The following is a 56,174-nucleotide window of genomic DNA, read 5'->3' on the forward strand; positions in this document are numbered from 1 at the left end:
AATTGGGGGACGGTTATGATGAGCCGCGGTGCTCCTTCATTGCGACCTCCCCAACTGGGCCCCGGCCTTCGCCGGGGTGGTTGATCGGGTAGGGGAGAGGCTTCAGGCCAGTGCGGCGTCGGCGCCCATCAGCTTCGGGAAAAAACCTTCGTGCGCGTTGCGGAGGGTGTCGAGCGCGATGACGTCGTCGCGGTCGGGGCGTTCGAAGATCAGGCGCTTGCCGCCGGTGCGACCGAGCGGCTCGGCCTCGACGTCCGCCGCGTGCGCTGCGCCGAGGAAGTCGAGCAGCGCATGATCCTCGACGGTGACGATGTAGACGCCCTGGTCCTCCGCGAAGAAAGAGCGCGCGCAGTCGAACGGCTGCTTCCGGTCGATCATCGCACCGATGCCGCCGGCGAGCGCCATCTCGGCCAGCGTCACCGCGATGCCGCCGTCGGAGACGTCGTGGACCGCGGTCAGCTGACCCAGCGCGATCGCTTCGCGGATGAGGTCGCCGACGCGGCGCTCGGCGGCTAGATCGACCGGCGGCGGCGGGCCGGCGTCGAGCTGTTCGCGGCCGTGGCATTCGCGCAGCCACAGCGACTGGCCGAGATGGCCGCCGCGCGTGCCGACCGCGAGGATGATGTCGCCCGAGCCCTTGAACGCGATCGTCGCATTCTTCTGCCAGTCGGCGAGCAACCCGATCGCGCCGATCGCCGGGGTCGGCAGGATCGCCGAGCCGCCACCGGTCGCCTTCGATTCATTGTAGAGCGAGACGTTGCCCGACACGATCGGGAAGTCGAGCGCGATACAGGCGTCGCTCATGCCTTCGAGGCAGCCGACGATCTGGCCCATGATCTCGGGGCGCTGCGGGTTGGCGAAGTTGAGGCAGTTCGTCACCGCCAACGGCAGCGCGCCGACCGCGGTGAGGTTGCGCCAGGCTTCGGCGACCGCCTGCTTGCCGCCCTCCACGGGATCGGCGAAGCAATAGCGTGGGGTGCAGTCGGTGGTCATCGCCAGCGCCTTCTGTGTGCCGTGGACGCGGACGACCGCAGCGTCGCCACCGGGGCGCTGCACCGTGTCGGCACCGACCATGTGGTCGTACTGCTCCCAGATCCAGCGGCGCGAGGCGATGTCGGGCGAGCCCATCAACGTGAGCAGGTCGGCGGCGATGTCGTTGCTGTGCGGCGCGTTTTCGAGCGGCGCGGGCTTTGGCGTCGGCACGTGCGGGCGATCGTAGAGCGGCGCTTCGTCGGCGAGCGGCCCGAGCGGGATGTCGCAGACGGTCTCGCCCTTGAACGTCAGCACCATGCGGCCCGTGTCGGTGACGCGGCCGATCACCGCGAAATCGAGTTCCCACTTCTTGAAGATCGCCTCGGCCTCGGCTTCGCGGCCGGGCTTGAGGACCATCAGCATCCGCTCCTGCGATTCCGAGAGCATCATCTCGTACGGCGTCATGCCGGTCTCGCGCTGCGGTACGTCGTCCATGACGAGTTCGATGCCGACGCCGCCCTTCGACGCCATCTCGACCGACGACGAGGTGAGGCCGGCGGCGCCCATGTCCTGGATCGCGACGATGACATCCGTTGCCATGAGCTCGAGGCAGGCCTCGATCAGCAGTTTCTCGGTGAACGGATCGCCGACCTGGACGGTCGGGCGCTTGGCGTCCGAATCCTCGCCGAAATCGGCCGAGGCCATCGTCGCGCCGTGGATCCCGTCGCGGCCGGTCTTGCTGCCGACATAGACGATCGGATTGCCGATGCCGCTCGCGGCCGAATAGAAGATTTTGTCCTGATCGGCGATCCCGACGGTCATCGCGTTGACCAGGATGTTGCCGTCATAGGCCGCGTGGAAATTCACCTCGCCGCCGACGGTCGGCACGCCGACGCAATTGCCGTAGCCGCCGATGCCGTGGACCACGCCCGAGATCAGGTGGCGCATCTTGGGGTGATCGGGACGGCCGAAGCGGAGCGCGTTGAGGTTGGCGATGGGTCGCGCGCCCATCGTGAAGACGTCGCGCAGGATGCCGCCGACGCCGGTCGCCGCGCCCTGATAGGGCTCGATATAGGACGGGTGGTTGTGGCTCTCCATCTTGAAGATCGCCGCCTGATTGTCGCCGATATCGACGACGCCGGCATTCTCGCCGGGGCCGCAGATGACGCGGGGGCCCTTGGTGGGCAGCTTCATCAGGTGGATCTTGCTGGATTTGTAGCTGCAATGCTCGGACCACATGACCGAGAAGATGCCGAGCTCGACCATGTTCGGCTCACGGCCGATGGCGCGCAGGACGCGCTCATATTCTTCGGGGGACAGGCCGTGGTCGGCGACGATCTGCGGTGTGATCTCGGTCATGGGGCGCAGATAGCGGCGCGGACGGTCCGCGTCACCCTTTGTACGTCAGATTCGTATGGCACAGTCGTGGAAGAGGGTATCGGCCAGCCGCTCCGGCTTCGGCCGGTTCGTTTCGGACCCAATCCCGCTGGACTCGACAGTCGTCCTATGAGGAACTCCAATGAAGGATCAGCATGGATCCTCAGGAGGAAATATTCATGACCGAGGCAGTTGGATATTATCTAGTAAAGCTACAAGTTCAGCATGGTGGTTTCGCCGGTGCGCCGGTGCTTCATCTCGATCTGGGCGTGAATGCCGTGTCCGGACAGGTCATAGGCTCTGCGCAAATCACGCAGGCATTACCGCCACCCTATGGCACGACGATCATTCCGCATGTCACGGGCGCTATCCTTCACACCGGATTCGGCCACGACACGCTGCTCGTGCATCTCACCGGGCAATATTACGTGTCATTCCCGCCGCCTGCGATCGGATCCTATACGGCGCACTTCAGTGTCGCGCTTGCCGTCACGAAAGATTGGAACGGCAAGGGATCGTTCGAATATAATGGCAACGTCATCACCGACTGCACGGTGAAGAACGTCTCCACCGGCTGATCCTATACGTAAGGCGGCTGCGTGTAACCCTTCGGGCTCAGCGTAAAGATCTCGCAGCCGTCTTCCGTGATGCCGATCGAATGCTCGAACTGCGCGGACAGCGAGCGATCGCGCGTGACCGCCGTCCAGCCGTCGTCAAGCAGCTTCACGTCGGGGCGACCGATGTTGATCATCGGCTCGATCGTGAAGATCATCCCGGGGCGAAGTTCGGGTCCGGTGCCGGGCTTGCCGACATGGACGACTTCGGGGGCGTCGTGGAACAGCCGGCCGACGCCGTGCCCGCAGAAATCGCGGACCACGCCGTAACGGTGCTTCTCGGCGTGACGCTGGATCGCGTTGGCGACGTCGCCCATGCGGTTGCCGGGCTTGGCCTGCTCGATACCCAGCATCAGGCATTCATAGGTGACTTCGACGAGGCGCTTGGCCTTGATCGGCACGTCGCCGACCAGGTACATCCGGCTCGTGTCGCCGTGCCAGCCGTCGAGCAACGGCGTCACGTCGACGTTGACAATATCGCCCGATTTCAGCGTCTTCTCGCTCGGGATGCCGTGGCAGACGACATGGTTGATCGAGATGCAGACGCTGTGCGTGTAGCCGCGATAGCCGAGCGTCGCGGGCACGCCGCCGCCGGCGATGATGAAGTCGTAGATCAGTCGGTCGATCTCGGCAGTGGTCACCCCTGGCACCATGTGCGGGACGATCATGTCGAGCGTCTCGGCGGCCAGCCTGCCCGCCTTCATCATGCCGTCGAACGCGGCGGGGCCGTACAGCTTGATGGCGCCGGTGCGCGTTTCGGGGGCGTCGGACGTGACGGTCACATATTCGGTCATGTCGCGCGATATAGCGTGGCGGGCGCGCTTTTGCGAGGCTATGCGAGGGGCATGACCCAAGACCCGTCACAAGAACGCATCTGGACCGCCGCGCTGACGATCATCGGCGATGAAATCCTGTCGGGCCGCACGCAGGACAAGAACGTTGCGCAGATCGCGGCGTGGCTCAACGTGCAGGGCATCCGGCTCGCCGAGGTGCGCGTGGTCGCCGACAAGACCGAGGCGATCGTCGAGGCGGTCAACATCCTGCGCGAACGCAACGACTATCTGTTCACCACCGGCGGGATCGGGCCGACTCACGACGACATCACGGTGGATGCGATCGCCGAGGCGCTGGGCGTCGCGGTCGAGCATCATCCGCGCGCGATGGCGGTGCTGGAGGCATATTACGCGACGCGTGGCGGACTGACCGAGGCGCGGGCGCGGATGGCGCGGGTGCCGGCCGGGGCGGACCTGATCGACAACAAGGTGTCGGGCGCGCCGGGGATTCGGATCGGCAACATCTTCATCATGGCGGGCGTGCCACACATCACCGCGGGGATGCTCGATGCTCTGACGGGGACGCTCGAGGGCGGGCGGCCGGTGGTGTCGAAGACGATCGGCTGCTGGGTCGCGGAGTCGGAGGTTGCCGATCTGTTGCGCGATGCCGAGAAGACTCACGAGGGCGTCGCGATCGGCAGCTATCCGTTCTTTCGCGACGGGAAGACCGGCGCGAACTTCGTGGTGCGCAGTTCGGACGAGGCGCTCGTGGATCGCTGTCTCACCGATCTCAAGCGGGATCTCGAGGCGACTGGGCGGACGGTCAGCGCGGAGGCCATCTAGAGCGGGTCAGGCGCCCCATTCGGGGCCTTCGGGATCGGGATAGAAGACGTCCGGGTCGAACGTCGCGGTGCGGGATTGCGGTCCGGCCTCGGCGACGTCCGGCAGTGTCGGCAAACCGCCGCCGAAGCGGATGCGGACATAGCCCATGCTGCCGACTAGCGCCTGGAAGATTGCGACATGCTCCTCCTGCTGCATCCGCCGGCCGATCAATGGTGCGCGCTCGGCGGAGAGATAGCCCATCTGGACGCCGCGTCCGCTGAACACCGCGACGGCGTTGGCGTCGTGCGGGTTCTTCGGCTCGCGGCGGAGGTCGACCGGTTCGCCGGGTGCGCACAGCAGCAGTTCCATGCGCCGTTTGCTTCGGCTCCGGTCCGCATTGGGAAAGTCGATGCCGACCACGCTGAGCGTCAGTTCGTCCATGCTCTCACGGTAACAGGAACGCATGGCGCCGTGCAGGCAAAAGGGACTCTTGCGTCGGTCACGGGCAGCGGATAGAGGCGGGGGCATCGGCGCGCTGGACAGCGACCGCCGGTGCCTGACATTACGCGGTAATCTCAAGGCTATGCGGGTGTAGCTCAATGGTAGAGCTTTTGCTTCCCAAGCAAGTGACGAGGGTTCGATTCCCTTCACCCGCTCCATTTTCCGATTTCATGACATCTCGCAGGACTTTGCCGGCCGCGGAGATCCGAGGGTTTTCCGGATCCTCCGGCGCGTGAGCCCCCGCCGCGTGCCGTGGAAGCGCAAGCGCGGGTTCAACCGTTTTCTCGCTGGCCGGTTTCGGCTCTGCCGGAGGAGGCGCGATCGGCTCGCTTGGCCGGTTTCGCGGTCCATCCTCGCGAGTGAAATTGCGACTGGCGGCTTTCCCCGAATACACCGTCACATTGAACCCAGAATGCCTATTTTAGAGTCCGTTAAAGTCTCGCCGATAGCTCCCGGCTCATGGGTAACGCAGCATCAAACCGTTCGCCAAAACTGATACTTGTCGCTGCGACGGCGTTGCTGGTGGGCGGATGCGGAGGTGCCGACGGTGCCGAAGATGTAAGCGGTGTGGTGAGCTCGGCATCGGCGCCGGTCGTCGTGGTTTCCTCGACCGCATCCACCTCAACGGCGGTAGCAACATCCTCGCCCACACCTGCTTCCACGCCTGCCGCTGCAAGCCTGCCCGCCGCACCCAACCTGCTCGCGGCACCCAACCTGCTCGCGGACGTCGCTGTTACTATTCCAGATACCATCGTCGCGTCTGATGCCCCGAGCGCGGCCGTGCACGTGCGGCTGTCGCGTGCGGTCGATCGGCAGCTTTCGTTTGGGTACCTAACGTCCAACGGCACCGCGAAGGAAGGAAGCCAGTTTAGTCGCACTCAAGGTGTCCTGATCTTCCGGCCAGGCGAGTATGACAAGGTCATCTCGGTGCCGATACGTGGCCTCGCTGCTGGTACATACTTCAAAATCGATGTTGGCTGGACAAGAAATGTACCGGCAGTTGCCGGGGCCAGCGGAAAGATCATCGGCGGCAGCGCAACCGCCACTGCCGTAAGTGGATCGCCCGGCTACGATCTTGTCGATGCGGCTGCAATGACCGGGCGGCAACAGGTCTTCAGCTCAAATTTCCAAGGTCCGATCAGTCCTTTGGGCGGGCAGGGTGTGTGGCGGACGCGGTTCGATTGGGGCCGGTGGCAGTCCGGCAACAACGAGGCTGCGCCCTACGCGGATGCGACGACGGACCCAGGCACCAATCCGCATCCGATAATCGACGGATACCGAACCCTCCGGGCCGAGAAAGTGCCTACCAGGGATGGCGCCAAAAGCTTCGCCTATTCGGCCTCTATGCTATCGACCCAGGGTTGGTACAGTTTTCAATACGGCTATATCCAGTTGCGGGCGAAAGTGCGGCCCGCGAACGGGGTGACGCCCGCCTTCTGGCTGTTGCCGTCGAGCGGCGCGTGGCCACCCGAGATCGATATTTTCGAATTCCTCAACGGGGGGCCGCTCACGAGCACCGTGCACTTCAAGAACGACCCGAAAGGTTCGATGGAGGGAGTCGCAACCGAGTTCAAAGCGGATGGCGATTGGCACACTTATGGACTGGACTGGACCCCCGACTGGCTGATCACGCTGGTCGACGGGAAAGAAGTGCATCGCCGCCGCAACCCCTTCAACCAGCCCATGTACATTATCGTGAACACTGCAGTCGGCCTTCTATCGAGCGGTCCGCCCAATGCCGATAGTCAATGGCACAATGACATGACGCTCGATCGGATCGACGTTTACCAGTGACGCACTCGATACAATTCGGCCGTTTCCGATAACACGCGAAAATGGGCTTCAAGTTCAGGAAGGGGGTCGGCGATACCGACCACACCGCGGCAGGCGGACCGATCCGGTTTAGAACTCGAAAACCGCAGCACTGATGACCATCCATAGTATCAGCGACAAGACAACGGCAATCATCACCCCTCGGATGGCGTCGATTTTCAGCCGCTCGTTCAATTGCTGGGTCTGGGCGATTACGAGGTTCACATGATACCGGATCTTCATCCGGCCCAATCGACTTGGCGGGCTTTCGACAAAGCGACCAGACGGCTTTTCCAGCCGGTATGAGACACCCTTATCAATCACCAGACCAGTCCTCTTTGCGGTAAGATCTGTTTGATTACGTGTGAGGGCGTGGTTCAGTTCCTGCGGGGGAGCGCGCCGGGCCCGGCTCGTTCTCGCTGGATCATAGTATTCCTTGAACGTCGTTCCGCGGCGGCTGTCTGAATGGCAATCGTCGTCGTTCGCATCCCATGGCCGCACCGAGCGGCACGTCGCGCATACGTCGCCCCATGCCGCGCCGCTTTATTTGGTTGAGTGTGATGGATATTAACGCCATGTAAACCGCGAAGGGGGGATGGTCAGGCTTGTAGTTGGAGAGCCGTATTGCCCGCACCCGCGCATGATCTTTCAGACGTACCGCGTTCGCACGATCGATCGGCTCGAAAAATCGTGTTGCGGAACAGTACGTTGCGCCATGGCGAAAACACGCCGATCGATGTCCAGGTCACCGACCTTTCCGCCACCGGTTTTTCGGTCGACGCACCGATGGATCTGGCGGTCGGTGCGATAGTCCGCCTCGGGCTCGGAGGCGCGGGTACGGCTCCTGCACAGATCGTCCGTCGCACGAACTCGACCTACGGCGCCGAGTTTCTCGAGCCGTTGAGTCCCGAAAAGGTGGCCGCGGCCTTCAGGTATAGCGAAATACTTGCGACGATCGGCGGCAATACCGATGGTGACAGCACCGACGACGTCAAGCATTTCGATGATGATCGTGTCGAAAATACCGATCGATGGTCGCGGCGGACCCGGATTGTCGTCATGCTAAGTTCTGCAGGAGCGGCATGGGCGGCACTCGTGCTCGTATGGCTTGCCGTCTGATTTGTCGGATAGCGTAAAAGAAGACGCTATGATCTTAGGGCTTGATCCGGCAAATGCTGCAGATGTTTGCAACGATGCTCACGCTCGCACTCGCCGCGCCCACAAGCACACCGCAACGTGACGCATGGCGCGACTGCCTGTTTTCCTATGCGCAAGTCGAGTCGCTAGGCGCCAAGACGCCGGTACAGATTGTGGTCGAAGCGCTGGATCTTTGCAGGCCCGTGCGCCAGCTCTACCTGAAGGCCTTGGTTGGCCAGTCTCAAGCGACAGCGACACGAGAGAATAGCGCGCTCGCGCAGGCCGGGTCGGCGATGGAAAGCGATGAAAAGACAGTCGTGCGCCAAGTATTCGCTTTCGTACTCCGCAACCGAAAAGTCTAGCAGGCCCGATTACCCAGCCGCGTCGGTTATCGGGACCAGCGGCTTTAATATCTTGTCGATCGGCGATGACTAGGACATGGACGGAGGTGCATGCTGAAATCAGCATCCGCCGGTGTTCGGTGTGTTCAATTCGATTGGGGGCGTGATGTCGAGGTTGGTCACGCCGGGCGCGCCTAAGATGCCCGCGTACCGCGACATCGACTGGCGCTCCTATCTCTGGCTTGCACCCCTGATCGTCGGCATCACGGCGCTGGTCGTGCCGACCATGATGGGCGTCGGCAAAGTGTCATGGGCAACGGAACAGGGTGCCCATGGTCCTATTGTCCTCGCGATCGGCCTGTGGCTGGTTATTCGCGCATGGCCTGGCATGACGGCGCACGCCGTTCCGGGCAATGCATGGATCGGCGGGCTGGCGGTCGCGGGCGCGCTCGTCGGCTATCTCGCCGCGCGGGTGATCGGCAGCATCGTGATCGAAAGCGCCATGATGTATCTCGCGCTGGTGGCCGCGCTGTACCTGTTCGTCGGGTTTGCGGCGATGCGCGAAGCGTGGTTTCCGATCGCCTATCTATTGTTCGTGTTGCCGCCACCTGGAAGCTGGGTCGCCGACGCAACGCAGCCTCTGCGGCTGGAGCTGTCGCAGCGGGCGGTCGATGTGCTGGCATTCCTCGGATTTTCGGTCGCTCGATCGGGCTTGCTGATCTACGTCGACCAATATGTCCTGGAAGTGAAAGCGGCGTGCGGGGGGCTCAACTCGATGATCAGCCTGACCGCGATAGGACTTTTTTACGCCTATATTCTTCACAACGCCAATGTGCGGTACACCGTTCTCCTGTTTTTGGTGACGATCGCGATGGCGATCGCGGCGAATTTCGTCCGCGTGATCATGCTTGTCCTGATCACGCATTATCTGGGTGACCGCGCGGCGCAGGGTTTTCTCCACGAATTCGCCGGATTGACGATGTTCACGGTCGCGCTGGGTGGGGTATTCGTGTTCGATCGCATCGCTGGGCCGCTGCGGCGGGCGCTGGCGTCGGAGCGTACGACGTGAGCGTGCCCGCGACCCTTGATCGGCGCAGGATGCTGACACGGTCCCTGGCTGTCGGCGGAGCATTTGCGGTTGCTGCGGCAACGTCGTTTGCCGCGACACCGCGACGCTCCGAGCACCGGTTGGCCAAGGCTAAGCTCAGCCAGTTGATCCCGCTGCAGATCGGCGCGTGGCGCTATGCCACGAACGATGGTGTCGTGGTGCCGAGCCAGGACGGGCCGGTCGATGGCTATGATCAGGTGCTAACGCGCGTGTATGACGCCGAAGGTCTGCCATCGATCATGCTGTTGATCGCCTATGGCAGCACGCAGGGTGGCAGCCTCCAACTGCACCGTCCGGAAACCTGCTATCCGGGACAGGGCTTCAAGATGTCGGGCTTTTCCGACCTGACGCTGCGCCCGGCTGCCGGCGAGCAGATTGCGGCGCGCACCTTCACGGCTACGCGAGACGACCGCATCGAGCGTCTGATCTATTGGACGCGTATCGCCGGGTCCTTCCCGCGCAGCACCGCTGAGGAATACCGGGCGATCGTCAGCAGCGTGCTTCACGGTGTAGTCCCTGACGGCATTCTGGTCCGCATGTCGACGATCGGCCCCGACATCGGCGTGTCCGATCAGGCCATGGCGGCGTTTTCGGCAGCGCTGATCGATGACTCCGCAGCCGCCCGCTCGATCCTGGTCGGCGACGTTATGGCTGCGGCGATCGCGCGAACGGGTGCAGGACATAGAAAATGAACGCGAGCGTGGCGACGATCACCACGACCGCGGGGATCGTATACCCGTTGTTGCCAAGATAATTGGCGCCGGCGCACCCGATAGCAGCGACCAAATACTGCCAAAGCGAATCATTATAGTCGGTTTCGCCGATCGATCTCTGTAGAAAGAGGACGATCAACCCTGCGAAAATCATCATCGTCAGTATATCGAAAACGGTATTCATCGGCCTCGTCCATTTCTTTATCGGCACGATGGCCTCGGAGCAGAACGTTTACATCAAAGCCATTGCACGCGCGAGCATACCGCGTGATCCTGTTCTGGCTGATGATTGTCAAAAACTTACAAGTGTCCGAAATCGGTACGGAACGGCCTTGTTTGGGCGCCATGGCCATTGCGCGGCTTGGCGTTAACAAATAGTGAACTGTCAACAACCGGGTCCGCCAACAGCTGATTCGCTGTTGAAATACAGGGCCGGCAATAAAGCAGGGCCGGCAATAAAAATGCCGTTACAGGGAGCAGAAAGATGCGAAAGCTTACACTATCTCTTATGGCAGCACTCGCGGCCACAGTGACCGCCGCTCCGGCGGCAGCCGTCACTGTGAACTTCGCGTCCGGTGTCACGACGACTGTGAACAACGGTGTCATCTTCGAGAATTTCGATGGCGCAACCACCGGCGCACCCATCGGGGTCAACACCTATGCCTATAACAGCAATGTCCCCGGCTACGGCAAGACGCCAAATGGCGCGTCCGGCAACTACGCCGCGGTCCTCGGCGGCGGAACGTACACGGTAAGTCTGCCAGCGTTCGCACCGGTATTTTCGTTTCTCGCCGGTACGATCGATGCGTATAATTCGGTAACGCTGACCTTGGTGAACACCTCGCTTGCCAGCACCGATATTGCGTACAAGTCTTTCCAGACGTTCACGGGCTCGCAGCTCGGCACTCTGAATGGTGACGGCCGTGTCACGTTCGATACCGGCTCCTCTACTTTCCTGATCAGCGCGGCGTCGTTCCTGTCCAGTCAGAATTCGTTCGAGATCGAAAACATCGCAAGTGCAGCGCCCGAGCCGGGCACGTGGGCGATGATGATCCTGGGCTTCGGCTTTGCCGGTATGGGCCTGCGTTCGCGCCGCCGAGCAAAGCTCGCGCTCGCCTGAGCGGCATTGGCTAGCGTTGCCTAGCGTTTCGAAAACGCCACCCTGCTCGCGCAGGGTGGCGTTTTCGTTTGTTACCGGTAGCGCTTCGCGCGCGTCTCGATATTTGCGGTGCCAGTACGGCGGTGCCAGCATGTGGGGTCGGCACTTGGGGCCGGTATCTCAGCACAGCAGGCAATCGGCAGTGACGTCTCGGTCAGGTTGACACGCGCTGGCCTGTGAATCTCTCACGCGTAAGGCAGCGGTGTCCGGCATGCCTGCTTTTTGCGAGGGATGAAACCTCTCTGGACGGGGGGGGGGCGTCCATGAAAACCCGGCTATAGTCTGCCGTATCGGGACGTCGACGTGCGGCTTGGCGTTCACCGGCACCTGCTGCGTATCGTGCGGATCAATAAAGCCAGTTGGTCCACTGGCCGACCGGCGACCAAGCCGATGAATCTTTCCGGAACGCGTAAGTCGTGCCCCAATGGCCGGCGGTCACGGAGACAAAGGCGATGTTCTTCGCCACCACCGGGTTGGATGCGGTAAAGACCGGCGTACACGCGTGGTCGAGCCGATTGCGAACCCACCACCGCACTGTAGCGCGCGGCGCCGAAAGCGCGCTGTCGATCGAGACGCCGTCCGGATCCTGATATGCCGACAATTGCGTGGCTGCCGCGTTGAGCTGGCTTTGTAGCAGGTTGGTCAGCGGGCGGGCCGAGGGTTGCGTCGTCTCCGGCACGACGCGGTCCGGATGGATCTGGTCTTCGAACACTGGCCGACCGGACAGCCTATCATTCGGCCGCAAAGGCCGTGGCGCGAACCACGAAAGCGGCCGGCGGGAAGGGGCGGGTGCCGTCATCATCGCTCGGAAGATCGCCAGCGGCTCGCCCCGGGTGCGGCTGTCGATGCACGTCGGTTTGCCGTCGGCGGTGAGCACCGACAACAAGGACTGCATCACTTGCGCCGCATCATCGGCGGGCGCCTGCGACGCTGCACTGCATCCTGCAAGCGCTGCTGTACCGGCTGTAAGCGCTGCGGTGCTGGCAACGGCGCGCAACAGTCCCGCAATACTTTTGGAGACGTTTTGATGCGATGGTGTCATCAGCAAACCTTAAGCGGTCATTTACCAATTGCAAGGTGCAAAGCCCGGCGGGCACGGCGTCCCAAATAGAGAGAATATTATTCTCGCCGTGGAGACTGTTTTAACGCTATGCTAACCAGATGATCGACTTGGCGAAGATTTACGCGCGGAACCACCGCAACCAGCAATATATGATCATCGGCGGCATGATGCTTGCTCTGGTGGGTAGCCTGGCGCCGCGTAACGAGCGCGCCCTGTTCGTGACCGGCAGCCGTCCAACCCCGAAGGCCTTTGCAGCGATCGCCCCGCCGGTTGCTTTCAACGGGCTCTTCAATGACTTGGCGCGATACGTGCCACGGGGGTTGCGGATCAATACGCCGCGGCGCGGACCACGGCCGGGGAGCGTGGCGCCCGATGCGTTCGCCCGCGCCGATCCGGCTGCGGTGACGTCGGGCGCAATACCGCCGACGAGCGGCGAGTCGGCGCCGGTACAACTCGCATTGCTCGATCCGACGGGAATTTCTCCTGCCGGGCGTGGGATCACCGGCGCGCCGTTGGCCGGGGCGGGCCCGGCCTCCTTTGGTCCCGGAGCGACCGGTGCGGGGGCGGCGACGCCGGCCAATCCCACCACACCGACGACGCCGGCCGCGGGCGGCGAAACCACCACGCCGGTCATCCCGGTCGGCCCGGTACCCGAGCCTGCAACCTGGGCGATGATGGTGGCGGGATTTTTCGGTTTGGGCGCGCTCCTGCGCCGGAACCGGAGTGCGGTCAGTTCAATTCGAGCCGGTCGCCTGCAAACCTGATCGACCCGAGTTGCGACAGCGCGCTCTGGCCCAACAGCGATACGTCCAGCCCGTTCTCGACCGTGGCCGCATCGACATGTTCGAGCGACTGTCCGGCGATTTCGAGCCGGTCGACCGTGGCGCCCTGCATCCGGGTCGCGCCGCCGACCGTCTGCAACGCGAGCGCAGATGCTCCCGCCGGCGCCAGTCGGGCTCGAGCGGCATCGCGACGGGTCAGCACGACGATATTGGATCCCGTATCGACCACGAAGCGAATGGGCGTGCCGTTGACCTTGGCGTTGACGTAGAACAGTCCGTCGCTGGCACGGGCGAACCGGTGCGACGTGCCGGCGGATGGCTGAGCATTGGCCGCTGTTTTCAGCGACGGAACCGCCAGTGCGAACGTCTTGGCGGCCGGAGACGGCGTGGCCGGCATGCCAAGCGATGCGCCAGCAGACGCGAGCAGAATAGTTCCCGAAAGGACAAACAGCTTGAGCATGATCTCCCATCTGGCAGACCGCGCTGAAAATTAGGTTTCCCGACAGAGTTAAGCCGGCGTTAGGCTGTTGCCAGGGGAGGGGCGACGACGGGCAGCTTTATTGCGTCTTCGAGCCTTTTGACCCGGTGATGCTGCCACAACCCGATCGCCAGAAAAATCAGGGCGACGAACCCGAGTTCGGCTGCAATCTCGAAATATGGCCAGCGCATCGCAGCGTTGCTCGCGAATAAAACATAATGTGGCGGTTCGACGCGGTAGCCGGCGTAGCGGAACAACCGGACGATCTCGCCGGGGAGCGCGTTTCGCTTGAGTAAACCTGTCAGCGACGACACACCGTCGACCTGCGACGCCGTTTCGGACGGAAGTTCGACGAAGAATTGCAGATCGAGGCTTGTCGAACGCGGCGCAATTATCGGTGCGAACCGCAGCGTGCGGCGGGCGACGAACCGATCCTGGTCGAACGCGGCGGTGCGATTGTACAGGATCATTCCGTTGATTGTCGTCGGTCCCTCGCTCGGCAAGGCGAGCACAGGCCGTGCAAGATCGATTCGACGCGGCGTGCCGACGCCGCTGGGAAGCGTGAACAACAGCAGCAGCGTCGTGATCGCAGCGGCAAAACAGGCAGCCGCAAGGCCGAGCACGGTGCGCCGGAAGACCGTCGCCGACCGCAACGTGGTCGCGGCGAGGCGCTGGTCGGACCCGCGTTTGCGCGCATTCAGGAAGATCAGCAGCCCCGGCGATACGAGCAGGACGACGAGCGCGAGATACGTCAGGCTTGGATAATAATGGCCGATGTGACCGAACTGCCATTCGGCAAGCAGCGCCATTACGCCATTGTATTGAACGACTTGCCACAGAAAGAATAGCGAAACCAGCACTGCCCACAGGATCATGCCGCCCTTCATGACTTGGCGGCGATTCCGCTTTTGGTCTGTTTTTGCCATGCGCTATATTCCCCCTGTCACCTCCTATCCCGTGTTGAGACAAAATACCAGTTGGGATGGATGCCAGGGCGATTGCTAAACTCTATGAAATCTGGGCTAGAGGAACATCGGAACACTGGAGAACCGATGCCGCATACTTCTCGCTATTTGATCGTCGTGCCCTGTCTGGACGAGGAAAACGCTCTGCCCGATTTGCTGAGGTGGCTCGTCGACAGGGCGGCAGACGGCGCACTGATCGTGGTCGTGGATGGCGGCAGCAAGGATCGAAGCGTGGCGATCGTCGAGGATTTCGCGCAGCGTCATCCCGCTGTGCGTCTGCTTCACAATGCGCGACGCGTGCAGAGCGCGGGCGTGAATCTGGCAGCCCGAACCTTCGGTGCGGATCGCGACTGGTTGATCCGGATCGATGCGCATTGCGGCTATCCCGTGAATTATGTCGACCTGTTGCTGGAGTCCGCCGAACGGCACGATGCGACCAGCGTGGTGGTGCCGATGGTCACTCGCGGCCAGGCATGTTTTCAGGGCGCGGCGGCGGCGGCGCAGAATTCGGTCATGGGGACGGGGGGATCGCCGCATCGCCATCTCGTCGCCGGGCGCTATGTCGACCATGGCCACCATGCCTTGTTCGACCTGGCCGGATTCCTGGCGGTCGGCGGCTATGACGAGAGCTTCTCGCACAACGAGGATGCCGAACTCGATCACCGCTTGGGGCTCGCCGGCGGGCGTATCTGGCTCGAGCCGAACGCCAGCGTCATCTATTATCCGCGCCGGACCCCTGCTGCTTTGCTCCGGCAATATCGAAATTATGGGCGCGGCCGGGCACGGACGGTCGCCAAGCACGGGCTCCGTCTCAAACTTCGCCAGGCCGCGCCGCTCGTCATCGCTCCGTCCGTCGCGCTGGCCCTGGTCGGGGTGATGCTGGCCGCCGCGGTGGATGTCCGGTTCGCTTTGCTGGCATTGCCGGCGATATGCTGGCTCGTCTTGTGCCAGGCTTTCGCCGTCGTGTTGGCGAAGCGGGCGCGATCCTGGTGCGTGCTGGCGTCGGGCACCGCGGCGATGCTGATGCATGCAGGCTGGTCGACAGGCTATTGGTCATGGCTCCTGTCGCCTCGCCGCATGGTGCGCGCGACGGCCACCGGTCAAGCAGAAACCAGATGACAAGACGGGCGAGTGCCGGATCGGCATCGACCCACCCGAGGGGAACGACTGCGATGATGAAGAGCGAAGCGAAGCGTACCGGTCTTGCGCGCAGGCTAGTCGCGACAATGGCGCTGCCCCTGACGCTCGCGATGGTCAGCGGGTGTACGAAGAAGCCGGGCGGTCAGGTGGTCGCCGTGGTGAGCGATGAGGAGGTCACGCAGCAGGACCTGCAGGCTGAGGCTCAGGCCGCACGCATTCCCGCGACGGCGGACAAGCAGGCGGCGACGTCTGCGATCCTGCAACGGGTGATCGATCGCAACCTGCTCGCGAGCTATGCGCAGGAGCAAGGGCTCGATCGCGGCCCCGAATATGTCGCCCGGCGGCGCCTGATGGAGCAGACCCTGCTGGCTGAACTCGGGATGCGCAAGCTCGCAGGAACACAGTCCGAACCGACGCCGGCTGAGGCACAGGCGTTCGTCGCCGCGCATCCGACCCTGTTCGCTCAGCGCCAGCAACTGACGCTCGACCAGGTGCAGTTCCCGACCCTCGACGACGCCGCCAGGCTCAAGGCGTTATCCAATCTGGCATCGATCGATGCGGTCGTGCAGCAACTGACCGCCAATGGGATCGCCTTCACCCGCGGCACGCCGGTGCTCGATACGGCAACGCTCGATCCGGCGGTCGCCGGCCAGATCACCGTCCTGCGCAACGGCGAAGTCTTCGATATTTCGACCGGCGGCCAGACATTCGTGAGCGCGATCATCTCCCGCAGCAGTGCCGCGAACTTGCCGAGCGCCTGGTCGGCCAGCGCGGTTGCCGCCATCAAGCGCGAGCGGTTGATGAAATCGGTCCAGGGATCGATGAACAAATTGCGCAAGGACGCCAACATCCAGTATGATCCCGCGTTCAAGCCGAAGGCGACCTGAGCTCTTGGCAAGGCTAGCTCGGCTGGAATTGGCGCGGCCACAAGCCCGTCTGGCGTACTTCGTTCATGACGTTGCCGATGCAGCGGTCCTGCGCCGGGTCCGGATGATGCGGGCTGAAGGCGTGACGGTAACGGTCATCGGTTTCCGGCGGAGTGAGGGGCGGCTGGATTCGGTCGATGACGCGCGCGTGGTCGATCTCGGTCAGACCGGCGATGGGCGCTTTGTTCAGCGGATATGGGCGGTCGTGAAGACGATGGCCGCGTTCGGCGCGGTCCGTGCGGCGGTCGCCGACGTCGATGTCATCATGGCGCGTAATCTGGAGACGCTGGTGCTGGCGGCGCGCGCGGCGAAGGGGCGTCGGCTCGTCTACGAATGCCTCGATATCCACCGCCTGCTACTTACCGATGGCGCGTTGCCGGCGCTGGTCCAGCGCGTCGAGCGCGCCGCGCTGCGCAAGGTCGACCTGATCGTCACCAGTTCTCCGCGCTTTGCCGATGCCTATTTCCGGGACCGCCGGGGCATCGAGACGCCGGTCCTGCTCGTCGAGAATAAAAGGCCCCGGGAGGACCTGCCGACCGAGCGTGTCGACATCGCGCTCAAGCCGGGTGCGCCATGGATCATCGGCTGGTTCGGCATGTTGCGCTGCAAGCGCAGTCTGGCCATCCTCAGCGAGCTGGCGGCCGCGTCGAACGGGCAGATCGAGGTGCTGATCGCGGGTATTCCGTCGGACGCCGAATTCACCGACTTTGCCGATACGGTCGGCGGCATGGCAGGTGTGACCTTCGTCGGCCGGTATACGGCAGCCGATCTACCCGCGCTGTACGGCCGGGTTCATTTCGCGTGGGCGATCGACTTCTTCGAAGACGGGCTCAATTCCTCCTGGCTTTTGCCCAATAGGTTGTACGAGGCGCTCGGGCACGGCGCAGTGCCGATCGCGCTGGCAAATGTCGAAACCGGCGCGTGGTTGACGCGCCATCAGGTCGGTATCGTGATCGACGGACCCGCAGTCCTGGCGGATCGCCTATCGGCAATGACGGCAGAGACCTATGCCGGGTTCGCCGCGGATGTTGCGGCGCTGCCGCGCGAAGCGACCGAAATGACTGCTGTAGAAATTCGCGCGATCGTCGATACGATCCTTGGCGACGCGATCAGAAATGACGTTCCTTGATCCGGATCGTATCGCCTGCGCGGATGACGACGGATGACGACTTGCGCAGATCGATCAACGACTCGCTCGTTTCGGTGGCGCGTTTCAAGGCTATCCTGTGCGTGTTCGCGCGGTAGGTGTAGCCGCCCGCCGAGGCGACTGCCTGTTCGAGCGTTAACCCGGTCGACACCGGATATTCACCCGGCTTGTTGACCTCGCCGAGGATGTAGAACGGCCGGAACGAGATCACCTGCATGCTGACCCGCGGGTTTTTGACGAAACCATCGGCAAGCCCCGCGGCCAGCGAAGCCTGCAATTGCTCCACGGTCTTGTTGGTCGCGGAAATGTTGCCGACCAGCGGGAAACTGAGATTGCCAGCACTCGTCAGGACATAGTCCCCGGTCAGCGTGTCTTCGCCGAACACGATAATGTGCATCTTGTCGCCCGGCGCCAGGCGGTATTCGGCATCGTCGGCGCCGATCGGTGCCATCGCACTATTCTGCGCAGGTGCCGTGGCAGGGGCAACGAGCTGCGCCATTCCGGGGGCGTCGGCGCCAATACCCGCAAGTATCGTGAAAGCTGTCAATATTATCCGTCGCATGTCGATAAAGTCCCCCGTGCCCCCGCGAGCAGGTTGCATAAGCACTGCGCGGCGGGTCTGCAAGTTATGTACGCGGGGTCGTGCCGGCTAAATATTGATTAAGGCGAGCCTGGGCGCTGGCAAACTATCACAAAACCGCTAAGGCTCGGACCAGGGCGGCCTGGGGGGGAATGATGCAAGCCGAATTACCGAGCGTATCGGTCATCATTGCCGCGTGGAATGCCGAGGCGACGATCGGTCGCGCCGTGGCGTCCGCCCTGATCCAGCCCGAGGTCAGCGCGGTGATCGTCGTCGACGATGGGTCGACGGATGGCACGGTAGCGGTTGCGCGTGCCGTCGATGATGGCGGCAATCGCGTACAGATCGTCGCCCTGGCGGGTAATCGTGGTCCGGCCGCCGCACGCAATGCCGGCCTCGACGCCAGCGTATCTCCCTTCGTGGCCTTGCTCGATGCCGACGACTTCTTCGTGCCCAACCGCTTTGCCGCGTTGTTTGCGGTGCCGGGATGGGATGCGATCGCCGATAATATCGCATTCGTGACCGAAGACGCGCTTCCCGATTTTCGGCTTTCCGACGTCAGCTTACGCGATGCGCCGCCCGAGCGGCTGACGCTTGCGGACTTCGTCACGCGTAACATCTCGCGGCGCGGCCATGCCCGCCGGGAACTCGGCTTCGCCAAGCCCGTGATGCGGCGCGCGTTCCTGCTGGGGGCGGGCTTGGCCTATGACGAGACGCTGCGGCTCGGCGAGGATTTTGCGTTGTACACAAGCATGCTCGTGCGAGGCGCGAATTTTCTGACGATCGCCCGCTGCGGCTATGTCGCGGTCGAGCGGGCATCGTCCTTGAGCGGGCAGCACCGCACGGCCGATCTCGTCGCCCTGTTGGCGTTCGACCGGAAGCTGGAAGCCACGCCGGCGTTGCCCGCACCCGCTCGGACAGCGATTCGCCGTCATCGTGCGCATTTGGCGGTCAAGGTCGATCATCGGCGGTTTCTCGATACCAAGCGCGAGCAGGGACTGGCTGGTGCGCTCTCGTCGATGCGGCCATCGGCATGGCCTTGGGTGATCTATGCGGTCGCGCGCGACAAACTGGCCCCGATACCGGCGCGACCGGCGGGGGTGGCCTATCTCTTCTGATCCGGGGCAGCGGCCGCGCGTCACGGTCGCCATCGCGACGTACAACGCGCAGGCGCACCTCCATGCGGCGGTCGCCTCAGCGTTGGCGCAGACCCTGGCCGGCATCGAAATCGTCATCGTCGACGATTGTTCAACCGACGGCACGATGGCGCTGGCGACCGATCTTGCCCGTGCAGACGCGCGCATCGTCGTCGACCAACTGGCCAGCAATGGCGGCCCCGCCGTGGCGCGCAACCGAGCGCTCACGCTGGCGCGGGGCGAATGGTTCGCCGTGCTCGACAGCGACGATCTCTATGCGCCCGACCGGCTTGAGCGCCTTGTCGCGGTCGCCGATCGCGTCGGTGCCGATATCGTCGTCGATGATCTGGCTGTCTTCGACGATGTGGATTCCGCGCACGCCACATCCTTTCTCGGCAAGCACGCACGGGCTGGATGGATCGACCACGCGGGCTATCTGCAGCGCACCCGAATGTACGACGCCGGCCCGAACCTCGGGTATCTGAAGCCGGTGATCCGCACCGACCGATTGCGCGAATTCGACCTGCGCTACGATCCGCGCCTGCGGATCGCGGAGGATGAGGATTTCGTCCTGCGGATGCTGGCGGCGGGCCTGCGCTACTGGCTGGAGCCGCAGCCGGGCTATGCCTATCGGCGCCACGGCAATTCGACGTCGCACCGCCTTTCGAGCAGCAACGCGTCGGCCATGCTGGCGGCGTCCGCTCGGATGGTTGCCGCCGAAGTTGCTGCTCCTGCCGACATTCTGGCGCTGCTTGGGGCACGCCATGCGGGCTTCGCGCGCTCGGAAGCCTTCGCCCGGCTCATCGATGCGCTGAAGGCGCGGCGGGCGGCTTCTGCTCTGACGATCATGGCGCGGACGCCGGCGACGATACCGATGCTCCGGATGCCGATCGGCGCCGCGCTTCGCAGGATCGCCGGACGGCCGGCGACGTCGATGATCACCAAGGCCGACCCGGCGGCCGCTGCGGTCGTTGCAGCGGCGCTGGCGGTCACGCGGGGCAGGGCATGAGACCAGAGACCATCTCGATCTGCATCTGCACGTTCCGGCGGCCGTCGCTCGAACGCGCCCTTGCCTCGATCGCCGCGCAGGACCTGCCGCCCGGGGTCGCGCTCCGCGTGGTCGTCGCCGACAACGATACCACCGACTGCCGACGCACCGAGATCCTCGGGATCGGACAGGCGCTCGGCCTCGATCTCCACTATGTCCACGCGCCGGCGGGCAACATCTCGATTGCGCGCAACGCGTGCCTCGATGCCGCGGTCAGCGACTGGATCGCGTTTATCGACGACGACGAGGAGGCTGCCCCGGACTGGATCGCGATGCTGATCGCCCACCGCGCAGACGCCGATATCGTGTTCGGCGTGTCGCAGGCGCTCTATTCGGATCCCGGCATCGCGCCCTGGGTCGCCGAGGCCGATCTGCACTCCAACCGGATCGCCGGCAACGATGCTCCCTGGAACGGCTACACGGCCAACGTCATGATCGATCGCCGCGTCGTCGAACGACATGGCCTGCGATTCGCCGAGGCGCTGGGCCAGACCGGCGGCGAGGATACGGCGTTCTTCCTTGCGGCACACCGGGTCGGCGCGCGCTTCGGCTATGCACCGCGCGCCATCGTGTACGAGGAAACCGCGGCGGCGCGCGCGAATTTCGCGTGGCTGGCACGACGCCGCTTCCGGTCCGGGCAGATCCATTTCCTGCTCCAAGGACGCGGTCGCTGCACGCTGGGCCTTGCTGCCGCCGCCAAGGCGATGGTGTTTGGTGCGCGGGCCCTGACGCAGATCGTCTCGCCCGACCGCGGCCGGCAGAGCGCGTTGCGCGGCCTGTTGCACGCAGGCGTCGTCGCGTCGGCGCTGGGTTTTGCACCCTACCGCGAATACCGGCCGCCAACCGCGTGATCGCGATCGAAGCCGCTGCATGCGGGCGCCGCCGCGCTGCTTTTCGTGGACGCGCGTCACACCGTGAGCGGAGCTGCTAGCGATGGCACTAACGATGCGCAGCCCAGCCATGCAACGCGGAGCGCCGCGGCGGACGGCGCCGGCGGAGGTGGCACGCACCCCGGCGCTCGGGCACCGGCCCCGCTTTGCGCTGGCGCAGATCGAGGTCGTCCTGGGCATCGTGGCCGTGCTGGCGATGGCTGGGACGCTGCTGGCCGGTACCGCCGGCGCTGCGATCTTCCTGGTTTCGGCGATCGCGCTGATGGCACTCAACCCCGCGCGATCCGCGCGCGATCTGGCACGCTTCGCACCGCTGCTGGTGTTTCCGCTGCTCGCGATGATCTCGACGATCTGGTCGGATGCGCCCGAGCGGACGCTGCGCGCGGCGATCCAGCTGATGCTGACCGTCATGACCGCCATCATCGTCTGCCGGCGGGTGTCCGGGCCGACGCTGATCGCCGTCCTGTTCGCGGCCTATGCGGCGATGTGCCTAGCATCACTGGTCGAACTGCCGGCTGCGATCAGCCGCCGGGTCCCGATGACCGGATTGTTCGACAGCAAGAACCAATTCGCGTTCGTTGCGCATCTGCTGTTCGCCCTCGGGCTCGCCGTCCTCGCCGATCGGCGGCAAAATGCGCTGCTGCGGATCGGCGCACTCGCGACGATTCCGCTCTCCCTCGTGCTCGTGGCGCTTGCGCAGTCGGCGGGGGCCGGCACGTCCGTGGCGGTGACCCTGGTGACATTTCCTGCCGTGCTGGTGCTGGGTCGCGTCCGCCCGTCGCTCCGCATCGCCATTGTGGTGGGCATGGTGCTGATGGTGGTACTGGCGCTGGCGTTTCTGCCGGATATCCTGGCCGCCTGGACCGATTTCCAGGTCCATGTGCTCAAGAAGGACGCGACGCTTACCGGGCGCACCTATCTGTGGGATTTCGCCGCCCGGATCACCGCCGAGCGGCCGTTGCTCGGGCATGGTTATTACGCGTTTTGGCGGGTTGGCAACATCGACGCGGAAGGCTTGTGGCGCTGGGGCGGGATCGCCAATCGCAGCGGTTTCAACTTCCACAATATCTTCGTCGAGATGAAGGTCGACCTCGGATGGGTCGGCGCGATCCTATTCCTCATCACCTGCGCGGGGATCGCGGCGGCCGGCCTCGTACGTCAGCTCACCAAGGCCACGGTGCCCGTCGCCTTCCTGCTGTCGCTGCTGATCGTGCTCTACATCCGCAGCTATGCCGAAAGCACGCTGATCGGTCCCTTCAACATGCTCACGTTCCTGTGGGTTGCGGCCGGCGTATACGCCTGTAGCGGGCTTGGCGATCGATCTCCGCCGATCGCGCGCACACTGCCGCGCGGCGGGTGGATCGAGCGACGCCTCTAGGCTCTGGCGGGCTGGCGCGTGTCGCTGTCCGTCCACCGGTTTGTCGCGTTGATCAAAACGGACAGAAACTTTTCAAACTGGCGCTCCGGGTTCATCTCGGGCCGCTGCATATGGCCGAGCGCTGCATCTGAGTATTTCCGGTACGCGTCATCGTCAGACCATAACTCACGCAAGGCGCTCACCCACTTTTCAAGTGGCGCGTCGTAATCCAGCACTGTGCCGCCGGGGCCGATTGCCTCCGGCAGGCCGCCGCGATTGGATCCGAGCACCGGAATACCGCTGCAATGGGCTTCTGACGCGACCCGGCCCCAGGCCTCTTCCCACTGACTGGGTGCGAGCAAGATGCGAGTCCGCGAAAAGACCGTCCGCATGTCGTCGACCCGTCGTTGGAACGTGACATTCGGCAGATCTTTGAGGACGCGTGTCATCTCCGTCAGGCGCTCACCGCTGAGTGTCCAGCTTTCGACGAAGAGAAACGGAATTGTGGGACAGGCCGCCGCAATCTCAAGCGCCTTGGCCAAGCCCTTTTTGGGATCGGGATTGATGAATGTGACAAATTCGCGCGTTGTTTGCGTGCGATAGCGATCGCTATCGATCAGGGGTGGGATGACGATGCTGTCGATCCCAAATCGCGCTTTGTACGCCCCCGCCGTAAATTGCGAATTGGCGATGAAGAGCGCGCCGGGCAAGTCGTTCGGGTCGCCGTCGAGTTCGGAAAACTCGACGTTGCGAAGATAGACGACCAGTGGCGCGTCGTGGGCTGCGAACGCCTTGCCGATCCTGACCGCATGCTGGCACTGGACCAGAACGACGTCGGGGCGCACTTTGCGCATCACGTCGCCGGCCGCGATCCAAGGGGACCACGCGCGCATGACCGGATACCCGAGGCGGTGATCGGTGGCCACCGCGGATCGCGAGAATTTGAGTTTGATACGGGAAGCGAGGCCCGCGGGCCCAAGTCCGAACAGCGCGGCCAGCACCCAGGCCCGATGACCCGCGGCATTGCATTGGCGGACAAGATGATCGGTACTGGACTGAACCCCGCCGCTGAATTCCGGCAGGTAGCCATTGCCGCTTGCAAAGACGATCCGCAGTCGCTTCATGATGCCTGCCGTCGAGCTGGAGTATTGATCTCGGATCGATCGAGCCGTCCCAAATGCTGCTCAAGGGCCGCGATCTGGATATCGTTGCCGCTATCGAACAGGTTGTGATGAACCAGCCCCGCCTCCTGGGAACCGTGCCAGTGCACCAGCTTCATCCGGCCGGGCACGCGGCGGTGCGGGGTGCCGGCGCGTTCCGCCATCCAGAACAGCCACAGGTCGTCGCCGGTCGGGCAGAGTTGCATGAACAAGGCCTCGTCGAGCGCGTCGTCTCCCAAGCTTCGGGGCGGATACAGAACGCCTCCCACGCCGGTTGGAAACAGCAATTGGTGCGGCGGGGCGTCGTGTATCCTCTGGGTGTCGAGTTCCCAGGAGGCATAGGGTGTCAGATGCCCGTCCGACTTCATCGCGGCCATGTGCGCACGATGCGCGAGGATCGCCGGATCGGCAGGATCGAATTGCTCGACTAGCGAGCCGAGCCAGTCCGGTGGATAATAGATGTCATCGTCCGCGGTGACGATGAAAGCGTTCGGGTAGGCCCGAAGTGCCGGAATGATCTTTTTGTATGAGCGAGTGTCGGCACATTCGCAGATCTCCAGCCCCTGTGAAACCAGAGCGAGTACGTCGGTCGGCAGCGTTCGTTCGTCGCCATATGCGAGCCAGAGAATTGTCCGATCCGGCGTCGTCTTTTGATCGAGCAAAGAACGCAGCGTGTTCGCAAGTGTAGGAAATCGTGCTGGATACGACGTAAGCGATACGATGAGTTCGCCGTCCAGCCGGTGCGACCGTTTGTCCGCTACGATTGGAAAACGTCGCACCGCATGTTCGGCAGCGCGCAGCGCCCGCGCTTGGCGGCGCTCCCACGCCCAATGTTTGATCCGCCAAACTCCCCGCACGTGCGTCCCCCGACCAATGGACCTGTCCCGCACAGGCAATTTCCTGGCATATTGCACAGTCCCTATCGTGCGACCACAGCCAGTGTGCGATGCACAAATATTTGCTGCACTATTAAATATAGAGATACTGCTTGCCATTTATCTCACCGAGGTAATCGGCTTCAGTAATCGGTAAATTACGGCATCGACGGATTCGTGCCGGACAAATATTCATGTTGCGCTGCGCAAATGGCTATCGCCTTCGTCTGTCGCTGCGGTTATCGCCCGATGATGACGATCGACACTCCAGACGAGCCGCCGCGCGTTGCCGCTTTCGGCAAAACCGCAGCCAGCGGCGCAGCCTGGCTCGGGTCGGCGCAGATCGTCAGGATCGGGCTCACCTTCCTGTCCACCGCGATCATCGCGCGTGTTCTGGCCCCTGACGATTATGGGGTCATCGCCATGGTCGGGCCGATCCTGGCGCTCATCGTGATGTTTCAGGATCTTGGCCTCGGAACGGCCGCGATCCAGGCTGAGGCGATCAGCCGGGAACAGTCCAACGCGCTGTTCTGGCTGAATATGCTGGCCTCGCTCGGGCTGGCGTTATTTCTGGTCGCAGTTTCGCCGGCGATCGGCTGGTTCTATGGCGACGTGCGCGCTGGTCACGTCGCCGCGGTGCTCGGGGTCGGGTTGTTGATTTCGGGCAGCGGCCTTCAGCACTCCGCGCTGCTCAATCGCGAATTGCGCTTTGCGTGGCTCGGCGTCATCGATATTTTCGGGCTGCTGGTGATGTACGGAACGTCGATCGTGCTGGCGATCGAGTTGCGGAGCTATTGGGCGCTCGTGATCGGAACGCTCGCGGGCAGTTTCGTGCAGAACCTGCTCTATTGGTATGCGTCGCCATTTCGTCCGGGACGGCCCAGGCTGCGCGGGATCGGCGCTCTGGCGCGGTTCGGCGGGCATATGACGGGCTTCGGCCTGCTCAATTTCTGCGTCCGTAATCTCGACGACGTGCTGGTCGCGCGGTTCGCGGGCGCGGGCGCGGCCGGCCTGTACGATCGCAGCTATCGGTTGATGATGATGCCGATCCAGAACATCAACGGCCCGATCAACCGCATCCTGCAGCCGATCCTGGCGCGACTGCGCGACGAACCCGAACGCTATCGCCGAATCTTTGCACTGGCGCTTCGTGGGACCATGCTCGTGATCGCACCCGGCGTGGCGGTGGCGGCATTGCTCAGCGAGCGCCTGATGCCGTGGTTGCTGGGCGGGCAATGGGTGAAGGCAGGGCCGATATTCTTCTGGCTCGGCCTGACCGGCCTGATCCAGCCGATCGCCAATCTGACCGGACTGCTCTTCATAACCACCGGGCGCGGTGCGGCAATGATGCGATGGGGCGTCGTATCGGCGATCATCACCATCGCGGCCTTCGCGATCGGCATTCGCTGGGGCGCGGTCGGCATTGCCGAAGCGTTGTTCTTCAGCATGGCCGTCCGATTGCCGATACTGTACCGCTGGAGCACGAAGGACACGCCGGTGTCGACCGCGGATCTGTATGGCGCGCAGATCGAGCCGCTGATCGGCGCGGTCGCGGTCGCTTTTGCGGTTCGCGAGCTTGGCGGCGGCCTGCCATTCTTGCCGATGTTCGCAGTGGCGGTGGTACTGGCCTATTGCGCCGCCTTCCTGACCAGCTGCCTGACCCGCGCCGGCCGCGATTACACGTTCGAACTGGCCCGCTTCGCGATCTCGCATGGCGGCACATTGCTCGCCCGTCGCGCGAAGGCGGAGCCCAGCACGGCCGGCTAATGCCGACACTGCGAAACGATTCCGCACGCGTGCAGGCCGGCCATGTTTTGCAAAAGATATGGCCACTTTTCGCGGAGATACCGTGTGCCATCGGCAGTCGAGATAAAATCTATGGCGATATCTTATTGATGTTCGTGGAGGTTTTTACATGAACGGCGCTACGATCAATTGTAAGATTCACGCGAAGCAAAGTATTTCCGTTGACCACGTGCTGTTGGAATGCGCAATTCTCTTGTCGTGTGCTGCGGCATGTCGCTATGGCTGATCCGGGGACAAGGGGGAAGTTTGGTGAAGCCAGCGCTTATGTCGGGCATCGCGTTCGCGGTGATGATTGGCGCTGTCGGCGCGCCCGCCCTTGCGCAGGACGATCAGCGCGGTATCGGCGTCGCCGACCGCTCGCGGCCGGATTATGATCCGCTGGGGCGGGGGGCAGGCTCGTTCCTGCTCTATCCCTCGGTAACCGCCCGCGTCGACGCGACCGACAATTACCGCGCGACGGACGCGAACCGGCTGAGCGACGTGTTTCTCACGCTGTCGCCGGAGGTGCGCGCGGCAAGCAACTGGAACCGCAATCGACTGAATGGCCGCGTGTTCGCGGACCGCAGCGTGCATGCCCGACTGCCCCGCGAGAACGTGACGCAATATGGCGGGAATGCGAATGGGGTGATCGATATCACGCGGCAGTCGATCCTGACCGGTGAACTGTCGGCGGGGCATTATGTCGAGAGCCGATCGAGCCTGGGCAGCTTTCGCAATTCGCGCGAGCCGGTCGCGTACGAGGCCTATCACGGCGCGATCGGCGCGGCGCAGAATTTCAACCGCCTCGACATCAACGTGTCGCTCGGCGCGAACGCCACGAATTTCCACGACGTCCGCGGACTGGACGGCTCGGTCATCGATCAGGATTTTCGCGATTACCGGACGCTGGCGGGCTCGGGGAGCGTCAAATACGATGTCGGTAGCGGGCTTGGGCTGATCCTCAGCGGCGAGGCCAACAAGAACACCTACAGTTTTCATCCCGGTGACCCGGGGTTCGATCCGCGGACGACGCTGGATCGCCAGTCCTCCGGCAATTCGCTCCAGGGTGGGCTGACGTTCGAGCTGAGCTCGCTGATCTTCGGCGCGGCCCAATTGGGTCTGCTCAACCGCAATTATCGCGACCCGCGGCTCCACGATTTCTCGGGCCTGTCGTACAACGTCAACATCTTGTGGAACGTCACGCCGCTGACCACCGTGCGATTCCGTGCGGCGCGCTCGGTCGAGGACACGAGCTCGACGACGGTTGCAGGCAACGTCCGGAACGATTTCTCGGTCGCGGCGGATCATGAATTATATCGGTACCTCATCCTGACCGGGACGCTGCGCTACGGCAGTTTTACGCCCAACGGCGCCGGGTTCGGCGGCAAGGAATATGGCGTCGGCGCCAGCGCGCGGTATCTGGTGGATCGCCACTGGTCGGCGACGCTCAATGCACGGTACGACCGCCGCAATTCGGATAGCAGCTTCCTGCGCTATCACGCCGCAACGCTCGGTATCGCCGCCAAATACGCGTATTGACGGCTAAGCGCCCTTGCAGGTGATCGACTGCGGAAAGCGGCAGCGTTCGCCGGCCGCGGTGAACGCCGTCCAGTCGACATCGGCCGTCGCGGGCAGGCGCGTCGCGTCGAATGCGCCGAGCCAGCCGTCAACGCGCGACGATCCCGACCACAGGGTCAGATAGAATTTGCCCGGCATGCTCGGCAGATCGGCGCCGATAGCCGTGCGCGCGAGCAGCCCGTCGATATACCATTTGATCGTGCCCGGCGCCCACACAAAGGCGTAGCTGTGGAACGCCGAGGTCGCGTCGGCGGGAACGGCGGCGAAGGTCTCGTGACCGCCGCGGGCGTCCGTGAAATAATTGAGCTGGACGCTTCGTGTATTCTTGCCGAGAAATTCGAAGTCGATCTCGTCGTGTCTAGGCGTGAGCGGTGGCCCCGAATAGGTGAACATCGCGGTATTGAGCCCCGACCCCCCGGCGATACGGATCCGCGCCTCGTACGTACCATAGCCGTACCGCGCGTTGGTCTGGAGTTCCGCACAGGCGTAGGGGCGGAGCCGATTGGGGGACTTGGCGACGCGAAGATGGAGCATCCCGCCGCCGGAAACGGTTGTCGCGCGCGACCAGGTGCACCCCTGGTGCGCGCCGTTGACCCAGCCGTCCGACACCATCCAGCGCCTGCCGTCGATCCCGTCGAACGGCTCGAAGAACGACGCACCGGGCCCCGGTCCGGAAGGCCTGAGCGCAGCGGCGGATGCGCCTGCGAGCAGTACGGTGGCGGCGGCCAGTTGGAGTATGTGCCGTCGGTCGGGCAAAGGGATCGTCACCGGCAAGGTCCTTTAATTGACGTAATAGCCCTTGAACTTCTTGTGGTAGCCGTAGAGGTCCTCGTGGCCGGTGCTCGCATATTTACGGATATCGACCAGCGTCAGGGCCACGCCGATGACCTTCGCCTGCGAGGCGAGCAGCAGATCGAGCGCCGTATCGGCAGCGCGCAGCGACGTGCTGCGCCAGCGGGCGAGCAGCACGACGGCATCGGCCTGGCTCGCGACGGCGCGGGCATCGGCGATGCCGAGCACTGGCGCGGTATCGATCACCACATAATCGAACGTCGTACGCAGTTCGGCCAATACCCGCCCGATGCGCTCGGCGGCAAGCAGGTCGCGACCATCGCTCGGCGCTTCGGAGATGCCGAGGATCTGCAGATCGGTGGCGGTATCCTTGAGCAGCGCGTCGGCGATACTGGTCGTGCCGCCGAGCACCTCGCCGAAACGGCCGGGGCGCCCGTCGAGCATCAGGTCGCTCGCCGAGTGACGCCGCAGGTCGCAATCGACCAGCACCGTCGTTGCGCCCGACATCGCGAGGGTCCGCGCGAGACACACCGCCGTCGTCGTCTTGCCCTCACGCGGCAACGCCGACGTCAGCGCGATGACTTTCGGACGGCGATTGCCCCGGAGCGTGGCCGCAGCGCGCAGGCTGCGCAGCGATTCGGCGAACGTCGAAAGCGGATGCGACACGACATAGTCCTGTGGCGTCTCGGTCAGACGCAACCCACCCAGCGTCGACAGGACATCGGGCACGGCCCCCAGGTACCGCGCGCCAAGCCGCTTCTCGATATCGAGCTTCGTCCGGATGCCGCCGTCGAGAAACTCGCTCACAACGACCGCAAGCAGTCCGGCGATGATCGCGAACACCGACCCCAGCAGGTAGGCGAGCCGCGTGTTGGGCGAGGAGGGGGTGGTCGGCTCGACCGCGGATTGGGACACGCTGGCGATCGGCGCGTCGATCCCGTCGCGCGCGGCGGTACCGCGCGATCGGTTGAGGAACGCCTCGTAGATCGTTCGCGCCGCGGTCGCCTTGCGATCGAGCTCCATGTAGCCGACCTGCGCCTGCGCGTTGCCGGCGAGTTTCGCGCGCGACTGCGACTGGCTGCCGAGCAGCGAGGCGAGGCCGGACTGCGCGACGTTCACCTCGGCCTGAAGGCTCGATAGGATACGATCGATTTCAAGCTGGATCTGCCGGCGGACATCCGCGAGCCGTTGCTCCTCCTGCGCAATCGCCGGATGTCGTTCGCCGTAGCGGGCGCGGAGCTGGGCAAGCGTTCGGCTGCTGTCGGCTTCCTGTCCGCGCAGAGCACCGATCGTGCCCGAATTCAGTGCCGACGCGACATCCCCACCGCCGCCACCTTGCGTGACCTGGCGGCGCGCCGCCGCGAGGCGTCCCTGCCGCTCGGCAAGCGCGGCGCGCGCGGCGGCGATCTGCTGGTTGAGCGAGGAGGTTTCCTGCTCCGCCATCGTCGCACCCTCCGCGCTCATCAGGCCGTTCGCGATCTTGTACCGTTGCAATGCGGCATCGGCCTGCTCGGCCTGGACGCGCAACTGGCTCAGGCGGCTGTCGATCTGCGCATTGGCCTGCATTTCGCTGGCGCGCTTGGAGGCCGTGATGCCGGCCAGATACTGGCTGATATAGGCGTTGGCGATGCGCGCCGCCTGCGCAGGCGACTTTGATGTCGCAATGATTTCGATCAGCGCGGTCTGACCCGCGCGGCGGACGGTCACGGCGGCGCGTAGCCGCTGCGCAGCGGAAAAGACGCCGGCGTTCTCCCGTTCGGCCTCGCTCTGCCCGATGACGGCGGCGCGAGTCTTCTCGGCCGCGAATTCGGGGTCACTGGTGAGGTCGAGCGAGCGGACCACCGCGCTGGCGGTTTGCTCCGAATCGATGACCAGGATCTGCGTATCGATGAAGTCGGATGTCGGCGCCTGGTCCGCCGGCGCGGTTTCGCGGGGCTGGATCGGGTCGCCCTTGCGCGGTTCGATCAACACGCTGGCGGTCGCCGAATAGCGTTTTGGAGTCAACTGGGCATACGCCACGACGGCTGCAAGAACCGCCGCCACGACGATCAGAAAAATCCAGATGCGCCGCCACAAGATCAACAGCAATTGGCGAGGATCGGGCAGCAACGAACTGTTTCCAATCGCAACTTCCGAAATTTCCGTCTCGTTAGCAGCCGGGATCGCCTGATCCGTCGTCGTCGCCCCGTCCGCCAAACCCCATTCCTTTATTTAGGCTATATGCCGGCATCGAACGATGGACTTGCCAGCATCCAGTATCGGCGGAGCACCCCCCAGTAGAACGACTTCATTCGCATCGCATGGGCGTGCATACAAGACATAATCGCGGCAGTGCAGCGTAGCGGGATATCTTTGACATTACTTAGGCCGATACTATCCATTGCACGCTAGCCAGAAGCCGGTATCGCTCTCGTAAGGGGGCTGGTGCATTGGCTATCGATATGGGCATGGAACGGCAGGGCGGGACGCTGCGAAGCGTCAACGTGTTGCGGTGCGGTCTCGTTCTGGGATTGGTGGCGTACCAGAGCATCGAGGTTAGCGAGAGCTATGGCAGCATCGTCGGGACCGCGCTGTGGGTAGTGCCGGGCTGGAGTATCGCCGCGCTGTTTGCGCTTGCGGGATTTACCGCGATGCGCAGCGTCGAGCGGAACGGCACGGCCGCGGCGGCGGCACGGACCGCGGTCCGGTTCCTGCCAGCGTTGGTGCTGGTGGTCGTCGCAACCGCCTATGCACTGGGCACGGTCGTGACGACCGGTTCCCGGTACGCCTATCTGCTTGACGTCGATACGGCGGTCTATCTGCTTAATATCGTCGGTCTTCCCGAGATGAAGCTACCCCAGGTTTTCCCGTTCAATGCGTCTGCAGGCGTGGTGAACCCCATTCTGTGGGCGGTGCCCGTCGCGTATCTGGCGGCAGCGGTGCTGGCGGCCACGGCGTGGCGGCCGAATTTGCGGACGCGAATCCTCGGGGCCGTCGGTGGTTTGCTAGCGGTTACCGCCGTCGGGCTCCTGGTTGCGGATGTCGATCTCGGCAGGCGGGAGGGGCTGTTGACCACGCTGCTCGCGGGGCAGGGGCTTGGTGCGCTGCTGTGCTTCATCCTGGGCGCTCTCCTCTACCGCGTGCGTCGCGCGGTTCCGGTCGATTGGCGCGTGGCTGCCGTCACCGTGTTCGCGCTTGTGCTGGTCGCCGTGCTGGGAAGTCGCTCATGGCTGGACAATGCGCTGGTCAGCGCGGGGACGGCGATACCGATCGCCTATCTGGCGATCTATGTCTGTTCGTTGCCATGGCCGCTTCGGCACTGGGCGCCCGTCGCGGAGCCGGTATTATGGCGTATGCTGTTGATCGCGTATCCGATCCAGCAATCCTGGGTTGCGTTCGGTCCGAACCGGCAAAATGCCGCGTTCAACTTCATCGTCTCGTTGCCCGTGATCGTTGCGCTCGCCAACGCACTGTGGTTCCTCGTCGAACGCCCCTTGCTGCGGCGGGTGCTGCCGGCGGTCGCTCCACCCATCGGCATCCGTGCTGGCAGGCGGTTCTCTGCAAGCCTTGCGCTGTCGCAGGCGCGCGCCGCGCTGCCCTCGATCGCCAGTGCCGTCTTGGTCGTCGGGTTGATCTTGGCGGCGCTCGCACTAACGATGTTTGCGATGCAGCGTGATGCTGGGGGCGTGTGAACACCTGCGTGTGGGTTCTTTGCTGGCAAGCTGCGCGGCGTTGCTGATACACCGCGAACGATGCCCCTGCAGTTTGCCCTCCGGCGTAAAGGTCGCGCCCCTGACATGCCGCCGGGCAAGCGCATCTATGCCATCGGTGACATTCATGGTCGGCTCGACCTGTTGCGCGGTCTGCTCGCCCAGATCGAGCGCGACATTGCCGACCGGCCGCCTGCCAAGACTCAGATCGTCGTGCTTGGCGATTTCATCGATCGCGGTCCGGATTCCGTGAAAATCGCCACGATCTTCGCCGCGCAGAAAGCACGTTCCGGTTTCGTCGTCTTGAAGGGCAATCACGAAGCCGCCCTGATCGACGGTCTGCGCGGCGACCGCGCTGCACTCGATTTGTGGATCGACCATGGCGGCGACGCCACCTTGCGCAGCTTCGGTGCGTCCGAGGCCGAAATATTTCCTCGTGACACCCGCGAGCTGCTCGAGACGGTGCGTCGAATTATCCCCAAGCCGATCGCGACCTGGTTGGTTAAATTGCCGATGCTGTATCGCCTGGGCAATTATGTCTTTGTGCACGCCGGCATCCGGCCGGGCATTCCGATCCGCAAGCAGACCCCCGACGACCTGCTGTGGATCCGTGACGAGTTCATCGCCAGCGATGCCGATCACGGTGCGATCGTGGTGCATGGGCATACCGTCTTCGAGGACGGCGTATCGTTGAAGTCGAACCGGATCGGTGTCGATACGGGCGCCGTGCGCACAGGCCGCCTGTCCGCAGTCGGTCTCGAGGGGAATGCGCAGTGGGTGCTGGATACCGGGGGCGGCGACTGCGCAGCCAACCCCGGACTGACGGATGCGGCTTAATCGTTGGTTGAAGGTTGGCCGCTAGGTCTTGGGTGCGCTCAAGCACTTTGGATTTTCGACCTATGAAGCTGTCGTGCCTCATCAAGCAGCATCGTCGCTCCGCCTCGCGGGCCTGGGTCGACGGGCCGGTATGTCGCAGCATATGCAAGGATTGCGGGACGCCACTCGTCCGACTTTCACCGCGTCGCTGGATCGAATCCAAGCCGCGTCGGGGCTTCGCATTGTCCTGACCCGGCACGAACCCGATGTCGCACGAGACCGTTCAGCTCGGTATCAGTACGCGCCGCGGGCCATTAGAACCATGGGAACCGTGACCGCGATGAGCCGAACGTTCGTCGCGAACGATCGCTTACGCGCATAAACAATATCGCACGCCACGCGCCGACGGTAGGTGGTGCTGCTTCGTCCGGAAACCTGCCAGACACCCGTGATACCCGGCCTCACGGCGAGGTAATATTTGAAGTGGCGACCATAACGCATGCGCTCGCGTTCGGTGATCGGCCGCGGTCCGACGATGCTCATGTGACCTTTCAACACGTTGAACAATTGCGGGACTTCGTCGAGGCTGCTGCGGCGGAGCAAGTTGCCGATCCTACTGACGCGCGGGTCCTTCCGCAATTTGTGGTCACGCGTCCATTCAGCCTGGATCATCGGGTCACTGGCGAGTAACGCTGCGAGGACCTCCTCAGCATCGATCCGCATCGTCCGGAATTTGTAGCACGGGAACACTTGGCCGCTCTTGCCCAGTCGCTGTTGCTTGAACATCAACGGGCCGGCATCGGTCAAGCGCAACGCCAATATGATCAGCGCCATCAACGGGGCAAAGAAAATCAGAGCGACCAATGCGATTGTAATATCCAAACACCGGATCAAAGCATCGTCGAGAGCCGATTTCGTAACAACCGAATCGCGAACCGAAGATCCAGCGACACCAGCATCGGCTTGCGTCGTCGAGCCGGCCTGTGTCGCTACGAAGCTGTGCATTCAGTGAATCCCCTAGAACCTCATGAACGAACTTTTGCGTTGCAGCAACACCAGCGTGCCACAGTTAGTTATTTAACGATTTCTATTGTCTCAATGAGGAACGGAACCGGATTCGAGGCAGAGAACAGGAATCTCTTGGATATATTGGTAAACGCCTCAGGTAATTGGCATTTGTCAGGCGAACCATCACCCCGAATTTGGTTTAGGTCGCACAGCGATAAAATAAGAAAGTTCGGGCGAGCGGGTTCGAGGTAAATGTGTTTGTCGTGATGGAGGCATCGATCCTTTAGGGCTCAACCTTCAGTTGCCCACAAGCAGAAAATGCGCTTTGCGTGACAATGATTCAAGAATCAGTGTTCGTAGCCGTGTATGAAATCATCGATCAGGCCAATCCAGCAAATTGTTCCAGTCGGAATAATTTATGAAGATTTGTAAATTACCGCCATTGACGTCGCGCTTTGTCGTAGCATTACGATCAGGCGGTCAGAAAGACCGACGAGGAGAGTGTGGTGTGACCGTCCTGGTTGAATATATTTGCGTCGGGAGAATGACGGCCAGGGAAGCGCAGTCGCTCCATGGTGTGATCGTCGCGCTGGCGATCAGCCTGCCTTTCTGGACATTGGCGCTAGGTATGTACGCGGGATTTTTCGCTTAAAAGTACTGCTCCTGCGGGCCATTGGCTAGGGTTGTCCGACGCCGACACCATTCACCCCACACTCAGTAAAATCTGTCGATTACGAGGCCGACTTCAAGTAGTTCCGGGCCTGGTGCTGCCGTGTTCGACGTGGCTGTAGGAGCGGACTTTCCGAGAAATAATATCATTGATCTTCGGCGTAACATTAAAAATGGGTATTTGATCGACGCGCAAAGTAGAGGCTTCGAAAATAATATTCGATATGGCGATAAAAGATATTTGATTGCGTACAATATTGCGCCATATTGGGTCATAGACGGCCAAAACAGCCGCGTGGAGAGAGGATGCTATGGCCGAGCCGATGTGGTACGACCGTTTTTATCGCGGCGAATATCCTTTTGGCCCTCACGGCATATTATTGGCTTTGCCGGTCAGCCTGGCATTGTGGGCGACGATCATATTCCTGATTGTCTGAGCGCGCGACCATCGATCCGTCCCTGCCCACACGGCGTCAAATCTACCTGATTAGGGTCGGCACTTGGAGCGCCAACCGGCCGTGGCCCTTGTCGTGCGGATCCACCGGGGTCTTTGTGGAAACCCGATGCGTGAATTCCGGCAGGCGATGTGAGGCGGTCTTTTGCCGATCTCCTGGCTTAGCCGTCAGCGCCACGGAAGGCCGGATTATCAACCTTACGGTCGTCGCTTCATCGCAAGGGGCGTTTTCCGGCATGAGACCCTGAACCGTCGGTCGGATCCGGGACGCGGCGCGACCAGTGTGAATAACCGGGTCTACGAATGAAATCGGACACTGGCCGGAACTCGACACCGCGATCGAAGGATCAGCGTTTGGTCGACGTGCGTTCGTCGGGTGCCAGCGCTTCGTCCGAGGTCGGCTCGGCAGTGGACGATTTGGCGAAGAGTTTCCAGCCGAGCAGGCCGGCGACCAGAAGGCCGACGATGACCCAGGTGAGGTTGCCGAGCAGGCTCGCGATGGTCTGGACCTGGTCGCTGAACGCGCGGCCCAGTGAAACGTAGATCAGCAGCCACAGGAATTCGCCGGCGACGTCGAGGACGATGAACCGGATCCAGGGATATTCGGTCAGCCCGCTGGTGACGTTGATCCACGGACCGAGCGGCCCGATCAGCCAGCGGCTGAAGAAGATTCCCCAGCCGGCCCATTTGCGCGAATAGGCCTCAGCCTGCTCGACCTTGTCCGCGCCGCCGATCCGCCGCGTCACCGCCGCCAGCAGCGGGCGGCCGCCGTAGCGACCGAACGCATAGCCGATCTGGTCGCCGAGGACTGCGCCTGCCGCGCCGGCGAACACTACCGGCCAGAAGTCGAGTTCACCTTGCGCGACGAACGATCCCATCGCGACGAGCGTCAGCGAACTCGGGAATGGCATGCCCGCCGCCGCCAGCACCATCGCGCCGAACAGCGCGGGCAGGCCGTAGGTGGTGAGGAGTTCGAGGAGCTGTTCCGTCACGATTTGGGCGACGGCGCAGGCATGAACGATCGAGGCGGCGGGCCCGGCGGCGGGTAGGGGGGACGTGCGTGAACGATCGCATAGCTGAGCTTGGCCTCGACCTGCGCCATCGACCGGCCGCTGTCCTTGGCGATCCGGCCGAGCGTGCGGTGGTCGGGGGCGGGGGGCAGGTTCAACGCCTGGTGCAGGATGTGCGGCGGTACGTGATAGGAATGCGCGACATAGCCGATCGTCATCCAGCGTTCGATCGGCTCGTCACGGTGCGCGTTCCAGTAGATCGCGTCGCTGACGGTGCGGACCGCGTGATAGCCGGTAAACGCCACGACGGCGACGAACAGCGCGATCAGGACTTTGCGCCAGGGGCGGGTGCGGGTCATCCGAGCGCGATACGCGTGCCGAGCGCGGCGAGCAACGCAAGCGGCATCGCCACCGCGCCGACCTTCAGGAACCGCCAGAAGCCGACGTCCTCGCCTTCGCGGCGGATCGCCTGCAACCACAGGATCGTCGCGAGGCTGCCGGTGATCGACAGGTTCGGGCCGAGATCGACGCCGATCAGCAGGCCGTCGACGATCAGCCGCGGTGGATGCGCCTGCGCGACCGCGGTGCTCGCGACGAGGCCGGCGGGGAGGTTGTTCATCAGGTTCGACCCGAAGGCGAGGATCGTCCCCGAGATTGCCGCACCGTGGGCGGGATCGACCGACAGCGTTCGCAGGAATTGCGCGACCTGCGCGATCACGCCGGTCAGGTCGAGCGCCTCGACCAGCACGAACAGGCCGGCGACGAGCGGCAGTACGCTCCACGAAATCTCACGCGCGAGTTTCATCGGCGACGACTTCGCGATCGCCGACACCGCCAGCGTCGTGACGATCCCGGCGATCGCGGTCGGCAGGCCCAGTTCCATGTCGAGCGCGGAGACGACCAGCAACACGACTGCAGTCGCGACGATCCCGACGAACGCGGCCTTGCCGCCTGCGGTCAGCGGCGTGCGCTCGACATCGCTGACGCAGTCGCCCGCCAGTCGCTTGCGCTCGAGCCAGCGCAGGACGAGGAAAGTGACAAGGATCGAGGCGAGCGAGGGCAGCGCGAAGGAGGCGAACCACTCACCGAGCGGCGGCATCTTGCCGCCGTAGAGGACGAGGTTGGCGGGGTTGGAGATCGGCAGCACGAAGCTCGCCGCGTTGGCAATCAGCGCGCAGGCGAACAACAGCGGCAGCGGGTCCGCCTTCGCCTTCTTGGCGGCAGCATACACCGCCGGGGTCAGCACCACCGCGGTCGCATCGTTGGACAGGAACGTCGTCGTGACGATTCCCGTGACGTAGACGAGCGCGAACAGGCGCGCGCGCGATCCCTTGGCGTGGATCGCCGCGGTGGCCGCGACCCAGTCGAACAATCCTTCCGCGCGCGCCGTTTCGCTGAGCAGCATCATGCCGATCAGGAACAGGTAGACGTCCATGCCCTTTTTGACCGCATGCAGCGCCGCGGGGAAGGGCATCAGGCCGAACAGCAGCAGCAGCACCGCGCCGGCGACCGCCCAGATGGCTTCGGGCCAGCGGAACGGTCGCGCAATCACCGCGGCGGTCGAGGCGGCGCAAATTCCCCATGTCGCGCCCGTCGCCAATATCACCAATGCTTCCCGTTCTTGTTGGGGCCGAGCCTAGACCCCTCAATACCGTGTTCGGGCCAGGGGCCGATACTGTGGATATCGCGGCCCGGCGCGATCGGCATGCCGCGACGGGGAATATCCTTTTCGCCGCGGACGAGAATGTCGATCACGTCGCGATCGGCGCCGATGGCAGCTTCGACCCGATGCAAGCCGGCGTCGAGCGGAACGCGGGCGGTCCAGAACGCGGTGCCGGGCGTCGCGATCATCGTGTGCGCGGTGCCATCGACCGACAGCGTGACCGTGTCGGACGTGGTGCCGAACAGCTTGGCGACGATCTCGACCTCGCCGGGGCGCGGGACCTGCGTCGGATCGGCGGGGCGCGTGACCAGGCGGAGGTCGGCGGGCGCGACGATCTGGACGAACGGCCAATCGCCGCCGGTTTCCTTGAACCGCCAACTCGGCACACGGCCGTGGATGGTCGTGATCGAGAAGCCGGGCCTGCCGCCGCCTTCCTCGATTTCGCCGGTCGAGCGGGTCGCGCCGTAGATCACGCGGCCGTCGTTGAGCAGTTCGTTGTAATGCGTGTGGCCGGTGTCGACGAAGGCGACTCGCGCATCGGCCAGGGTCCGCGCGATATCCTCGCCATCGGCGGCGAGATCGCCGGGATAGGCGTGCATGAAGACGACCGGGGTCTGGCCCTCGGCTTCGGCGCGCGCGAGTTCTTCGAGCAGGCGGTTGCGGTGGTGCATCGTCAGCCGGAAGTCGGGACCGCCCGCGCCGGCCGAAATGATGTCGAGAAAGATGCAGCGATGGCCGGCGATGACCTCCGCCTCGGGGCGGTTCGCCTTGGGGAACGCAGCCTCGTAATTGGCGAGATCGCCAAGTTCGAAATCATGATCGCCGGGGATGACGCGGTAGGGGAGCGACAGCGGCGCGAGCGTGTCGGTGATGACGCGGTATTGCTCGGCGGTCGCGTGGTTCGCGTTGTCGCCGGGCAGATAGACGAAATCGGCGGCGTCGCCGATATGCGCGTTGATCTCGGCGACGATCGCGGCGAGCCGGTCGCGGCTCTGCCAGCCGTTCGCCTCGTCCATGTGGAGGTCGCCGATATGGACCCAGGTGAGCGAGGGCGTCATGCCGTTTGTTCCTTATGCTGCGACCGTGATCCCGAACAGGCGGGGCGCAGCGTTCCCGCGAACCCGACCCAGAGCGCGACGCTGACGATCGCGAAACTGCCGAGGATGTAGAAGGCGATATTGTAGCCGAGTTCCTGCGCGAGCCAGCCGCCGATCGCGGGGCTGAGCGAGGCGCCGACGCCCTGCACGGTCATCACCGCACCCTGGCCGACGTTCACGCGGCCGGTGCCGTCGAGTAGGCACGCCACGAGTCCGGGCACGGCGACGCTCTGCAGTCCCGCGCCGATCCCGTCGAGCGCCTGGACCGGCCAGACGCCCCAATGTTCGATGAAGGTTCCGGCGAGAAACCCGCGCAACGGCAGCGCGGCGAACGAGATCAGCAGCACCAGCCAATAGCCCTTGCCCGCGGACATCCGCATCGCCAGCAACGACGCGACGATCATCACCGCCTGCGCGACGACGACGGTCTCGGCGGTGAAGAGCGCGGCGTTGCCCTTGCCCGCACCGACCACCGCCAGCCCGTAGAGCGGCAGCATCGCACCGTTGCCGAGGTGGAAGCAGGCAAGCGCCGCGGCCAGGATCAGCATCGGTTTGTTGCGAAGCAGCGCCTTGAAGCCTTCCGCCTTGCCGCTCTCTCCGTCGCTACCGGGATCGTCGTCACCCGCTTCCAGACCGCGCGCGGCCTGGTGATCGATCGCCTTTTCGGGGATCATCAGGACGCTGACGATCGCCAGCACGCCGAAGACCGCGGCGAGATAGAAGATCGCGGGCATGCCGAACTTCCAGCCGAGAAAGCCGGACAGCCCCGCACCGACCATGTTGCCCGCATGGTTCCACGCCTGGTTGCGACCGTTCTGCGCGTTGAACCCGCGCTGGCGCACGACGCCGAGCGTCATGCCCGCGACGGCGGGACCGATCGCAGCGCCGGCGATCGCGGTCGCGACCTGGCTGACGGTGACGACCCAGGCGGATTGCGACAGCAGGATCAGGAACGACGCCATCACCGTGCAGATGCCGGTGACGATCACCACCATCCGCTTCTTCTCGGTATGGTCGATGAACGCGCCGGCTGGGACCGTCATGATCATCCCGGCGACGCCGCCGGCGGTCATCACCGTACCGATCGGCCCGGTCGACCAGCCGCGCTGCTGGAGGAACACGCCGAGGAACGGACCGATGCCCGCCTGCATGTCCGCCATGAAGAAATTGAGCGACTGGAGTGCCGTCTTCGCGCGATCGACATCGCCGTGTTTCTGTTTGCTATCGTGTCGTTCGCCGGACGGCGTCAGAGCCTTGCTTGCCATAGTCGCCCGTCCTCGCGGTGGTTCAGCCGATCTCGAAAAGGCTATTTTGCTATTGTAAGTTCCAGCATGAACATCTTTTCATCGAACGCTGTCGATCTAGGCAGTTCAGCAGAATACGGCATAGCGAGAGTTCAGCACGCAAAGCTGAATGATCTCATTCAGGTTCGGTTTAATTGCGTTAAGACTGACATAAGGCTTAAGGAGGGTGGGAGTTGCTTGAGCCAAACGCAATGATCGCGCGAGCGCGTTTATGGCGTGGATCGTAAAAACGTCATCTCGATCAATATTCGATCGTCGGGCTCGGCCAACGAGGCGTGAAGAAGGCGTTGATCAGCACGGCACGGAGATGAAAAGCGTGGGAGAAGGTCTCCAGCAGGCTTGTGTATCAACAGGTTTCAACGGTCGTCGCTGTCGCCCGCCGCGTCGAGTGCTTCGGCCAGTAAGGCCGCGACCAGATTGTTGCCCTGCGCATCGGCAATCGCAAGCGCCTGCTGAATCGCCGCGTTGAGAAGATGGTCGTCGGACGGCGGCTTGGTCATGGTATGCCTCGTAAGATATTGAGTATGAAGGACATACTATTACGCCGCTGCACGAACTCGTCGGCAGCGGCGTAGTGTAGTGTCGTGAAATCGTATACTGAACGGGGACGTTACCGGTTTGGCTGATACCGTCCCCGCATCACTGTCAGGCGCGATTATCAGACGCGGCGGCGCGTCGCGGCGGTCGCCCCGAAGCCGGCAGCAGCGGCACCGATCAACAGTGCGATCACGACCATGAACGACGTCCCGGCGGCTGCCCCGGCAGCCGTATCGGCAGCCGACTTGGCGGTCTGGATCGCAGTATCCTTGGTCTTCACGAACTGCGCCTTGGCGCGCGTCACCTGAGCCTGAGCCTCGGGACGGCTGATCTTGCGCTGGGCGGCGACGATGTCGACGATGCGGCTTTCAGCCTGCGCACCGTCCTGGCCACCACGAGCAAGCGCCGGCAGTTCCTTGGCGATTTCCTTCTGAGCCTGCTCAGGGGTCATCTGGGCGGGGTCCGACGGTGCGGTCGACAGATAAGCCGACGCCTCGTCGCGCACGTCGGTAGTGTCGACGCCGGCAACGTCGGCGACCTTGGGGGCTGCTGCGCCGATGCCGCTGCCGGCTGCGGTCGCGACCGAACCGACGGTGCGGAATGCGCCGCCGATGATGCCGCCGACGGCCGAGGTGAGCAGGTACAGCGTGAGGATGAGGGTCACGCCCCAGACGACCAGCCCGTGGACGAGACCATCGAAACGGTCATGGACGCCAGCGAGACGCGCCGCCGAATAGCCACCGGCGCCGAGCGCGATGACGGTCGTGATGACCCAATAGATGCCAGCGCCGATGCCGAAGCCGGCTGCGCCCGGGGTGGTGCCTTCGACCGGGTCGACGAGGCTGAGCCCGATGCCGGTGCCGAGGATGCCGAGGACGAGCTGGACCGCGATCGCGATCACCACGCCGGCAAAGATCGCGCCCCACGAGATGCGCGCGGGCGTCTTCACGAATCGTGCTTCATGTTCCGGCAAAACGCCGGTTGTCGTATTGATAGCCATACTCACTCCTGTTGATTTAATCGTGTCGAGGGACGCCTACTTGTCGTCGTCCCGGTCGATGGGGGGATTTGCGGGGCCCTTGGCGGGGCGCTTGGCTTTCGCCTGTCGGGCGCCGGCCTCGCTTTCGCTTGAGCCTCGCTTCTCGACGGCGACGTCGCCGATGATCTTGCCGATCGCTTCCTGCACCGAGCCTTTGGCCTGGCGGACGCGGCTCTCCTTAATCTCGTCGGCGTCTTTTTTGCTGGTCATGCGGCCATCTCCTTGGCGGGCGCGCTGGAGCGCTGCGGCGTCGGCACCGGCATCGAGTCACCGTCAAACCCGCGCGCGCGCGCCCAAGCGGCGGCGGCATTGCGACGATTGACGCCGATCTTCGAATAAATCCGGGCGACGTGGTTACGAACGGTGTTGCCCGATACGTCGAGCGTGCGGGCGATCGATTTGTCGTCGAGACCGCGGCAGATGAGCGCCAGCACCTCGCGCTCGCGCTGGGTCAGCTCGTCGAGACCGACGCCGATCGGCGCGGTTTCCGGGGTCCTGATCCGGGCAAGCTTTTCCATGATCGAGCGGCTGAGCCAGCTCGTATCCTTCATCACCGCCTCGATCGCGTTGACGAGCTCGCGCTCGGACGCTTTTCTCGTGCTGATATCGCGCATCGCCCACAGCACGCAGGGTTCGTCGCCGAGCTGGATCGGCTCGGCGGAGATCATGCAGTCGAGAACTTCGCCGTCTTTCTCCCGGATGCGCGTCTCACGATCGCGAATGGGAATACCCGCGTCGATTTCCGCCTCGATTGCGGTCCGGATCGCCGGCGTTTCCCATAGCCCGACCTCGCCCAGCGGGCGGCCGACGATCTCCTGCGGCGCATAGCCGGTCAGAGCGGTGAAGGCTTCGTTCACGTCGCACATGCGGTGACCGTCGAGCGAGCCGATCGCCAGTGCCACGGGGGCAAGCGAGAAGGTCCGCATGAAACGATCCTCGCTCTGGCGCAGCGCGGTCTCGGCCTTCCGGCGCGGTTCGAGATCGGCGAAGGTGAACAGCATGCAGGGCTGATCCCCCATATCGATTGGCTGACCCGCAACGATGACGAGCTTGGTCCCGCCGTCGGGCAGATCGAGTTCCGCCTCCATCTGCGGAATCGTTCGCCCTTCGGACAGCCGCTGCTTCGCCAGATCGCGCTTTTCGGCACGTTCGAGCACATCGATGTCGTACAGGGTACGCGACAGAACGGTGGCCTTGTCGTGGCCCGTCATGTCGACGAACCCCTGATTGACCTTCACAAAGCGAAGATCGCTCAGGCGACAGATTACCGCCGGTGCCGGGTTCGCGTTGAACGACTGTTCAAAGCGGTCCTCCGCCTCGAACTGCGCCGACACGTCCTGGATGATCATGACGAGGCATTCGGGGGCGTCGTCTTCGTCGGTCAGGACCAGGCTGCGGACCTGATGGACCCAGCGCGGATCATCCTCGCCAGAGACCGCAACCTCGACCACGACCTGCGAGAACGCCTCGCCCGACACGACGCGCTCGATCGGATAGTCGGCGCCGTTCAGCCGGTGGTTGTTGCGATAGCGCAATTGAAAGCGCCCGCGGTAATCGTCGACGTTGGCCCCGATATCCTCGAGCGAGTCCACCCCGTGCATGGCGAGCGCCGCAGCGTTTGCCCACAGGATCGATTGATCGGGATCGATCAGGATCACCCCTTCGTCGAGCCCCGCGATGATCTGGCGCAGATGACGCAGATCGGCGGAGTCGCGAAGCGATTTGAGGATCGGGACCAACGTCACCGGCTTAGTCGCGCTGACCGTGAACGAGCCAGGCGAGGCCATAGCCGACCGCCGCTGCGCCGAGTGCCTGGAGCAGGGGCGCATCCTTGGCGGAGCTCTGCGCAGTGCGGGCGCCCTGACGCGCGACCTCGGCGGTGCGGTCGGCGGCATGACGGGCCTCGCTGCCGAGCTTGTCGGCGAGTTCGGGGGCACCGTCGACGACGTCGCCGATCGCCGACTTGGCGCGGCCGTACAGGTTCTGCGCGCCACCCGCGACCTGATCGACGACGCCGTCAACCTGCCAGTCACGACTGTTCACGGTGTCGCCGATGGCCTTTTCGACCTTGCCGCCGACATAGCGTGCACCGCCCTGAAATTCGTCCTTGTTCATGGTCGTGTCCTTTGGTTGAAAAGATCGTCGCCCGCCTGACACTGAGCCGACGCACGAATTGCGCGGAGTCTGGGGAGGGGGGCGGATCCCGAGTGCGGGATGCGGCTGCCGGAGGGTCGCTATACGGCCGGCGCGTCGCATCCGAGGAGCGACGCAGCAGGCAAGGCGCGGCACGAGGGCAAGGCCCCGGCGGTTCCAAACATGCGCTTCATGGGCAACGCTCCAGTGGTCGTCCGACGGCGACGTGCAATCGGATCAGGCGCTTAAACCCAATCCTAACCACTTGGTTCCTGGTAGTTTTGTCGAGAATACTAGGGGGATTGTACCATCATAGGACAGAGCGGTACTCAGGCCACTGCGTTTCTCAGGCCAACGCGCGGGCGTGATACAGCTTCGCGAACTTGTGATGCAGGTTGCGGGTCGAAGCATCGGACGCGACTGATGCGCGGTCGAGATGCCATGCCGCGCGCGTGCGGAAATAGGCCGCGTCGTCGTTGTCGTAGTCGTCCGGTGCGATCGCAGCGCCGTCGTTATGTTGATCCGTCATGGCCACCGCCTGCGTTAGAGTGGCGGGTTCCTTACCGGCGTTTGACCGCGGGCGAGCGATCGGAAACTACCAGCGCGACAGGTATAAATGTCGGTCGTCGGCGGGCGTCCGGCGATCCTCACAGTGGCGCGTTACAGTGGTGCCGTTACCGGGCCAAAGGCGCGTGATCGATGTGCGGCAGGACGTGGCGGGCGAACAGGTCGGCCTCGGCGGCGTGGGGGTAGCCAGAGAGGATAAACGCCTCGATCCCCATGTCCTGGTACATGCGCAGCTTGGCGAGGACCTGATTGGGGTCGCCGACGATCGCCGCGCCGCAGCCCGAGCGCGCGCGACCGACGCCGGTCCACAGATTCTCCTCGGCATAGCCGTCATCGGCGGCGGTTTCGCGCAACGCAGCCTGCGCGGCGACGCCCGCCGAATTGGAGTCGAGCGACTTCGCGCGGATCTCGGCACCCTGTTGCGCGTCGAGCTTCGACAGCAGCCGGTCGGCATAGGTGCGCGCCTCCGCCTCTGTATCGCGAACGATGACATGCGCGCGGTAGCCGAAGCGGAGCGTGCGGCCATGCGCGGCGGCGCGCGCGGTCATGTCGGCGATGATCGCGGCGACCGTCTCCTTCTTGTCGGGCCACATCAGGAAGACGTCGCAGCCCTTGGCCGCCGCCTCGCGCGCGTCGGGCGACAGGCCGCCGAAATAGAGCAGGGGTGCCTTCCCCGAGACCGTGCGGACTCGTGGTGGATCGACCTTCAATTGCCAGAACTCGCCCTGGTGATCGAGCGCTTCGCCGTTGAGCAGCGTCTTGAGGATATGCATCGCCTCGACTGTGCGGGCGTAGCGTGGCGCCGAGGCGAGCGTTTCGCCGGGCATGTCCGACGAGATGATGTTGATCGTCAGGCGACCGCCGGTCATCTGGTCGAGCGTCGCGATCTGGCGTGCGAGCTGCGGCGGCCAGGATTCGCCGACGCGCACCGCCATCAGCAGCTTGATCCGCTTGGTCAGCGCAGCGATCCCCGCGGCGAACGCGGTCGTGTCGATCCCCAGCGCATAGCCCGACGGCAGCAGGATATTGTCGAAGCCGCCGGTTTCGGCCTGCATCACGATGTCGCGGCAATGCTCCCAGCTCGACGCCAGTGCGGGATCGGGCTGGCCGAGAAATTCGTAATCGTCGTCGCAGAGCGCCGAGAACCACGAAACCTCGCAAGGGCTCTTCGGCGCTGAACGGGCCGTCATGGCAGCGGCTCCCCGCAGGCGGCGGTCAGGACCGCGTACCAGTCGTCGCGCGACCAGCTGACCTTGAAGATGTCGCGCAGTTCGGCGATCCGGCCGGCATTCTGCGTGCCGACGATCGGAATCACGCGCGCCGGATGCGCCATGATCCAGCTGTAGGTGGCGACCGAGCGACTGACGCCGAACTTCGCCGCGACCGTGTCGAGCGCATCGGCGACCGCGGTTTCGTGCGGCGTCGTCGGCTTGGCGATGCGACCGCCGCCGAGCGGTGACCAGGCAAGGACGGCGATGTCGTGCTCGATCGCCTGATCGAACAGCCCGTTGGTCATCGGATCGAGGAACAGCGGCGAAAATTCGGGCTGCTGCGTCGCGATCGACACGTTCGTCAGGAACGATGCGAGCGTTGCGGTCTGCGCAGGCGTGTAGTTCGACACGCCGATGCTGCGCACCTTGCCCGCCGTCACCATGTCTTCGAGCGTGCGGGCGATCTCGTGCGGGTGCGTCAGGATATCGGGGCGATGGATCTGGTAGAGATCGACCTGCTCGACCTGCATCCGCTTGAGCGACGCCTCAAGCGCGGCCATCAGATAGTCGCGGCTCGAATCATAGGGCACCGGCGGGGTGATGCCGCCCTTGGTCGCGAGCACCATGCGGTCGCGCAAGCCCGGCGATGCGGCGAAGATGCGGCCGAGCAGCGTCTCGGCATCGCCGAACCCGCCGCTGCCGTCGAACCCGTAGATGTCGGCGGTGTCGAACAGCGTCACGCCGGCGTCGAACGCCGCGTCGATCAGCGCACGGCCCTCCTGCTCCGAGTTGCCGGCGAACCGCCACATGCCCCAGGCGATCGGTGAGACGAGGATTCCGCTCTTGCCGAGGGGACGCGAATCAGGTGTAACATGAAGATCAGACATCGTTGTCATGATAGGGGTGCGAATGCCGGTTGAGCAAGTCCGTTACGGGTTGGTAGGCACCGGCATGATGGGCGTGGAGCATCTCGCCAACCTCGCCGTCACGCCGGGCGCGGTGGTGACCGCGATCGCCGATCCGACCGAGGCCTCGCTCGGCTGGGCCCGCGATGCGCTGGGCGCGGGGGCGGATGGCGTGACCGCGTTTGCCGATTCTGGCGCGCTGGCCAAAAGCGGTCTGGTCGATGCAGTCATCGTCGCGAGCCCGAACAACACGCACCGCGACGTGTTGACCCCGCTGTTCGGCGAGGGGATCGCGATCCTGTGCGAAAAGCCGCTGGCGACGACGATCGACGATGCGCGCTGGATCGTCGAACAAGCCGAGGCGAGCGACGTGCCGTTTTGGACCGCGATGGAATATCGCTACATGCCGCCCGCCGCCGCGTTCATCGACGAGATACACGACGGCGCGATCGGCGCGCTGAAGATGCTGTCGATCCGCGAGCACCGCTTTCCTTTCCTGCCCAAGGTCGGCGACTGGAACCGGTTCGCGCGCAACACCGGCGGGACGATGGTCGAGAAATGCTGCCATTTCTTCGATCTGATGCGGCTGATCACGCAGTCCGAGGCGGTGCGCGTCTATTGCTCGGGGGCGATGGACGTGAACCATCTCGACGAGCGCTATGACGGAGAGCGCCCCGACATCATCGACAACAGCTACACGACGATCGACTTCGCCAATGGCGTCCGCGCGATGCTCGATCTGTCGATGTTCGCCGATGGGGCCGAGAACCAGGAGGAGATCGCCGCGGTCGGCGACGCCGCGCGGCTCGAGGTGCTGATCCCCGAGGGTGCTTTGATTCATTCGCCGCGCGTCGGCTTCCGCAATCCCAAGCGGGCGATGCGCCGCGTGGTCGCGGTCGATCCGGTCGCGCTCGACGCGGGCAGCCATCACGGGTCGACCTTCTACGAGCATCAGAAATTCATCGCGGCGGTGCGCGGCGAGGGGGCCGTCGAAGTGACCGCGCGCGACGGGCTGATGGCGGTCGCGATCGGCACCGCGGCCGAGATCAGCGCGCGGGAACACCGCGTCGTGGAGATGCGCGAACTGGGGTTCTGACGCTGGAGTTTCGAGGATAGCGGGCCTTGCCCGGACCAAAGACGAACCGCCGACGACAAGGCGGAGTTTCAACTATAACCTATCGAACAGATGGGAAAAGGGAGAGCAGAGATGAACACGGGATTGTTGACGGGCGTCGGCCTCGTCGCACTGGCGATCGCGACCCCGGCCTTCGCGCAGCAGGCGCCGGCGGCCCCGCCGACCGATGCGGCACAGGCTGCGCCCGTTGCAGACGCTGGGGCTCCGGTTGCGGGCACGCAGAACCAGCCGGGCGATATCGTCGTCACCGCGCAGAAGCGGTCCGAGCGGTTGCAGGACGTGCCGGTCGCGGTGTCGGTGATATCGGGCGATGCGATCAGCGCGAAGGGCGGCACCAACCTCGAAAGCGCGCAATATCTCGTGCCGACGCTCAACTTCCGCAAATCGGGCACCGCGATCAACCAGTCGCTGTTCCTGCGCGGGGTCGGGACCTCGACCTTCTCGATCGCCGGCGAACCGTCGATCTCCACGGTGGTCGACGGCGTGGTCTACAGCCGCGCCGGGGAAGCGTTCAGCGACCTGATCGACGTCGACCGGATCGAGGTGCTGCGCGGACCGCAGGGCACGCTGTTCGGCAAGAACACCAGCGCGGGCGTGATCAACATCGTCACCAAGCGGCCCGGCAACGACTTCGGCGGCTATGTCGAGGGCGGCTATTACAGCAACGGCAGCGAGTACCGCGTGCGCGGTGCGGTCGATCTGCCGATCTCGGGGATCATCAAGAGCCGGATCACGGGCTTCTATGGCCATTACGACGGCAACATCCGTAACCTCGCGCAGGGCAATGATCGCGTCAATGGCTACAAGCATTACGGCGTGCGCGGGATCGTCGTCGCCGATCCGACGCCCGATCTGACCATCACGCTGATCGCCGACTATCGCCGGAGCAAGGACAATTGCTGCGCCGAGGTGATCGGGACCGTGCCCAACAACCTGTCGGCCACCGTCCTTCCGACGCCGCGGGGCGACAAGTCGCGGGTGATCAATCAGGATCTGGTGACGCGCTCGAACGAGAAGAGTTGGGGGGCTTCGGGTCAGGTCGACTGGACGCTCGGCAGCCAGACGCTGACCTATATCGGCTCGTACCGCGAATACGACAACGAGGAGATCCGCGATGGCGATTGGCTGCCGCGGGCCTATGTCGGGCTGAACCAGCTGCACGATTTCGGGCCGCAGGTGAGCAACACGCTGACGCAGGAACTGCGGCTGACGTCGCCATCGAACCAGTTCTTCAGCTATGTGCTGGGCGCCTATTATTCGCGCGCCGAGACCGAGCGGAATTTCACGCGCAACGACATCGCGTGCACCGGGGCGACCTCGACCACCGTGCTGACTCCGTGCGGGGCTGCGGGCACGGCGACGACGCGACCGACCGGGACTGCGGACTTCGGTTCGGTGTTCAAGAACTTCGCGCTGTTCGGGCAGGGGACGCTGCGGCTCACGGATCGCCTTCGCCTGATCGGCGGGGTTCGCTATACGACCGACCAGCTCGACGTGTCGCATATCCGCCGGACCACGCTGACCGGCCCCGGCATCAACCCCAATTTCGACCAGGGCGTGAACGACGCCTATGTCCGGCTGGTCGGGCAGGGTGTCGTTCCGACCCTCGCCGCGACACAGGCGGTGGCGTTCTCGAACGGCGTGCCGTTCACCGCCAAGACCACCAACGACAATTGGTCGGGCAAGGGCGGCGTGCAGTTCGACATCGTCCGGCAGTCGACCGCCTACGCCACCTATTCGCGCGGCTATAAGGGGCCGGCGTTCAATATCTTCTACAACCTGACCGCGACCGGGACCAACGTGATCGCGCCGGAGACCGCCGACAGCTACGAGCTTGGCCTGAAGAACACGCTGTTGGGTGGCAAGCTGGTCGTCAACCTCGCGGCGTTCTATGCGAAATATCATAATTTCCAGGCGAACAACCCCGACATCGTCGCGGGCGTGCTGGTGACCCGGTTCACCAATGCGGGCGAGATTTCGACGCGCGGCGGCGAACTGGATCTGGTGTTTCAGCCGGTCCGCGACCTGAGCTTTTCGGGTGGGCTCGCCTATACCGACGCGCATATCGATCAGTTCAAGGTGCCGACCAACGGCGTGACGACCGGCGTGGTGCCCTCGGGCACGCCGCTCGGCTATGCGCCGAAATGGAAGGGGTCGCTCGGCGCCGACTATCGCTATCGCACGGGTGGGCGGATCGACTTCGCGCTGGGCGCACAGAGCAGCTACCAATCGAAGCAGATCTCGCAGCTCGACGCGAGCGCGGCGATCCGCGACGCGACGACGATCAAGGGCTACGGCCTGCTCGACCTGTCGGCGGGGATCGTCGAGCGCGACGACCGGTTTCGCCTGACCTTCGCGGTCAAAAACGTGTTCGATACGAGCTTCGCCTCGGCGATCACGAGCGGCGGGCCGGGTGGCGCGTATCGCTACATCATCCCGCGCGAGGCGGATCGCTATTACGGGGTGACCGGCCGGATCAACTTCTGACCTTCAGGTCGGACGTCAGTGGGCCATCGCCACGACGTCCGACCCGTCATCCGGAACCGCGACGATGGTCGGGATGATGAGCTGGACCAGCCCCAGCGCTAATAGGTAGGACACCGAGCAGACGCCTAGCAGCGGGCCGTAGCCATAGCCCGCCGCCAGCGACACCGCGGCCAGCTGGATCAGCACGATCGACCACATGTTGCCGCAGAATGCGGCGATCCCGATCGTCGAGCCGACCGCGCGCGCGGGGACGATATCAGTGGCGAGCGCGAAGACGTTGGTCGAAAATCCCTGATGCGCGAACAGCCCGAGCCCGAGCAGCAGCGCTGCCGACCACGCATCGTCGACCACCAGCACCAGCGTCACCGGCAGGACGAGCAGCGCGTAGAGCAGCATCGTGCCCTTGCGCGCGCGATCGACGCTCCAGCCGCGCGCCATCAGCCGCGTCGGCAGCCAGCCGCCGGTCAGCGCCCCCGCCGCCGCCATCGCATAGGCCAGCGCGACCGGGAGCCCGACGGTGCCCTGCGGCAGGCCAAACATCCGGTGGAACAGGTCGGGCAGCCACGCGAGCATAAAGAACCAGACCTGATCCGACAGAACCTTGGCGATCGCGATCGCGGCGGTTTCGCGGCGCTTGAACAGATCGGACCAGCGGATCGGCGCGGGCCGCACGCTGCTCTCGGCGACCGCGGGGATCCGCACCGAGAACCAGACCACGACCCAGACGAGCCCAAGCGCGCCGGCTGCGAGGAACGCTGCGCGCCAGCCATAGGCGACGGCCAGCGCGGGGACTACCAGCGGGGTGATGACCGCGCCGATGTTGGGCGCGGTGTTGCCGATCCCGAGCGCGATCGATCGCTCGCGCTGCGTGAAATAGGTCGCCGCCGACTTGACCGCGGCGGGGGTGCCGATCGATTCCGCGCCGCCCAGAACGACGCGCGCGGCGATGAAGCCGCCGACGCTGCTGACCACAGCATGCGCCATCCCAGCAAGGCTCCACACCGCGACGCCGAGCGCGAAGCCGAGCTTCAGCCCGACGCGGTCGATGAACCAGCCGGTGCCGAGAAAGGCGACCGCCGCCGCGACCTGGAACGCCGACAGCATGTTGGCGTAATCCTGGTCCGACCAGTGGAACTCGGCCTCGAGCGTCGGCTTCAACAGCGAGAGGATCTGGCGGTCGACATAGTTCAGCATGATCGCCACGAAGACGAGCGCGACGATGATCCAGCGCCTGCGATCGGTGGGCATAGGCTCTCCTGATTTCATCGTTCCGATAACGGTGTCATAGGCGCACCGATCGCGCTAGACCTTCGTCGTATGAGCCTTCATGCAGCCCCGGGCGCCAACCCGCAACGCCCTCTGCAACGGCCGGCGCCAGCCGCGGCCGACCTCTATGGCGATCTGGAGCCTAGCCCGCAGGTCACGTGGCGCAGTTTCGCGCCGGGGCTGACCGTCGTCGCGGCGGGGACATTGGCGGCGGGGTTCCTTGCCGACCGGTATGGCGCACCGCTGACGCTGATGGCGCTGCTGATCGGGCTTGCGCTCAATTTCCTATCGGCGGATTCACGACTGACGCCGGGGCTCGCGTTCGCGTCGCGCTCGCTGCTGCGCTGGGGCATCGTGCTCGTCGGCGTGCGGATCACCTTCGGGCAGATCGCCGCGCTGGGGCCGGTCGCGCTGCTGTCGGTGCTTGTGATTGTCGCGGCGACGATGGGGGTGGGTATCCTGGCCGCGCGGCGGTTCGGCTACGACACCGCGTTCGGGACGCTGGCGGGCGGCGCGGTTGCGATCTGCGGCGCGTCCGCCGCGCTGGCGCTGGCGACGTTGCTCGGTGAACGGCGCGCGAGCCAGGCGCAACTGACTTTGGTGCTGGTCGGGATTTCTGCGATGAGCGCGACCGCGATGGTGCTGTATCCGCTCGCCGCGCACGCGCTCGGGCTGTCCGATCTGCGCGCGGGGTTCCTGCTCGGCGCGTCGATCCACGACGTCGCGCAAGCCTTGGGCGCGGGCTATTCCTATTCTGAAGGCGCGGGACAGATCGCGGCGATCGTGAAGCTGACCCGCGTCGCGCTGCTGGCGCCCGTGCTGGCGATCGTCGCGCTGTTCCTGCCGCGCGGTACGGCGGGAAAGGGCGTCGGCATCCCGTGGTTCGTCGTCGGGTTCTTCTTGCTGGCCGGGGTCAATTCGCTGGTCGTCATTCCAACCGTGGTGATCGGTGGTGCGGAGGCACTGGCGACCGGGCTGCTCGCGGCGGCGGTGACGGCGACCGCGATCCGCTCGCCGATGGCGCAGTTGCTGAAGGCGGGGCCGCGGCCGTTGCTCGTGATCCTGGCGGCGACCGTGACCGCGTTCGTGCTGTCGCTCGCCGCGGCCGAGTTGCTGATCGGCTAGGTCGAGGCGCGCACCACCAGCGCGTGCGGGACCTGGCGCAGCTCGTCGGGATCGGCACGGCTCAGCAGCAAGTCCGCTGCCTGCCAGGCGAGATCGCGGACCGGCTGGCGGACCGTCGTCAGCGGCGGCCAGACATAGCTCGCCAAGGCATCGTCGCCGAACCCGGCGATCGCGATGTCGGTCGGGATGCGCAGGCCGCGGCGATGCGCGACCATCAAGGCACCCGCCGCCATCTCGTCCGAGCCCGCGAAGATCGCGGTCGGCGGGGAGCGGAGCGCGAGCAACGCTTCCGCGGCCTCCGCACCGCTGGCGAAGTCGTACCGGCCCTCGACGATCAGATCGGTATCGGGCGCGATGCCGGCCGCCAGCAGCGCGGCCTCGTAGCCGGTCCGGCGCTGTGCGCTCGTCGCGTAGTCGCGTGGGCCGGCGATGTGTGCGATCCGGCGATGACCACGCTCGAGCAAATGGGCGGTCAGTTCATGCGCGGCGGTGACATTGTCGATGAACGTCGCCGGCGCGAGGCCTGCCCGAGTCCCGGGCGACACGCGGACGAACGGGATCGCGCGCGCCGCGAGCAGCGCCAGCACCTCGTCGTTATCCGATAGCGGCGGCGTGAGGATGATCCCATCGGGGCCGCTGGTCGCGATCAGTGCGTCGAGATCGGCGAGCAGGCGCGGCGAGCCCCGGTCGTAGGGCTGGGTGAGGACGCGAACCCCGTCGACCTCGCACCGATCGCGGATGCCCTGCTGCATCGCGTAGACATAGGCAGGGCTGGGGTTGTCGCAGACGAGCGCAACCTGGAACGAGCGATTCCCGGCGAGCGTGCGCGCGGCGAAACTGGGGCGGAAGTTCAGGTCTGCAACGGCGCGCTCGACCTTCTCGCGCGTCTCGGCCCCGACATAGCGCTCCTTGTTGAGAACGCGGCTGACGGTCTTGATCGACGTTCCGCTCGCGATCGCGACGTCGCGTATCGTGACCCGTTTCACCGTCGATGCCGTCCGTGCGTCATGGCATCGTTTCGCATCGGCGACGTCGTTGGGCAATCGGTAAGATTGTGCGGGGCGTTGGGAGTGCGGGGCGAGATGCCACCGGCCTAACCACGGGCGGTACGGGCTCCCCTCCCTGGAAGGGAGGCGCTGGGGGTGGGTAGGCCCGCTTGTGCCGCCGACGTTCTAATATGCGGAAGCCGACCCACCCCCGACCCCTCCCTTTCAGGGAGGGGGGAAGAGTCGTGGGCGCTACGTTTACCGCGATCAGTGGTTGTCGCGGGGGAGGCCCATGGTCTGCGCGATGCGCTGGTACTTCTCGGCGCCTTCGAGGATCGCGCCGGTCTGTAGCTGGCCGACGGTGGCGCGCTGGATTTCCTGCCACGGAGTCTGCGAGCCGGGATAGGCATAGCCGCCCGCCGCGGTCAGCGTCCGGCGGCGTTCGGCGAGTTCCTCGTCGGAGATTAGCACGTCGGCAGTGCCCTTGCCGAGATCGATGCGGACTCGGTCGCCGGTGCGGATCAGCGCGAGGCCGCCCATCGCCGCGGCTTCAGGGCTGGCGTTGAGGATCGACGGCGACCCCGACGTGCCCGACTGGCGCCCGTCGCCGATGCACGGCAGCGCATGGACGCCTTCGCGGATCAGATACGCGGGCGGCCGCATGTTGACGACTTCGGCGGCACCCGGATAGCCGATCGGCCCCGCGCCACGCATGAACAGCAGCGTGTCGGTGGTGATCCCGAGCGAGGGATCGTCGATCCGGTGGTGATAATCCTCCGGCCCGTCGAACACGACCGCGGGGCCTTCGAACGCCTCGGGATCGTCGGGGTTCGAAAGGTAGCGCGCACGGAATTCGGGCGAGATCACGCTGGTCTTCATGATCGCACTGTCGAACAGATTGCCGCGCAACACGATGAAGCCCGCGTCCTGGAGCAGCGGCGTCGCGAACGGACGGATGACTCGCTCGTCCTCGATCGTCGCATCGCGGCAATTGTCGCCCATCGTCCTGCCGTTGGCGGTCATCGCGTCTTCGTGGATCAGACCCTGCTTGATCAGTTCACCGACCACGGCGGGGACGCCGCCCGCATGATAATAATCCTCGCCGAGATACTCGCCGGCGGGCTGGAGGTTGACCATCAGCGGCACCTTGTGGCCGTGCGTCTGCCAGTCGTCGATCGGCAGGTCGACGCCGATGTGACGCGCGATCGCGGCCAGGTGGATCGGTGCGTTGGTCGAACCGCCGATCGCCGAATTGACGACGATCGCGTTGTGGAACGCCTCCTTGGTCAGGATGTCGCTGGGCTTCAGGTCTTCGGCGACCATGTCGACGATCCGCTTCCCGGTCTTGTAGGCGATCTCCTGGCGGTCACGGTACGGCGCAGGAATCGCGGCCGAGCCGGGCAGCTGCATGCCAAGTGCCTCGGCAAGGCTGTTCATCGTCGTCGCGGTGCCCATCGTGTTGCAATAGCCGGTCGACGGGGCGGAGGACGCCACGAGCTTGATAAAGCCCTCGTCGTCGATCGCGCCGGTCGCGAGCAGTTCGCGCGCTTTCCACACGATCGTCCCCGAACCGGTCCGCTCGCCCTTGTGCCAGCCGTTGAGCATCGGCCCGACCGACAGCGCGATCGCCGGGATGTTGACGGTTGCTGCCGCCATCAGGCAGGCCGGCGTGGTCTTGTCGCAGCCGATCGTCAGCACCACGCCGTCGAGCGGATAGCCGTAGAGCACCTCGACCAGCGCCAGGTACGCGAGGTTGCGGTCGAGCCCGGCGGTCGGGCGCTTGCCGGTTTCCTGGATCGGATGGACCGGGAATTCGAGCGCGATGCCGCCGGCTTCACGGATACCCTCGCGCAGACGTTCGGCGAGCACGAGGTGATGGCGGTTGCAAGGGCTCAGGTCGCTGCCGGTCTGCGCGATGCCGATGATCGGCTTGCCCGAGCGCAGTTCCTCGAGGCTCAGCCCGAAGTTCAGATAACGCTCGAGATAGAGCGCGGTCATGTCGATATTCTCGGGGTTGTCGAACCACGCGCGGCTGCGGAGCT

Annotated in this window: 55 protein-coding genes and 1 tRNA gene (1 of these 56 cut by a window edge); 26 read left to right on the forward strand and 30 right to left on the reverse strand. The window is 64.4% G+C overall.

Annotation, left to right across the window (positions count from 1 at the left end; translation table 11 throughout):
• Positions 1-102: 102 nt before the first annotated feature.
• A complete protein-coding gene (purL, locus tag ACLBWL_RS07400; protein WP_447791547.1) occupies positions 103-2,331 on the reverse strand; it encodes a phosphoribosylformylglycinamidine synthase subunit PurL in 2,229 nt (742 codons plus the stop codon).
• Positions 2,332-2,528: 197 nt separating this feature from the next.
• On the opposite strand from purL, the gene ACLBWL_RS07405 reads away from it, so the two are divergent.
• On the forward strand, positions 2,529-2,927 hold the full coding sequence (locus ACLBWL_RS07405) for a DUF1842 domain-containing protein (protein WP_447791549.1): 399 nt from the start codon (positions 2,529-2,531) through the stop codon (positions 2,925-2,927).
• A gap of 2 nt (positions 2,928-2,929) precedes the next feature.
• Here ACLBWL_RS07405 and map read toward each other — a convergent pair whose 3' ends face one another.
• Positions 2,930-3,757 (reverse strand): type I methionyl aminopeptidase, encoded by an 828-nt coding sequence (map, locus tag ACLBWL_RS07410; RefSeq protein ID WP_447791551.1) that lies wholly within the window; start codon positions 3,755-3,757, stop codon positions 2,930-2,932.
• Between the two features lie 51 nt (positions 3,758-3,808).
• Between map and ACLBWL_RS07415 the strand changes: the two genes are divergently transcribed.
• Positions 3,809-4,579 (forward strand): competence/damage-inducible protein A, encoded by a 771-nt coding sequence (locus ACLBWL_RS07415; protein ID WP_447791552.1) that lies wholly within the window; start codon positions 3,809-3,811, stop codon positions 4,577-4,579.
• A 6-nt stretch (positions 4,580-4,585) separates the two neighbouring features.
• On the opposite strand, the gene ACLBWL_RS07420 is transcribed toward ACLBWL_RS07415, so the two are convergent.
• Positions 4,586-4,999, reverse strand: coding sequence for an HIRAN domain-containing protein (locus tag ACLBWL_RS07420; RefSeq protein WP_447791554.1), 414 nt, complete (start codon positions 4,997-4,999; stop codon positions 4,586-4,588).
• A 144-nt stretch (positions 5,000-5,143) separates the two neighbouring features.
• Here ACLBWL_RS07420 and ACLBWL_RS07425 point away from each other — a divergent pair.
• Positions 5,144-5,217: transfer RNA gene (locus ACLBWL_RS07425), tRNA-Gly, on the forward strand.
• A 301-nt stretch (positions 5,218-5,518) separates the two neighbouring features.
• On the forward strand, positions 5,519-6,853 hold the full coding sequence (locus tag ACLBWL_RS07430) for a family 16 glycosylhydrolase (RefSeq protein ID WP_447791556.1): 1,335 nt from the start codon (positions 5,519-5,521) through the stop codon (positions 6,851-6,853).
• A gap of 108 nt (positions 6,854-6,961) precedes the next feature.
• Here ACLBWL_RS07430 and ACLBWL_RS07435 read toward each other — a convergent pair whose 3' ends face one another.
• Positions 6,962-7,195, reverse strand: coding sequence for a hypothetical protein (locus ACLBWL_RS07435; RefSeq protein ID WP_447791558.1), 234 nt, complete (start codon positions 7,193-7,195; stop codon positions 6,962-6,964).
• Between the two features lie 366 nt (positions 7,196-7,561).
• On the opposite strand from ACLBWL_RS07435, the gene ACLBWL_RS07440 reads away from it, so the two are divergent.
• The 4 genes from ACLBWL_RS07440 (at position 7,562) to ACLBWL_RS07455 (ending at position 10,149) form a co-directional block, all read left to right on the forward strand.
• On the forward strand, positions 7,562-7,990 hold the full coding sequence (locus ACLBWL_RS07440) for a PilZ domain-containing protein (RefSeq protein ID WP_447791560.1): 429 nt from the start codon (positions 7,562-7,564) through the stop codon (positions 7,988-7,990).
• A gap of 53 nt (positions 7,991-8,043) precedes the next feature.
• A complete protein-coding gene (locus tag ACLBWL_RS07445) occupies positions 8,044-8,370 on the forward strand; it encodes a hypothetical protein (protein ID WP_447791562.1) in 327 nt (108 codons plus the stop codon).
• A 145-nt stretch (positions 8,371-8,515) separates the two neighbouring features.
• Positions 8,516-9,418, forward strand: a complete 903-nt coding sequence (gene xrtV, locus ACLBWL_RS07450; protein WP_447791564.1) for an exosortase V — start codon at positions 8,516-8,518, stop codon at positions 9,416-9,418.
• A gap of 29 nt (positions 9,419-9,447) precedes the next feature.
• Positions 9,448-10,149 (forward strand): exosortase C-terminal domain/associated protein EpsI, encoded by a 702-nt coding sequence (locus ACLBWL_RS07455; RefSeq protein ID WP_447791566.1) that lies wholly within the window; start codon positions 9,448-9,450, stop codon positions 10,147-10,149.
• Here ACLBWL_RS07455 and ACLBWL_RS07460 read toward each other — a convergent pair.
• Positions 10,103-10,327 carry an XrtV sorting system accessory protein gene (locus ACLBWL_RS07460; protein ID WP_447791568.1) on the reverse strand — a complete coding sequence of 75 codons (225 nt, stop codon included), beginning with the start codon at positions 10,325-10,327 and terminating at the stop codon, positions 10,103-10,105. The two genes, ACLBWL_RS07455 and ACLBWL_RS07460, sit on opposite strands and share 47 nt — an antisense overlap.
• A 327-nt stretch (positions 10,328-10,654) precedes the next feature.
• On the opposite strand from ACLBWL_RS07460, the gene ACLBWL_RS07465 reads away from it, so the two are divergent.
• On the forward strand, positions 10,655-11,290 hold the full coding sequence (locus tag ACLBWL_RS07465) for a PEPxxWA-CTERM sorting domain-containing protein (RefSeq protein WP_447791570.1): 636 nt from the start codon (positions 10,655-10,657) through the stop codon (positions 11,288-11,290).
• A 385-nt stretch (positions 11,291-11,675) separates the two neighbouring features.
• Here ACLBWL_RS07465 and ACLBWL_RS07470 read toward each other — a convergent pair whose 3' ends face one another.
• On the reverse strand, positions 11,676-12,371 hold the full coding sequence (locus tag ACLBWL_RS07470) for a hypothetical protein (protein ID WP_447791572.1): 696 nt from the start codon (positions 12,369-12,371) through the stop codon (positions 11,676-11,678).
• A 119-nt stretch (positions 12,372-12,490) separates the two neighbouring features.
• Here ACLBWL_RS07470 and ACLBWL_RS07475 point away from each other — a divergent pair, with 119 nt between their 5' ends.
• Positions 12,491-13,156 (forward strand): PEPxxWA-CTERM sorting domain-containing protein, encoded by a 666-nt coding sequence (locus ACLBWL_RS07475; protein WP_447791574.1) that lies wholly within the window; start codon positions 12,491-12,493, stop codon positions 13,154-13,156.
• Here the strand turns inward: ACLBWL_RS07475 and ACLBWL_RS07480 are convergent.
• Positions 13,122-13,634, reverse strand: coding sequence for a retropepsin-like aspartic protease family protein (locus tag ACLBWL_RS07480; RefSeq protein ID WP_447791576.1), 513 nt, complete (start codon positions 13,632-13,634; stop codon positions 13,122-13,124). The genes ACLBWL_RS07475 and ACLBWL_RS07480 overlap by 35 nt on opposite strands.
• 59 nt (positions 13,635-13,693) lie before the next feature.
• Positions 13,694-14,578 (reverse strand): hypothetical protein, encoded by an 885-nt coding sequence (locus ACLBWL_RS07485; protein ID WP_447791578.1) that lies wholly within the window; start codon positions 14,576-14,578, stop codon positions 13,694-13,696.
• 126 nt (positions 14,579-14,704) lie between these two features.
• Between ACLBWL_RS07485 and ACLBWL_RS07490 the strand changes: the two genes are divergently transcribed.
• The 3 genes from ACLBWL_RS07490 to ACLBWL_RS07500 are packed head-to-tail and all read left to right on the forward strand — an operon-like array spanning position 14,705 to position 17,812.
• A complete protein-coding gene (locus ACLBWL_RS07490) occupies positions 14,705-15,736 on the forward strand; it encodes a glycosyltransferase family 2 protein (protein ID WP_447791580.1) in 1,032 nt (343 codons plus the stop codon).
• Between the two features lie 53 nt (positions 15,737-15,789).
• Positions 15,790-16,644, forward strand: coding sequence for a peptidyl-prolyl cis-trans isomerase (locus ACLBWL_RS07495; protein WP_447791582.1), 855 nt, complete (start codon positions 15,790-15,792; stop codon positions 16,642-16,644).
• A gap of 4 nt (positions 16,645-16,648) precedes the next feature.
• Positions 16,649-17,812, forward strand: a complete 1,164-nt coding sequence (locus tag ACLBWL_RS07500) for a glycosyltransferase (protein WP_447791584.1) — start codon at positions 16,649-16,651, stop codon at positions 17,810-17,812.
• Here ACLBWL_RS07500 and ACLBWL_RS07505 read toward each other — a convergent pair.
• Complete coding sequence (locus ACLBWL_RS07505; RefSeq protein WP_447791586.1) at positions 17,793-18,281, reverse strand: polysaccharide biosynthesis/export family protein; 489 nt, start codon at positions 18,279-18,281, stop codon at positions 17,793-17,795. The two genes, ACLBWL_RS07500 and ACLBWL_RS07505, sit on opposite strands and share 20 nt — an antisense overlap.
• Positions 18,282-18,562: 281 nt before the next feature.
• On the opposite strand from ACLBWL_RS07505, the gene ACLBWL_RS07510 reads away from it, so the two are divergent.
• From ACLBWL_RS07510 to ACLBWL_RS07525, 4 genes are all read left to right on the forward strand, one after another.
• On the forward strand, positions 18,563-19,528 hold the full coding sequence (locus tag ACLBWL_RS07510; RefSeq protein WP_447791588.1) for a glycosyltransferase family 2 protein: 966 nt from the start codon (positions 18,563-18,565) through the stop codon (positions 19,526-19,528).
• Entirely contained in the window at positions 19,461-20,555 is a 1,095-nt protein-coding gene (locus tag ACLBWL_RS07515) for a glycosyltransferase family 2 protein (protein ID WP_447791590.1), read from the forward strand. Before ACLBWL_RS07510 ends, ACLBWL_RS07515 begins: the two co-directional genes overlap by 68 nt.
• Positions 20,552-21,445 carry a glycosyltransferase family 2 protein gene (locus ACLBWL_RS07520; RefSeq protein WP_447791592.1) on the forward strand — a complete coding sequence of 298 codons (894 nt, stop codon included), beginning with the start codon at positions 20,552-20,554 and terminating at the stop codon, positions 21,443-21,445. Before ACLBWL_RS07515 ends, ACLBWL_RS07520 begins: the two co-directional genes overlap by 4 nt.
• Before the next feature lie 94 nt (positions 21,446-21,539).
• Complete coding sequence (locus tag ACLBWL_RS07525; protein WP_447791594.1) at positions 21,540-22,862, forward strand: O-antigen ligase family protein; 1,323 nt, start codon at positions 21,540-21,542, stop codon at positions 22,860-22,862.
• Here ACLBWL_RS07525 and ACLBWL_RS07530 read toward each other — a convergent pair.
• Both ACLBWL_RS07530 and ACLBWL_RS07535 read right to left on the reverse strand, forming a co-directional pair.
• A complete protein-coding gene (locus ACLBWL_RS07530) occupies positions 22,859-23,965 on the reverse strand; it encodes a glycosyltransferase (protein ID WP_447791596.1) in 1,107 nt (368 codons plus the stop codon). The two genes, ACLBWL_RS07525 and ACLBWL_RS07530, sit on opposite strands and share 4 nt — an antisense overlap.
• Positions 23,962-24,858: a hypothetical protein gene (locus tag ACLBWL_RS07535; protein ID WP_447791598.1), complete on the reverse strand. Its 897-nt coding sequence runs from the start codon at positions 24,856-24,858 to the stop codon at positions 23,962-23,964. The genes ACLBWL_RS07530 and ACLBWL_RS07535 overlap by 4 nt, the downstream gene beginning before the upstream one ends.
• Before the next feature lie 267 nt (positions 24,859-25,125).
• Between ACLBWL_RS07535 and ACLBWL_RS07540 the strand changes: the two genes are divergently transcribed.
• Both ACLBWL_RS07540 and ACLBWL_RS07545 read left to right on the forward strand, forming a co-directional pair.
• Complete coding sequence (locus tag ACLBWL_RS07540) at positions 25,126-26,643, forward strand: lipopolysaccharide biosynthesis protein (RefSeq protein WP_447791600.1); 1,518 nt, start codon at positions 25,126-25,128, stop codon at positions 26,641-26,643.
• Between the two features lie 288 nt (positions 26,644-26,931).
• Positions 26,932-28,200 (forward strand): outer membrane beta-barrel protein, encoded by a 1,269-nt coding sequence (locus tag ACLBWL_RS07545; protein WP_447791602.1) that lies wholly within the window; start codon positions 26,932-26,934, stop codon positions 28,198-28,200.
• A 3-nt stretch (positions 28,201-28,203) separates the two neighbouring features.
• Here ACLBWL_RS07545 and ACLBWL_RS07550 read toward each other — a convergent pair whose 3' ends face one another.
• Positions 28,204-29,007, reverse strand: coding sequence for a family 16 glycosylhydrolase (locus ACLBWL_RS07550; protein ID WP_447791604.1), 804 nt, complete (start codon positions 29,005-29,007; stop codon positions 28,204-28,206).
• Positions 29,008-29,019: 12 nt separating this feature from the next.
• Positions 29,020-31,119, reverse strand: a complete 2,100-nt coding sequence (locus tag ACLBWL_RS07555) for a GumC family protein (RefSeq protein WP_447791606.1) — start codon at positions 31,117-31,119, stop codon at positions 29,020-29,022.
• Between the two features lie 341 nt (positions 31,120-31,460).
• Between ACLBWL_RS07555 and ACLBWL_RS07560 the strand changes: the two genes are divergently transcribed.
• Together ACLBWL_RS07560 and ACLBWL_RS07565 are read left to right on the forward strand one after the other, a co-directional pair.
• Positions 31,461-32,702 carry a hypothetical protein gene (locus ACLBWL_RS07560; protein ID WP_447791608.1) on the forward strand — a complete coding sequence of 414 codons (1,242 nt, stop codon included), beginning with the start codon at positions 31,461-31,463 and terminating at the stop codon, positions 32,700-32,702.
• A gap of 60 nt (positions 32,703-32,762) precedes the next feature.
• Entirely contained in the window at positions 32,763-33,557 is a 795-nt protein-coding gene (locus ACLBWL_RS07565; protein ID WP_447791610.1) for a metallophosphoesterase, read from the forward strand.
• A 273-nt stretch (positions 33,558-33,830) separates the two neighbouring features.
• Here the strand turns inward: ACLBWL_RS07565 and ACLBWL_RS07570 are convergent, their stop codons facing one another.
• A complete protein-coding gene (locus tag ACLBWL_RS07570) occupies positions 33,831-34,541 on the reverse strand; it encodes a sugar transferase (RefSeq protein WP_447791612.1) in 711 nt (236 codons plus the stop codon).
• A 511-nt stretch (positions 34,542-35,052) separates the two neighbouring features.
• Here ACLBWL_RS07570 and ACLBWL_RS07575 point away from each other — a divergent pair.
• Positions 35,053-35,196, forward strand: a complete 144-nt coding sequence (locus ACLBWL_RS07575) for a hypothetical protein (RefSeq protein ID WP_447791614.1) — start codon at positions 35,053-35,055, stop codon at positions 35,194-35,196.
• 328 nt (positions 35,197-35,524) lie between these two features.
• Entirely contained in the window at positions 35,525-35,650 is a 126-nt protein-coding gene (locus ACLBWL_RS07580; RefSeq protein WP_447791616.1) for a hypothetical protein, read from the forward strand.
• A 364-nt stretch (positions 35,651-36,014) separates the two neighbouring features.
• On the opposite strand, the gene ACLBWL_RS07585 is transcribed toward ACLBWL_RS07580, so the two are convergent.
• The 13 genes from ACLBWL_RS07585 to ACLBWL_RS07645 all read right to left on the reverse strand — a co-directional run bounded on the left by ACLBWL_RS07585 (position 36,015) and on the right by ACLBWL_RS07645 (position 47,115).
• Positions 36,015-36,659 (reverse strand): DedA family protein, encoded by a 645-nt coding sequence (locus tag ACLBWL_RS07585; protein WP_447791618.1) that lies wholly within the window; start codon positions 36,657-36,659, stop codon positions 36,015-36,017.
• A complete protein-coding gene (locus ACLBWL_RS07590; RefSeq protein WP_447791620.1) occupies positions 36,656-37,036 on the reverse strand; it encodes a hypothetical protein in 381 nt (126 codons plus the stop codon). Before ACLBWL_RS07590 ends, ACLBWL_RS07585 begins: the two co-directional genes overlap by 4 nt.
• Positions 37,033-38,283 (reverse strand): arsenic transporter, encoded by a 1,251-nt coding sequence (locus ACLBWL_RS07595; protein WP_447791622.1) that lies wholly within the window; start codon positions 38,281-38,283, stop codon positions 37,033-37,035. The genes ACLBWL_RS07590 and ACLBWL_RS07595 overlap by 4 nt, the downstream gene beginning before the upstream one ends.
• On the reverse strand, positions 38,280-39,398 hold the full coding sequence (locus ACLBWL_RS07600) for a metallophosphoesterase (RefSeq protein WP_447791624.1): 1,119 nt from the start codon (positions 39,396-39,398) through the stop codon (positions 38,280-38,282). Before ACLBWL_RS07600 ends, ACLBWL_RS07595 begins: the two co-directional genes overlap by 4 nt.
• Positions 39,395-40,702: an MFS transporter gene (locus ACLBWL_RS07605; protein WP_447791626.1), complete on the reverse strand. Its 1,308-nt coding sequence runs from the start codon at positions 40,700-40,702 to the stop codon at positions 39,395-39,397. The genes ACLBWL_RS07600 and ACLBWL_RS07605 overlap by 4 nt, the downstream gene beginning before the upstream one ends.
• A 395-nt stretch (positions 40,703-41,097) precedes the next feature.
• Positions 41,098-41,241, reverse strand: coding sequence for a hypothetical protein (locus ACLBWL_RS07610; RefSeq protein ID WP_447791628.1), 144 nt, complete (start codon positions 41,239-41,241; stop codon positions 41,098-41,100).
• A 158-nt stretch (positions 41,242-41,399) separates the two neighbouring features.
• Positions 41,400-42,278 carry a hypothetical protein gene (locus tag ACLBWL_RS07615; RefSeq protein WP_447791630.1) on the reverse strand — a complete coding sequence of 293 codons (879 nt, stop codon included), beginning with the start codon at positions 42,276-42,278 and terminating at the stop codon, positions 41,400-41,402.
• Between the two features lie 36 nt (positions 42,279-42,314).
• Positions 42,315-42,527: a hypothetical protein gene (locus ACLBWL_RS07620; protein WP_447791631.1), complete on the reverse strand. Its 213-nt coding sequence runs from the start codon at positions 42,525-42,527 to the stop codon at positions 42,315-42,317.
• Entirely contained in the window at positions 42,524-44,104 is a 1,581-nt protein-coding gene (locus tag ACLBWL_RS07625; RefSeq protein WP_447791633.1) for a PAS domain S-box protein, read from the reverse strand. The genes ACLBWL_RS07620 and ACLBWL_RS07625 overlap by 4 nt, the downstream gene beginning before the upstream one ends.
• On the reverse strand, positions 44,067-44,432 hold the full coding sequence (locus ACLBWL_RS07630) for a CsbD family protein (RefSeq protein ID WP_447791635.1): 366 nt from the start codon (positions 44,430-44,432) through the stop codon (positions 44,067-44,069). Before ACLBWL_RS07630 ends, ACLBWL_RS07625 begins: the two co-directional genes overlap by 38 nt.
• Positions 44,433-44,796: 364 nt before the next feature.
• Complete coding sequence (locus ACLBWL_RS07635; RefSeq protein ID WP_447791637.1) at positions 44,797-44,979, reverse strand: hypothetical protein; 183 nt, start codon at positions 44,977-44,979, stop codon at positions 44,797-44,799.
• 145 nt (positions 44,980-45,124) lie between these two features.
• Positions 45,125-46,207: an LLM class flavin-dependent oxidoreductase gene (locus tag ACLBWL_RS07640; protein ID WP_447791639.1), complete on the reverse strand. Its 1,083-nt coding sequence runs from the start codon at positions 46,205-46,207 to the stop codon at positions 45,125-45,127.
• Entirely contained in the window at positions 46,204-47,115 is a 912-nt protein-coding gene (locus ACLBWL_RS07645; protein ID WP_447791641.1) for an aldo/keto reductase, read from the reverse strand. The genes ACLBWL_RS07640 and ACLBWL_RS07645 overlap by 4 nt, the downstream gene beginning before the upstream one ends.
• A 22-nt stretch (positions 47,116-47,137) precedes the next feature.
• On the opposite strand from ACLBWL_RS07645, the gene ACLBWL_RS07650 reads away from it, so the two are divergent.
• The gene (locus ACLBWL_RS07650) at positions 47,138-48,229 is read left to right on the forward strand and encodes a Gfo/Idh/MocA family protein (RefSeq protein ID WP_447791643.1); all 1,092 of its coding nucleotides are present in this window, start codon (positions 47,138-47,140) and stop codon (positions 48,227-48,229) included.
• A gap of 111 nt (positions 48,230-48,340) precedes the next feature.
• Positions 48,341-50,755, forward strand: coding sequence for a TonB-dependent receptor (locus ACLBWL_RS07655; RefSeq protein WP_447791645.1), 2,415 nt, complete (start codon positions 48,341-48,343; stop codon positions 50,753-50,755).
• Between the two features lie 15 nt (positions 50,756-50,770).
• On the opposite strand, the gene ACLBWL_RS07660 is transcribed toward ACLBWL_RS07655, so the two are convergent.
• On the reverse strand, positions 50,771-52,003 hold the full coding sequence (locus tag ACLBWL_RS07660) for an MFS transporter (RefSeq protein ID WP_447791647.1): 1,233 nt from the start codon (positions 52,001-52,003) through the stop codon (positions 50,771-50,773).
• Between the two features lie 69 nt (positions 52,004-52,072).
• On the opposite strand from ACLBWL_RS07660, the gene ACLBWL_RS07665 reads away from it, so the two are divergent.
• Positions 52,073-53,146, forward strand: a complete 1,074-nt coding sequence (locus ACLBWL_RS07665; RefSeq protein WP_447791649.1) for a YeiH family protein — start codon at positions 52,073-52,075, stop codon at positions 53,144-53,146.
• On the opposite strand, the gene ACLBWL_RS07670 is transcribed toward ACLBWL_RS07665, so the two are convergent.
• Together ACLBWL_RS07670 and ACLBWL_RS07675 are read right to left on the reverse strand one after the other, a co-directional pair.
• A complete protein-coding gene (locus tag ACLBWL_RS07670) occupies positions 53,143-54,132 on the reverse strand; it encodes a LacI family DNA-binding transcriptional regulator (protein ID WP_447791651.1) in 990 nt (329 codons plus the stop codon). The genes ACLBWL_RS07665 and ACLBWL_RS07670 overlap by 4 nt on opposite strands.
• 267 nt (positions 54,133-54,399) lie before the next feature.
• A protein-coding gene (locus ACLBWL_RS07675; RefSeq protein WP_447791653.1) for an IlvD/Edd family dehydratase crosses the window boundary here: on the reverse strand, positions 54,400-56,174 show its 3' portion. Its footprint extends 28 nt past the window's final position; the window shows 1,775 of its 1,803 coding nt (coding positions 29-1,803); its start codon lies off the right edge, out of view; it ends in the stop codon at positions 54,400-54,402.

This window comes from Sphingomonas sp. M1A8_2b (genome assembly GCF_053345535.1).

Bases quoted from the DNA above. Each gene is read 5' to 3' on its own strand.
- purL (WP_447791547.1), bottom strand. From the start codon at position 2,331: ATGACCGAGATCACACCGCAGATCGTCGCCGACCACGGCCTGTCCCCC.
- ACLBWL_RS07405 (WP_447791549.1), top strand. From the start codon at position 2,529: ATGACCGAGGCAGTTGGATATTATCTAGTAAAGCTACAAGTTCAGCAT.
- map (WP_447791551.1), bottom strand. From the start codon at position 3,757: ATGACCGAATATGTGACCGTCACGTCCGACGCCCCCGAAACGCGCACC.
- ACLBWL_RS07415 (WP_447791552.1), top strand. From the start codon at position 3,809: ATGACCCAAGACCCGTCACAAGAACGCATCTGGACCGCCGCGCTGACG.
- ACLBWL_RS07420 (WP_447791554.1), bottom strand. From the start codon at position 4,999: ATGGACGAACTGACGCTCAGCGTGGTCGGCATCGACTTTCCCAATGCG.
- ACLBWL_RS07430 (WP_447791556.1), top strand. From the start codon at position 5,519: ATGGGTAACGCAGCATCAAACCGTTCGCCAAAACTGATACTTGTCGCT.
- ACLBWL_RS07445 (WP_447791562.1), top strand. From the start codon at position 8,044: ATGCTGCAGATGTTTGCAACGATGCTCACGCTCGCACTCGCCGCGCCC.
- xrtV (WP_447791564.1), top strand. From the start codon at position 8,516: ATGTCGAGGTTGGTCACGCCGGGCGCGCCTAAGATGCCCGCGTACCGC.
- ACLBWL_RS07455 (WP_447791566.1), top strand. From the start codon at position 9,448: ATGCTGACACGGTCCCTGGCTGTCGGCGGAGCATTTGCGGTTGCTGCG.
- ACLBWL_RS07460 (WP_447791568.1), bottom strand. From the start codon at position 10,327: ATGATGATTTTCGCAGGGTTGATCGTCCTCTTTCTACAGAGATCGATC.
- ACLBWL_RS07465 (WP_447791570.1), top strand. From the start codon at position 10,655: ATGCGAAAGCTTACACTATCTCTTATGGCAGCACTCGCGGCCACAGTG.
- ACLBWL_RS07470 (WP_447791572.1), bottom strand. From the start codon at position 12,371: ATGACACCATCGCATCAAAACGTCTCCAAAAGTATTGCGGGACTGTTG.
- ACLBWL_RS07475 (WP_447791574.1), top strand. From the start codon at position 12,491: ATGATCGACTTGGCGAAGATTTACGCGCGGAACCACCGCAACCAGCAA.
- ACLBWL_RS07480 (WP_447791576.1), bottom strand. From the start codon at position 13,634: ATGCTCAAGCTGTTTGTCCTTTCGGGAACTATTCTGCTCGCGTCTGCT.
- ACLBWL_RS07485 (WP_447791578.1), bottom strand. From the start codon at position 14,578: ATGGCAAAAACAGACCAAAAGCGGAATCGCCGCCAAGTCATGAAGGGC.
- ACLBWL_RS07490 (WP_447791580.1), top strand. From the start codon at position 14,705: ATGCCGCATACTTCTCGCTATTTGATCGTCGTGCCCTGTCTGGACGAG.
- ACLBWL_RS07495 (WP_447791582.1), top strand. From the start codon at position 15,790: ATGATGAAGAGCGAAGCGAAGCGTACCGGTCTTGCGCGCAGGCTAGTC.
- ACLBWL_RS07505 (WP_447791586.1), bottom strand. From the start codon at position 18,281: ATGGCACCGATCGGCGCCGACGATGCCGAATACCGCCTGGCGCCGGGC.
- ACLBWL_RS07510 (WP_447791588.1), top strand. From the start codon at position 18,563: ATGATGCAAGCCGAATTACCGAGCGTATCGGTCATCATTGCCGCGTGG.
- ACLBWL_RS07515 (WP_447791590.1), top strand. From the start codon at position 19,461: ATGCGGTCGCGCGCGACAAACTGGCCCCGATACCGGCGCGACCGGCGG.
- ACLBWL_RS07520 (WP_447791592.1), top strand. From the start codon at position 20,552: ATGAGACCAGAGACCATCTCGATCTGCATCTGCACGTTCCGGCGGCCG.
- ACLBWL_RS07525 (WP_447791594.1), top strand. From the start codon at position 21,540: ATGCGCAGCCCAGCCATGCAACGCGGAGCGCCGCGGCGGACGGCGCCG.
- ACLBWL_RS07530 (WP_447791596.1), bottom strand. From the start codon at position 23,965: ATGAAGCGACTGCGGATCGTCTTTGCAAGCGGCAATGGCTACCTGCCG.
- ACLBWL_RS07540 (WP_447791600.1), top strand. From the start codon at position 25,126: ATGATGACGATCGACACTCCAGACGAGCCGCCGCGCGTTGCCGCTTTC.
- ACLBWL_RS07565 (WP_447791610.1), top strand. From the start codon at position 32,763: ATGCCCCTGCAGTTTGCCCTCCGGCGTAAAGGTCGCGCCCCTGACATG.
- ACLBWL_RS07570 (WP_447791612.1), bottom strand. From the start codon at position 34,541: ATGCACAGCTTCGTAGCGACACAGGCCGGCTCGACGACGCAAGCCGAT.
- ACLBWL_RS07580 (WP_447791616.1), top strand. From the start codon at position 35,525: ATGGCCGAGCCGATGTGGTACGACCGTTTTTATCGCGGCGAATATCCT.
- ACLBWL_RS07590 (WP_447791620.1), bottom strand. From the start codon at position 37,036: ATGACCCGCACCCGCCCCTGGCGCAAAGTCCTGATCGCGCTGTTCGTC.
- ACLBWL_RS07600 (WP_447791624.1), bottom strand. From the start codon at position 39,398: ATGACGCCCTCGCTCACCTGGGTCCATATCGGCGACCTCCACATGGAC.
- ACLBWL_RS07605 (WP_447791626.1), bottom strand. From the start codon at position 40,702: ATGGCAAGCAAGGCTCTGACGCCGTCCGGCGAACGACACGATAGCAAA.
- ACLBWL_RS07610 (WP_447791628.1), bottom strand. From the start codon at position 41,241: ATGACCAAGCCGCCGTCCGACGACCATCTTCTCAACGCGGCGATTCAG.
- ACLBWL_RS07615 (WP_447791630.1), bottom strand. From the start codon at position 42,278: ATGGCTATCAATACGACAACCGGCGTTTTGCCGGAACATGAAGCACGA.
- ACLBWL_RS07620 (WP_447791631.1), bottom strand. From the start codon at position 42,527: ATGACCAGCAAAAAAGACGCCGACGAGATTAAGGAGAGCCGCGTCCGC.
- ACLBWL_RS07625 (WP_447791633.1), bottom strand. From the start codon at position 44,104: ATGGCCTCGCCTGGCTCGTTCACGGTCAGCGCGACTAAGCCGGTGACG.
- ACLBWL_RS07630 (WP_447791635.1), bottom strand. From the start codon at position 44,432: ATGAACAAGGACGAATTTCAGGGCGGTGCACGCTATGTCGGCGGCAAG.
- ACLBWL_RS07635 (WP_447791637.1), bottom strand. From the start codon at position 44,979: ATGACGGATCAACATAACGACGGCGCTGCGATCGCACCGGACGACTAC.
- ACLBWL_RS07640 (WP_447791639.1), bottom strand. From the start codon at position 46,207: ATGACGGCCCGTTCAGCGCCGAAGAGCCCTTGCGAGGTTTCGTGGTTC.
- ACLBWL_RS07645 (WP_447791641.1), bottom strand. From the start codon at position 47,115: ATGTCTGATCTTCATGTTACACCTGATTCGCGTCCCCTCGGCAAGAGC.
- ACLBWL_RS07650 (WP_447791643.1), top strand. From the start codon at position 47,138: ATGCCGGTTGAGCAAGTCCGTTACGGGTTGGTAGGCACCGGCATGATG.
- ACLBWL_RS07655 (WP_447791645.1), top strand. From the start codon at position 48,341: ATGAACACGGGATTGTTGACGGGCGTCGGCCTCGTCGCACTGGCGATC.
- ACLBWL_RS07660 (WP_447791647.1), bottom strand. From the start codon at position 52,003: ATGCCCACCGATCGCAGGCGCTGGATCATCGTCGCGCTCGTCTTCGTG.
- ACLBWL_RS07665 (WP_447791649.1), top strand. From the start codon at position 52,073: ATGAGCCTTCATGCAGCCCCGGGCGCCAACCCGCAACGCCCTCTGCAA.